We start from the raw sequence: 57671 nt of genomic DNA, 5'->3' as shown, positions 1-57671 counted from the left end.
ACGAGCGTTCTGCCGATTAGGCGCGGCCCTAACAACATCGCCGCCAACATGCGATTGGCTCGTAACGGTGTACGTACGACCTGCAGCGGTACGTAGAACATCACGAATGTCGTCGTCTAGCAGATCATGTGTATGGCCGAATATGATCGGCTGTCCCACCCGCTGCCCATCAACGAGATAGCTCACCATACGCCGAAGAACTCCACCCGAAAATGCATGCAGAAGTGAATCTGCTACGAAAGGAACGCTACTAGCAGTTGTCTCTGCAAGTGCTAGAACAAATGACACTGCTAGTGCTCGGCGGGATGCGCCGTTGGCCATAGCAAGAGGCTTATTCCTCTTACCATCCTTAGCGAAGAGCTCATACGTCATCTTCGAACCTATGACGCTTGGTATGCCTTGTACGCCGACCTCGCTGAAGTTGCTTTCTTCTGTCGCCCCGATCACGTTACGGAAGATGCGGTTCATAGCCCTAGAAAGCTCATGCACCTGCTCAGACTCTACTGCGTGGAGCGCTGTCGTGAGAATGATTTGAAGGTCTTCACTGACCTCAGCCTTATCTCGGAGGTCCCTGGATCGTTTCTCCCCGGTCTGAAGAACTCGGAGTTTCTCGCTGACACTTCGGAGCTCGGCAGCAGTCTCTTTTACGATATTCTCTGTGAGGAGCAACCTTTCCGCGCTTGCCGTGTGAAGACGGCGGAGCTCCGCAGAATGACGCTCTCGTTCTGCATATGCAGCGGCATCGAGTCCTTGGGCTATCTCGCTCGCCTTCACTTTAAGGATGTCTAGCTCGGATATGATGTCACTCATATCACGATCGACCTCGCCGAGACGGCTGAGGCATTCGTCGACATCCTCAGTCCAAGGCCGCCCACCTCTTCCGACGGCTTGATTACCCAGCCGTTGAGCACAGTTAAGGACTTCGTCCAGAAACTGAGCGCTTTCCAAATACCCCTCTGAGTCGCGTAGCCGCTTCTGTACCGCATGCTTCCGCTCGGGGTGTTCATCGAACGAGATGCCGCATACGCACTTACCTTCGCGGATCAGCCGCGGGAGAAGCGTGAGTTCAGTAGGCGGAATCAAGCCCTGCCTCTGCATCGGCTCTAAGGTAGCGATGACTGACTCAATAGCCGGAAGCATAAGAAAAGTGCTAAGTCGAGAGTCGCTGTCTACAAGGGAGCTAAGGCTGCCAATAAGGCTAGCTCGACGTTCCTGTTCGAGGCTCAAGCGGTCTTGCGCTTTACGGACCTGTTCATTGATTCCGGAAGCTTCAGTTATATGCAGAATATCCTTTTGGCGTTTCGCCTCATAATCGTTCAAGTCCTTTTCGATTGTTAGGTGCTTCTCCTGCAACGACTTAAGTTCGAGATTCGCCCTGTCCTTCTGCTGCTGAAGCTCTTCGAGCCTTGCGGCGAGCTTCACCTGATCTGTATTTCCTGAGTCGCGACCAGCTTGTCTCACGAAAACGCTCTGTCGCTGCTCAAGACGCTCAATTGAGCGATGCAATGAATCTAGGCCCAGAAGATTGTTGATTGCTTGAGTCGTCATAGTACGCATCACACTGTCATCGTGTGCGCCCTCTGGTCCACCGACAAATTGCACGGCTTTATCGGCGTCGATGAAGAAAAAATCGCGTAGCTCAGGACGAAAGAACCTTCTCATCAGAAGATCTAGCATTTGGCTATCCGCGGAATCCCAACTTCCGTCCCCCACGTTTCGATAGTAGAGCTTGACCTCCTCATCGAAATAGGAGACCCTCCCATTGCGGGCGGAGGTGGTAGCACGTCGAATGAGTTTGTAGTTCGAGGATCCCTTGCTGCTACGAGCTTCAAAACGAAGCTCGACAGAGGTGCGTACTGACTCTTCATCAGCCCAGACAGGCCGAATGGGGTGAAGGACACCTTTAATTTCGGGAAGCCCTTGTTCGCCGTAGAGCACCCATAGGAAGGCGCGCATCAACGTCGTCTTGCCGCATTCGTTCTCTCCCCGTATTACAGTCAGGGGGTGCTGTTCATCGGTAGAGAAATGGAGGTGTGCATCCGGATACAAGGCGAAGTTGCGAACCACAAGATCGTGAAAGCGAATCACGAGTAGTCTCCGCTCCGGCTCTTTTCAATGGCCTGTGCTATCGTGCTCACGATTTCATCGTATTTCTTGTTGATGTCAATACGCTTTTCTGAATGTTCAGCAGTTAGCCTGTAGCACTCGAGGGCTGCATCGACCAGCCGACTGCGGTAGCCGGGGAAACGCTCACTGACTCCGGCTATAGCGCGCTCCATCTCGGTTCTGATGCGTTCAGCGTTCGACGTACCCCCTTGACGATCAGTCGAAGTACGCACTATGCACCTCCCTGATGGCTGCCAAGACCTCGTGTGCATTTCGTGCATATCGCCCAAAAGATCTCACTCGATCAAGCTCTCGACTTATCGTATTAAGTACGCTCTCTTCGTATCGCATCTGCGAGGGAGGCGGCAAGGAGATTATGTCGTGGATTGTGGCGTACATCTTTCCTGGTGCTCGACGCAGGATGCGTCCGCGCCGTTGTATCCACTCGCGTTCGATGGTCGACGAGGCCATGAGGATTGCCTCTCGTGCTTGTGGGATGTCCACGCCTTCGTCGAGAACTTTCTTGGCAAGAAGTACTTCGATATCTCCGTCGGAGAATGACTGAAGAATACGACTGAGCTTCGCTTTATTTTTTGACTCGTGTTGTGTAACGCGCGCATAGGCAATGTGGCGTTCGTCCAAGACTTCGGCCGCCGCATCTATTTGAAGCGGATTTTTGGATGTGGTGTAGACAAGGAGATGGCGGGGCTGTTCATACCTTAGAAGAAGCTCTCGGAGACCTTGTATCTTCGCTTGAGCGTTCTCCGTAATCTCTCTCCTTCGGATGAGCCAAGTGCGCAGTATCTCGTCGCGAGGATCAAATCTTCCCGATGCGCCAACTCGACGCGATATTTTCTCAGAGAGTTCCCTAAACCTGGCAAGCTCGTGATCATTGAGATGTACGACATTAAAGTAATAGTCGTATGGCGTTAGGCAGAATCCAATTGCTTTATCGAGACCAAATTCGTAGGCGGTATCTCCGAAGTAGGCGAGCAGTTCTTGAGTACCGTCTTCGTCGTACTGTCGTACGGGGGTCGCTGACAGGCCGAGTCGAAGGTCGAGAAAGTCTGGAGTGTCATTTAGGAAGGATGGCGTTCCGAGTGTGTGAACCTCATCAGCAATCAACATTACTGCCAAGCCGGCCACTGTTTGCTGCGCATGTTCCAGGAGTCTTCTAAAGGAGGGATCATTAAGGGCATTGTTAGTTACGACAAAGCACTCGATCGCGCACGCTCTAGACTTCAACCGGCGGAGTGCGTTACCGAGCATGCTTCGCCCGGTCGCTGTCCCTGGGCTTGGGTTCAGCGGCTTTAGGCCGAACTTGGCGCACTCGGTGTTCCATTGAATGGTCAATGCTGTTGTTGGGGCAGAAACGACAATCAAGAACGGGCCGTCATGTTCTTGGCGAGCCCGATAAGCACATATGAGCGAACTGATAGTCTTTCCGGCTCCTGTCGCCATGGCGAGGATTCCGCGGCGGCCGGCAGCCTCCCATGCTGCAACGGCTTCCCCCTGGTGCTTGTATGGGCCTGTTTGCCACTCCAGGTGGCTCGGAATTGCAAAAACTGAATTAGACTGCCGTATTGCTGGAGGGTTAGTGTTATTCGGATGAGGGGCGGCGCGGCTGTAATCCAATGGACTAGGCGGCTGGGCCGGTGCAAGTTCAAGTAGGCGCTCCCTGAGCGCTAGGGGCAGTGGAACGGTCCTTTCGAGAATAGGGTCATTGCCGGCTGCCCAGTCCGTGATCATAACTTCAGCGCTTTTGACACGTTCGGCACTGGTTCGTAGCCACGAACAGTCCACATCCATGTGCTCGATCGCATACTCGTGTGCACGCGCTGTGGCATTGGCCGATCCCCGGACCGCAATTGAGTCACGGCCATCCGTGAAGAGCCACATCTTTGGATGATAGTTGGCTTGAGGGAGCGGAATTGCAATCGCAAGCGTCATAAGGTTCTTCGCGATCATCCACGCCAGACATTCGACTGCATGATTTGTCATGGCGCCAGCGTTAGGGTGAGCGGCCTTGAGGATTTCCGTTTCTATCCGCGTGACAACCTCGTCAGGCGTAAGAATCGCTGACTCAACCGCTTGGCGCTCGGCAGGAAAGAGGGCGGGAGCGATCGTAAATTCGATTGTTTGTACGTCATCGCGGCCAAGGTAATCGGCGAGACCAGGCGCGAGGCTATGAATCCAACCTGCCGTGAACCACCCAAAGGCTCCTCTCACTCGGGTAGCCTGGCGGAAGGCGGGAATCAGCACGTCAGCGGCCAATGGATCAGCAGGGAGCCGATACAAGGCGGGACGAAGAGTAGGTTCGTCACGGAGCACTGTTCAGCGGCCCCCTACGTGCCTTCCCTGAGGTGGCGTCAGCTGTCCCGTCACCGTGCGCCTGCCTTACCTGATCTCACGTCCGTGCCTTATCTCCCACGGCCAGTCAGCACCATGAGCACTCCGTCGCTCGGTAGTACATCTAGGTTGGCTCAAGTAGCGTTACACGGCCGCCCCAGAGATCCGCCATGACGCAAGGCCGTGGTGAAGTGCTCGCTCCTATGTGAACAGGTGTTCGGTTTCGTTGATCTGCTGTCCCTGTCGCGGGTGTCGGTTAGGATCTCCCTGCACTCCTGGTGGAACGAGAGACTCCACGAACGAGAGCTGCCAGGAGTGACCACAGAAGGGCAGCGCGATGGGGCAGACGATGTCAGACGGTCGGACGGATGTGGTTTACCTCGATTACAACGCCACCGCACCACTTCGCCCGGAAGCTCTAGAAGCCACCCTCGGTGCACTCCATTGCGTGGGCAATGCTTCCAGCGTCCATCATCTGGGCCGCGACGCCGCTAGTCGTGTGGACACAGCCCGCCGTCAACTCGCCGAGCTGCTCACTTGCACTCCGGGTGAGATTATTTTCACCTCCGGGGCCACGGAGGCTAATAACTTGGCTCTGCGCGCCGCTCACGCGCGCGGCGGAGTGTTCGTAACGACGGCGGTGGAGCATCCGGCGGTACTAGAAGCCGCCCAAGCTATCACTATGGAGACGCCTGGCTCCCTTGTCGTGCTTCCTGTGGACAAGGACGGCGTTGTCGGTCTGGAGTCTCTGGATGAGGCGCTCCGCCACCATGACGTGGGCGTCGTCTCCGCCATGATTGCGAACAACGAGACCGGTGTCCTGACCGACCTAGGGCCAATCGTCAAAGCGGCTCACGAGGCCGGGGCCTTGGTCCACACCGACGCCACTCAGTATGTTGGTCGGCTCCATCTGGATCTCAACGAGGTGGACGTCGACCTTCTGTCCCTATCGGCCCACAAGTTTGGTGGCCCACAGGGTGTGGGCGCCCTGTTTGTTCGTCGTGGCGTTCCTCTACCTCATCGGCCACTACTTATCGGCGGTGGTCAAGAGCGCGGGTGGCGTGCCGGCACTCTCAATGTGGCAGGGATTGCGGGGCTCGGCGCAGCTGCTCAGGCTGCACGACTACAACTAAAGCATGAGGCCGCGCGTACTACTACGCTGCGTGACAGCTTGGAGCAAGAGCTGATCTCCAACGTGCCCGGCTGCTGGATCAACGGTGCCCCTGTACCCCGTCTGCCGGGTGTCACCAGCGTCACCTTCCCCGGCGTACCAGCGGATGCCGTCCTAGCTGCTATGCCAGAGGTGGCCGCTTCCGATGGCAGCGCATGTTCCTCCGGGGCACCGAGCCCAAGCCACGTCCTGATCGCCATGGGACGCAGCCGCGAAGATGCCGACTCCACAGTGCGATTCTCACTCGGCTACGCCACCACCGAGTGCGACATCGATCGGGCTGTGGATGCCACTGTGCGTGCTGTGACGTACGTCCGATCGGTGATGGCCGGCCCCGCCAAGCCTTGATCGGCATCACCTCCGCATAGCCGCCCTCGTTTAGCCCCTTGTTCACCGAAAGGTCCTACCGCATGTCAGATAGCCGACTCGCTGAAGCCGCCGAACCGAAGTTTGCACGTCACGAAACTTTCGCCCCACGCTTCGGCTGGCTACATAAGGCGTACATGCAGGTCAAGGAGAATAGCGAGATCTTCCACCGCGAGGACGCGCCTGTCCTTCTCGGCGTGGGCAAGAACATGGTCAACGCCATGCGGTACTGGTCACAGGCTTTCAAGCTCACGCAGGAGCATCCCCATGAGGAGCCGTCCTATCGCGCGTACGTCGCTTCGCCTACATGGCGCGCTCGTTGGCTGCTCGACGAAGATGGCGCTGACCCCTACCTCGAAGACACGGGCAGCCTCTGGCTGCTGCACTGGTGGCTGCTCTCGTCCGAGCCCCAGGCCAAGTGCTTGGCACCCACCTGGTATGTGATGTTCCATCTCGCCCCCTTCTCCAGGGTCACCGCGGCTGAGATGGCCACCGTCGTCACCCGCCACGTCCGCGAGAACTTCGACGAAGACAAATGGCCTGCACCAGAGTCGATCAATCGTGACGTGGACTGTCTGATCAAGATGTATGCCCTCGATCAGGAGTTCAACCCGCTCTCTCCGGGCAGCTTCGAGGACTTGCTGGCCTGCCCCTTCCGCGAACTGGGTCTATTGGAAGGCGAAGGCAAGGGCAAGGAGCGGACCTGGCGCTTCACCAGTCGTTCCCGGTCCAGCCTGCCGGCATCGGTATTGGTCTATGCCTGCCTGGACTACGCCTCCCGGTTCTCAGCGAGCGCCGGCTCCATCTCACTGGCACGGCTCGCCAACGAACCCGGCGCCCCGGGACGCGCATTCCGCACACGGGAACCGGAGCTAACCAAGGCCATCGAGTCTCTTGTCAGCGAACACCCTGATCTGCAAATCGTCGAGGCTCTTGGCCAACGGAGCCTGGCCTTCACCAAGGCTGCTCAAGCCCTTGCCTGGGAAGTTCTTGACGAGCACTATGGGCGGGTTCAAGAGCGAGAAGGATTCCCAACTCCGCAGGAGTGGGCTAAGCAATACCCCGGCCTTGATGGTGGCAGCCACAAGCGCTCGCGCAAGAAGTTGCCCCAGCAGTCCGAGGAGCTGGAACTGATCGAGGAGAACGTGTGACCACGGCGACAAAGAGCCCCCGGCGTGCTCGCCAGGCCAAGGCCACCGCTCAGTTTCCGGCGGGCATCGGCCTGGTCGGTTCTGAGCTGCGCTCCACCAACCTTGAGCGCGATGTTCGCGAAAGGCACCTGAACTCCCCCTACGTGGGAGCACGTGCCCTGAACGTGCTCGAACGCGTCACCAATGCTGTCGCCGATCTAAAGCGCACCCGCGCTTGGTCCTTCACCGGTCCGTACGGTTCCGGCAAGTCGACCTTGTCGAACCTGTTCGATGCCTTCCTTGGGCATGACCCCTACCGCCAGGCCGAGGCTCAGGCGGCAGTGGCCGCGACCAGCCCTGACCTTGCCACACGCTTTGCTCAGGTCCGTGATGAACTCGCCCCAGAAGGGTTCCTGGGTGCTGTCGCAACCGCACATCGGGAGCCTCTAGCCGCCACTGTGCACCGGGCCTTGCAGACCGCCGCGGAGCGCAGATGGAACAAGCGGCCCCCGCAGGCTGTTGCGGAGGCACTCGCCGCTTGCATGGAGTACCAGGTACCGACGACGGCAAATCTCATCGACGCTGTCATCGCACTGTGCAGCGAGGCGCCTCTTCTGTTGATCATCGACGAGTTCGGCAAGACACTTGAGCACCTCGCCGTCGACGGAGATTCCGGAAGCGCTGAGAGCGACGTGTTCCTGCTACAGGTGCTCGCAGAAAGGGGCGCCGGACACTCGGGGCTGCCGCTGTTCATATTCACGCTGCAGCACCTGGCATTCACCGACTACGCAGCACGATCAAGCACCATTCAGACCCAGGAATGGGCCAAGGTTCAGGGCCGGTTCGAAGACATCACCTTCGCGCCGAACCTCGGCGACGCTGTTCACCTGATGCGGCGACGCCTGGACCTGTCGGCTGTCCAGGAGACGGGCCGTGAGCTCATCCAGGAGCAGGCACAAGCATCAGCAGAAGCATGGCGGGGACACGCCCTGAACGCCGTCGTGGACATTTCCACGGAGACATTCGCCAGCCTGTACCCGCTGCACCCGCTCACCGCTATCGCCGCTCCGCTTCTCGCGTCCCAGATCGGTCAACATGACCGCAGCCTCACCGGATTCCTCGCAAGTGACGAGCCGAACACGGTTCGCCGCACCCTGGAGACACTGTCGGCAGATACACCCGAGCGGGCCTCTACGATCCGCCTGCCGCAGTTGTACGACTACTTCTTTGCCTCCGGACGCACCACCATCCTGGCCTCAACTAACGCTAGCCGATGGCTGGAGGTTGACAACCGCCTAAACGAGGCACACGGTCTACCGCCCGAAGACCGGGATCTTCTCAAGGCGATCGGCATCCTGAACCTGATCGACGCCGACGGCGTACTACGCGCCACTCCGGCCATGATCCAATTTGCGCTGCACGATCCGGTTGACGCCCCGGCCCTCGAGCGCTTCGTTGCCATGCAAGAGCGTCTGAAGAAGCTCGTGGACGATGGGTTCGTCGTCCATCGCGCATACAGCAACGAGTACCGCATCTGGCAAGGTACCGACGTCGACATCGACGCTCGGGTTAGGGAAATTGCCACCCGTATCGACCCATCCGATGTTGTCCAGTACTTCAATAAGCACCTAGGAACGGTACTTCCCGCGGCCGTGGTTGCCGGCGGGCACAGCCAGCGCACCGGCATGCTGCGCTACTTTGTTACTGCAGTCAGCCACCAGACCGAGAAACTAGACGGCCCCGAAGTCGTACAGGACGCAGCGGACGGGCTCATCGTCTACCATCTTGGGACACTGGAAAACCGGCCCGTAGTCAACTCTCAGCTGCCCGTATTGATCGGCACCACCAAAAATCCTGCGGCTGTCCTTCAGTCAGGTATCAACCTCGTAGCGCTGGAAGAGCTCCTCGAAGACGACGCCCTCGACCACGTGGCCGCCCGAGAGGTCGCCGAACGGGCTGCGGATATCTCCCGCAACATCGGCACGCTGCTGGGCGAAGCATTCAATCCCCTAAGTCCGCAGTCCACCTGGCACCTGTGGGAAGAGGGCACCAAAAGCAGTAGCGAGCCGAGTGAGGCCATTAAGGCCCGCAGTTATGCCGGCCTGGCCTCCAGAGCTTGCGATCAGGTCTACCGGTTCACTCCCCACATCCGTAACGAGATGGTCGGGCGCCACCAGCTCACCAGCAATGCCTCCCGCGCCCGCCGTGAGCTGCTCACCGCCATGCTGCAGCGCTCGGGGTATCCCCTCCTTGGATATGCGAAGGATAAGTACACGCCCGAGCGGGCGATGTATCACGGCGTTGTGGAGTACCTAGGACTTCACCGCGCTGCTGGAGAGTCCAGTAGTGGCACTCAAACCGACAGCATTCTCACACACGGCATCTCACGTCCGAGCCCGCAGAAGAACGACAGCGTCATGGCCGCCTGGGAAGCTCTCGAAGAAGCGCTGACCAGTGCGAAGCAGCTCACGCCCATCGTTGACATCTACCACCGGCTCATGGCTCCCCCTTACGGAGTCAAGGCAGGCGTTGTCCCGATCCTCGTGGTTACCGCGCTCATTCTGCGCGCCCAGGACATCGCCCTGTTCGAAGACGGCAACTACTGCCAGAGGCTGACCCCGGAGATCGTGGAACGGCTCAACGTCCCATATCCAGACCGCTTCGCCGTAAAGGCCGCGCCTGTCGGACGTGGCCAGCGCCGGCTAGTGGTCGACGGCTTGGCCTCGTCCCTGGACGTAGATGCTCCCCGCTCGATCTCAGCGCGTAACCCCAAGCTGCTCGCTGTCACACGAGCGATGCTGGAGCGCGTCATGGTCCTGCAGCCCTACGCGCGGCAGACCCGGCGCCTCAGTCCCGAAGCTCTCGTGATCCGCGAAGTGCTGTCCACGGCGACTGATCCAGACGAGCTGGTTTTCACCTCTCTGCCTAAGGCTGTGGGCTTCGAACCGATCCGGACGAGCACTCCCGAAGATGAGCAGACCGCCAGCGCATACGTCTCACGCCTGGTCGCCGCCCTTGACGACCTTTCCGGCGCCAGCGCAGCCCTGCGGCAGGAAGTCGTGATGACGATCGGTCGTGAGTTCCGACTGCCAGCGGATCTCAAAGAGCTGCGGTCTGGTCTGACCGAGCGGCTCCACGGATTCTCGGGTAGTGCACTTGAGCTCAGTCTGCAGGGATTCATCTCCCGTGTGCTCAATGAGAGTCTGCCGGATGATGACTGGCTCGACCCGATCATAATCCGCCTCACGAACAAGGCACTCGGCGACTGGACCGATAGAGACGTCGAGAGCTTTCCCCGTCAGGTCAAGGAGGTGGCGCGTGCCCTCGACCGTGTCAGCCACCTCTATGAAATGCGCGAGACTTCGATCCTTGACACGGAGGTGGCCAAGCCTCGGCAGATCGAAACCCAGCTGCTGACACTCACCACCCCGGAAGGGACCGAAGAGCGCACCCTTATCCATGTGCCAAAGCAGTCCCGCCAAGCCGCTGATGAACTCGTTGTCAGTGTCATCAGGCAGGCTGAGAAAGCACTAGGCCCCGACGGCGCGCGCATCCTGCTCGCCGCCCTGGCCGAGCGCCTCGCCGCAACGGACACCGATGCGGCCCCCCAGAGGAAGGACAAGCTGTGACTGATACCAACAGCTCCAGCGGGAAGAAGCGTCACGTCCTCGGTCTGTCCGGTGGCAAGGACTCCTCCGCCCTCGCCGTCTACATGCGCGAACGTGAGCCTGACATGGAGTACTTCTTCTGTGATACCGGCGCTGAGCTACCGGAGACGTACGAGTACCTCAACCGGCTTGAGGCCGCAGTTGGCAAGCCGATCTTAAGGCTCAATTCAACACGCGACTTCGACCACTGGCTTGAGGTCTACCAGGGAACGCTTCCTAGTCCTCAGATGCGCTGGTGCACCAAGAACCTGAAAATCAGGCCGCTAGAGGAGTGGGTCGGTAACGATGAGGTGATCTCCTATGTCGCGATCCGCGCAGACGAGAACCGGCTCGGTTACGTCAGTACCAAGCCGAATATCACGGCGGTCTTCCCGTTCCGCGAGGACGGCATCGACCGTGCCGGAGTTGACCGAATCCTTGACGAGGCAGGTATCGGCCTGCCCGGCTATTACGAGTGGCGAACCCGGTCAGGCTGCTACTTCTGCTTCTTCCAGCGGAAGCACGAGTGGGTCGGGCTCAAGGATCGCCACCCAGAGCTCTTCGAGCAGGCCATCGCCTACGAAGAGAAGGTCAACTACAGGCGCACTGCCATGCAGGACCGGCAATACACCTGGTCCCAGGGCGAGTCACTGCATGAGCTGATAGAGCGGCGGGATGAGATTGAGGCAAAGCACCAGACCGCCCTCGAGCGGGCTGCGAAGCGCGTGAAGCCGAACCGCCCACTGCTGGAGATCCTTTCTGATGCCCATGACGAGGAGGACGATCAGGCGGGGTGTGCGGTGTGCCACCTCTAATGCGACGGCATGAAGAGGCTCGCTAGTCGACGCGCACACATGTATGGCGCACCGTCCCGGGTTCGATAATTATCGAACCCGGGACGGTTCAGTCAGCGAATGGGAGTGGAGCGGATGTCTTATCTGCTGGGTCACAGCGAGATCGCCTGCGTTTTCGACGTGGCTCCAGACACCCCTTGGCTTTGGTGTCGTCAGGATGTTGTTAGTGGCTGACGTTGCCATCAGCACTATCGTGTTCAGTGGCAAGGCCCGAAAGGAGGGCCGGGCAGTTCTCTGAGTCAACCCCTGTCTGGGATTAAGAGCGTAGTTGCTGGTCACGACCGCAGCATGAAGCGTCCTGAGTGCGGTGAGGACGCGGTGACTTCGATGGCAAGGTGACCCGGACCGCAGCGAAGCGAGGACCGGAAGCGCCGCGGCAGCGCTCTAATCGGAACATGGTGTGCGGCGTCTGCTGTGGTGGACGGTGGGATCGTAGGAGGTGAGTTGCGCCAGCAAGCGTGGATGACGCGTAGCCAGCCGCGCCCCAGGATGCGCACCGCGTTGGGGCGGCGTTTGCCGCGGTCGCGGGCGCGTTGGTAGGTCTCCTGGGCCCAGGGGTCGGTCTGCCGGCTATTGTCGGCGAAGTGGGGCATGGCTTTGTGGGCGGCCCAGTTGGCGTTGTGTCGGAAGCCGACGGTGTGCTTTGCCGCTGGCGCGGGTGACGTGAGCCATGCCGACCTCGGCGGCGAGCTGGTCAGCGATCGGGCCGCGTTCCAGCAAGGGGCCGATCTCGCTGATGATCTGGGCGAGGTTGACCATGCCGACCCGAGGCAGGGCGCGGAACAGGAAGGCGTAGGGGCGCTCGTCCAGTGCCTTGCTTAGGGCGATCTACAGGTCGGCGATGCCGCGGGTAAGGGCGCGAACCTGCTCGGTCTGCGCGTGATCAGGACGGTAGCGGTCTGGCGGTCGATCCGGCTGGTGGGCCGAGAGGCCTGGAGAAGGCTACCTACATGAGCTATCAGCTCATCGTGAAGAGATCGGACCAAGCGCCAGGCAACGCTCGACCACGCAGCCAAATGTTCTCGGCGCACCTTCCTCTGATTGATGTCCTGTCCGACGCCCTCGATGAGGATGACGACTCCACAGCATGCGCTGTTTGCCAGTTATAACCGTCTGCTCTCAAAGCAAACAATGTTGTAACGGGGGCTTGGTGATCCGTATGGACTGCCAAGCCCAATCGCAGCACTTACTGCACAGCTCCTAAACCGAGCCAGGGCGCTAGGGAGTCCCACGCGAGTCCGCTCAGTCGTTCCGAGCGGTCGTGGACAAATTGAGGGGTCCACTCCTCCTGTCGCTGCGCGACAGCAGCCACTAGTGGAAGATAGCGAGCTTCGCGGATCACATCGGCCCCCTTGCCGAGCAAAAGCCCTTGAGCCTCGGCATCCTGAAGCATCTTTTCGGCCTCCTCTACCGTTACGGCGGATAGAGCCCGGAACATCAATTTCTTAAGGTGCCAGGATCTATTGCTGGCCGAGGAGTTTTCGACGATTGGCAGAAGGGTTAGATTCCCCAGCCTATTGATCATATTTGCGTCGTCGTAAAGAAGTGAGCTCCATCCGCCATCTCCCGGGTTGGTCTGTGGGGCTACATGCTCGATCGTCGCAAAAGCCGTATCGTCCCAATGCTCAAGCTCCAGCGTTTCGAGAAGCCCACTCTTCCCTCGTATAACCAACCCTGGAATGGAAGTATCCGGTGTCGAATTACGGGATGCGGCGAGCAGGAGGAGTTTCGTGAGTGGTTTTGACGCCGAATATACAGGAGTTAGAGATGCCCGAGCTACCCACTGCTCTCGATTTTCGATGCTTTCGCTGCGAAGCTTTTCGCGTAGGAACTCTTGGAGTTTTTCTACAGGTGGAACCTCGGTCAAATCGGAACCGAAACGGGCGAACCGTCGACTCATCCCATCGAATGTATAGGTCATAAGCGACCGATAGATGCCATCGATGCCATTAGTGCCTCCGAAAGCGCCTCTCCACAACGCGTAGAAAGCACCGCATGATCGAGCAGCAAGAAGGAACTGCTGAGCTGTGTACTCAACATCTTCTTGAGGCCCAAGGCGGTGCGCAGCGAAGTAACGAGCCAGAGGGGCGACGACGATCTCATGACCACCATCACGGAGAACTGCAAGCGAGAGTCCAGCCTGCTTTCGCAAAGAGATATCTGCTTGTACGGGCAGCTTTGGGGGGTTTGCCCATGGGCCTTCATAAAAGCGGACGACTTGCGCTAGGCCAGCCAAAACCTTCCGGCGAGTTTCGATGTCGTCGTCCTTATCAAAAACTCCGCGCAGGTATTGGCGCTGATTATTTAGTCTTTTCGTGAGCTTGCTCCCATCTTGAAAGAGAGCAAATGGCAGCAAAATGCTGCTTGTAACTGTTTGGCGCTTGTCGGCAGACGAACTGCTTTCGCGGTCGAGATAAGCTTCAATAGTGTCGAAGTGTTGCTTGGATTCGGAATTTTGCCACTCATCCAAGCCTTCCGCTCGAATAGCGCGAGGCTTGAAAGTCTCGATTGCCGTTAGGGGCTGGCCGGTCGTATTTAAGGCCTCGAACATGTCAAAGCCATAATCTTCCCGCTTCGCCGTCACAACTGCTACCGTGACGCGATGCAGGAGATAGTTGGCGAAAACTATGAGACGAGTGAGCGATGAAATTCTAGCATCTTCACACAAGCTATTGATTACCGTTTCGGGGAACTCGCTATTAAAAAGTGCGAGTTGCAGATTGGTGGAGTCTCCGATATCGCTTCCCGAAGGAATTGCAATATCCTCTTCCCGTAGAGCCGCAGAGCCCACCGCTCTTCGCAGAATCACGCGCATCTGGTCGCGCATACGATCGAGGTGTTTATACGCCTCAAGATCGACGCTTCCAGCTTTATCTGCATCGATTGGCGGGTGTCTGTACGCCTTCGTAGCCTCTGCGCTTCGCGCATAGATGCCATACATGTGCAAGCAATATCCGATCGGCGACTTATAGCGTGCCTCGCCCTTGTTTCGAGACCAAACGTCGTAATACGATCGAATCAACCGCGGATAGTAACGGTGCTCACCGTAACGCATATCTTCTTCATAGCAGTCCGTCAAGCGGCCTGTGGCGTCGAGAGCCTGATTATAACACCAAATCGATGCTTCGTCGTTTTGGGGCAGCTTCTCGGCGCGAACTTTGATCTCTTCATGCAAGACCGTTGCGAGCAGGAGCAGTGTGGTTATCCTCTGCTGGCCATCGATGATGGTCATCACTTTGGATGGGACCTGAGAGCGAAACATCGGATCTACTGTTGTGTATTCCATATCGCGGAGCGCGATTACTGTGCCGAGAAAGCAAATGGAGTCCTTAAACTCCGTCAGCTGGTCCAGTCCATGTGCGACATCGCTCAATAGGCGCTTAATCTTTGAGCTTTCCCAACTGTATGCGCGCTGGTAGGGAGGAATGTAGAGTCCCTGCCCTGTTTCGCTCAAGAACTGCGACACGGAAAGGGGGGCAGCGTCGAAAATTTCTCGCGTTTCCATGTTACCTACTCTTGTCAATCTTCGCTGGGGCGATGACGGGAGGTGCGTGACCATCGTCGCACAAGGGACTAAATATGGGGAGACCTATCGGGCAGATCGATCGCTAGCCAAGGCGCCATGCGAACCCGTGAGGTGGGTCGGATATCGCGGCAGGATGTCGTGTCACATGTTCTCAGTGGTGTCCTGCGTGAGGATCAGCCAAGGTGCTGCCTTTTGCTGCTCTGCCATCTGTAACCGACTCATCGTGACGAGGGCCAGGGGCTGGCGGGACCCCACGCACTTTCTACCGTTATCCAAGGCAACCATTGGCGGCTCTGATAGCCGCACTGCCAGCTCATGCTGCTTCATCTATTTAGGTTCGCTATCTGGCGAGTTGCAGGCGCGTGGGCGGCGTTGGCCCGGACCGGCCGGAGAGCCGCAGCCGGGCCAGCCGGCCGACCGGCGCGCCGCGAGCCGCCGCAGGCGGGTCGCCTTGATGACGTGCAGATATTTGGCTTTCTGATCTTGGTCCCGCGCTGTTTCTTGTGATCTCTGATGGCTTTGACGGCCGCTCAGGTCGGACTTGTATAGGGCGTTGCGGTCGCCCAGACGCCTTCGAAGCTGGCCAGGTAGGTTGCCGCTGCTGCGGCTGGCTCTGCAGCTCGGAGATGGATGACGGGAGCCTCGGCTGCGGGTGTGCCGTAGGCGTGGGTGTTGACCAGCAGGTCGTCGTCCGCTCGGTAGATCGAGTTGTAGAGCACTGTCCGGTGAAGCCGGATCTCGGCTTGGTCGATGTCGCTGAGCATGCCGTACAGAAGAAGAGCGTTCCTTGCGCGCGCGGCCATGACGCCGGCGCCGATGCCCTCTTCGATCCCTCGGGCTGCGATCTGGGGGGCGTCAGCGTCGCCCAGGAGGATGCGCAGCTTCACGCCTGCGCGGGCTTGTCGGGCCAGCAGGCGGATGATGCCGGTGTCCTCGGCGAGGAACAGGCCGCTGTAGGTGAGGATGCCGATCTCGCGGGTCGCGGATTGAAAGAGGAGTCGCCAGGCAGATTGTGGGACGGCCCAGCGATGTGGATAGAGGGCCTGCACTTCATCGCAGAAGGCGCGACGTTGCCGAGAGATGGCCGGCCAGAGGTCGGCTTCGTCGACGTGGAGGAGGTCGGCGACGGCCCAGCGGTGGCGCGGATGCGGGGTCCGGCCTTGAAGCCAGCGGCTTACGGTCTTGGGATCGACGGCGAGTTGTGCGGCCACGTCTACGGGCTGGAGACGGGCGTTGTTCAAGGCGTGGCGAAGGTTGTCGTTCATGGGGGCGTACCTCCGGGGGACCGGGCCTTCTGCCTGGGAAGCTAACACAAGACGTCCCTAGACGTCCCCGAGTTGCGGTGTAAAGGTTCCGCGCAGCGAGCGAACCTCGACGTACACCTACCGTGACGGCGAAGGGACAGTCTGTTCATGAACGGCATCAAGGAACGCCAGCGCGCCTGCCAGGAAGTGCTGCTGGCGGCGCTACGCAATGAATTGGCGGGGCGGGACGTGTCCGCGGCGTTCCTCATCGAGGACGACGGTCGGCCGGGTGTCGAGGTGCTCGATGCGACGGAGCGCCCTCGCCGCGTCTACGTCCACCTTCAGTTTCGGTGGTTCTACTGGGGTGATCGGCCGGACGAGCGGACTTCCTACGTTCAGCTCTTCCACGCTGTCGAGCGGATCCAGCAAGCCGCCCAGCAGGGCTGGAGGCAGGGGGAGCAAGGGGAGCTCAGCTTCAGCCTGAACAAGATCGCCAACGCTTATCAGTTCTGAGATCTGCATCGACAGTGACCAAGTGGCTGACCGGTTGGCGGGTCTTCACGCAGATCGTCGACCGGCTACGAGATCGGATCGAGATGACCATGTACCCGGCAGGTTCGATGATGCCGTCAGAGGCGGAGCTGTGTGCGGAGTTCGGGGTGGCGCGCAACACGGTACGGCGAGCGCTGGCCATGCTGGAGGCCGAAGGGCTGATCCTGGCGATTCCTGCCAAGGGCCGGCTGGTCCTGGGTGGGGAAGCGCCGGAAAGTGAGCCGTATCTATATCAGACGATCGCGCGCCAACTGCGCGAGCAGATCGAGCGCGGCGACCTTGCGCCCGGCTGCCCCATGCCCAGCGAGTCTCAGTTGCGGCGACGTCACGGAGTATCGCGCAGCACGGTTCGTCAGGCGCTGGCCGTCCTGGAGCGCGAGGGCCTCATCGTGGCCGAGCACGGTAGGGGCCGTTACGTGCGGAGATGAGACGTCCTGGGACGTCTCGGCCCGCGTGCTGGATTGATCCCGGCACCTCATGCCTATCGTGGGCAGTGTGGGACAAGTTGAATGGGCTCATGGCCTCGCCAAAGACCTGCTAGCAACGGCGTTGCCGCGGCGCTGGGCGCACACCCAGGGCGTAGCCGCCCGCGCTATGTCGCTGGCACCCATCCTCGGCGACGAGACCGACACCCTGACCGTCGCCGCCTACCTGCACGACATCGGGTACGCCCCGAATCTGGTCGACACCGGCTTCCACCCCCTAGACGGCGCGCGCTATCTGCGCGACGTTCACCAGGCCGATGACACGATTTGCCGCCTCGTCGCTCATCACTCCTGCGCCGTCAACGAAGCGCTCGAACGATCGCTGTTCGATGAGCTCACCGTGGAGTTCGACGAGGAACAGCCCGTACTCGTCCAGGCGCTTACCTACTGCGACATGACCACTGGCCCTGACGGGGTGCACCTCGACGTGACCGAGCGGCTCGCCGAGATCCACTCTCGCTACGGACCTGAGCACCTTGTGTCCCGGTCGATCACTGCGTCCACGCCTTGCATACTGGCGGCGGTTCGGGAGATCGAAAGGCTGATGGCCGTAGGCGCTTAGTGGTTGGCTCCGGAAATCCTTCGGGGGTTGACGTAGAGCTGAGTGTTGTGCGGACGCGAGAGGCAGGCGATGTCGCCACCCTGGGCAACCTCGCTGTCCACGGCATCGACCACCGTCAGGCCATCATCGAGAACCGGCTCAAACGAATGCCACAAGTCGGCCTGCGACGCCAGATCGCCTACCTGCCAGGTAATCGCCCTGCCTACGAAGAGCGTGTCAGGATCGGCAGCGCACCGAACACGACTTCACCGGGAGGACACCATGCCGGCCTACGTCATCGCCCACCTGCAGGAGGCAGCCCCGCACCCGGAGATCGCCGAGTACATCGAACGGCTCCCCACCACCTTCGAGCCGTACGGCGGCCGCTACCTCGTCCACGCCACCCAGCACGAGGTGAAGGAAGGCAACTGGCCCGGATATGTCGTGATGATCGGGTTCCCAGGGATCGCCGAGGCACGGGCGTGGTGGGATTCTCCCGCGTACCGGGAGATCGCGCCGCTGCGCTCGCGGCGCATCGAGGGCGACATCATCATGGTCGACGGCGTGCCCGAGAACTACATCCCAACGGCGGCCGTCACCGCCATACGGGAGGCGGCGGCCCTGCCAGCGTAGGTCAGCGCCTGGGATGACAATGGCTATCTACCTCAGCCACTGACCCCCGAACGACTTACGGGCGGGACCACTTAGCCTTGGCGGGCTGCCTCGCGGTGGTAGGCGACGTGTGTGATGTTGATCGTGTGTCGTGGCGCTTGGCGGAGACGGCCTCTGATGTGGCCTGTGACTTCGTCGAAGACGAGGAGATCGTCCGTGAGGGTGAGGCCGCCACGGTCGAAGAGAACGTGATCGTTGGGGCACAGGCAAAGGATGTTTCCCGGCTCGTCGGGGCCGTTGTGTGGCTTGCCGACTGGGCGAATGTGGGCGCCTTCGGCGTACGAGCTGTTGGGGAGTCGAAGCCGCGTGCCGCAGATCTGGCAGTGGTGTCCGTGTAAGTCCTTGATCTGCTGCGCGAGGGCGGAGTCGCGGATTATTCGCGTCGTGGTGAGCTGGCGGCGCTGCGGAGTGGGCGAGCCGTCGCTCAAGGGCACTTCAGCGTCAGTGGCGCTCGACAGGCCAACCGCGGTGAGCAGCGCGTCGTGGTCTGCGCCTTGGAAGTACTTCTCCAGGAGTCGTAACACGATCTGCGCGCGCACGTCCGCGTGCTGAGTCACGATGGTGTGCACCCATGGTCGCAGGCCGCCGGTGGGTGAGTGGTCGCGCATCCATCGCTGGGCAGTGCTGGTGCTGGCCTGTGGGACGTCGGATTGATCCAGCTCCCAAAGGCCGTCGTGGAACAGCCTGAGGACAGGGAACCCGGGGTTCGGCTGGTCGTCGGCATGGCCGAACCTGTTGATGAGTGAGGAGATGGCAGCGCTGGTCCGCGGCCAGGTCTCCAGGCGCGGCTCGTCCCGTACGGCTCGTCCGAGTGCCTGTAACAGTGTCAGTGGCTGATGACGGCGAGGCTGGCCGGTCAGCTTTGACTTGTCCGTGCGGAGCGAATCGACCTTCAGGAGCAGGCCCTCGATAGTGTGCTGGCTGATCACCAGCCCGGGGGCAGCGACTTCGAACCCAAGGCGGATGAGCTGGCGTGCCACGGTGTCCCTGCCGCCGGAGAACTCCTTCGAGAGAAGTGGTTGGCCCGTGACTCCACGGTGGGCTACTCCCGCGATGGCCTTCGAGTCGTAGCGCCGGCCCTCGTGGACGAGGAAGTATCCGCGCGCTGGCCTGTACCCGTACGTGTCCAGGAAAGCGTCCCGACCCATCGTGTCGTACTCCGCGATGGCGGCGAGGATCATTTCGCGACGAAGATCGGAGAGTCCCACAGCGACAGCTTATGGGCCGATTTGTTGTGACACGGGCTTCTCGGTTACCTCAGACGGGATGCCCGCTGCGCTTCCTTGGTGCAGCGCTATCGACGATTCGACGGAGGTCAGCCAATGTGCGGCTGAGCGGCACCGGCTAGGTACTGGTCGATGCGCATCCGCATGGACCGATCCATGCGAAGGGACGCGATCTGCTCACGCGGCACCCACCGGACTTCGCGTGACTCGTCGCTTGGAGTCGGCTCGCCGCTGACCGCCTGGCCCAGCAGGACGATGGAGAACTCTTGGCGGGCCTCGCCGTTGGAGGTGTAGAGGATCACGTGTCGCGGGTCGCTGTAGGTGCCCACCAGGCCGGTGATCTCACAGACGATCCCGGTCTCTTCGAGCGTCTCGCGCACAGCCGCCTGTGGGATGGACTCGCCCAAGTCGATGGCGCCGCCGGGGACGGCCCAGTTGTCGTTGTCCGCGCGCCGGATCATCAGCACCTCGCCCTCGGCGTTGGTGACGATGACGTTCACTGACGGCACCAGGCTGTTGGCTGCCGGTGCGTCGGGGTCGTCGTAGTAGTCGATCCGCTTGGCCATGGCTCAGGACCCTACCGGCCGGGCACCGTCCCAGACCCGTTCGAAGCTGTCGGCATAGGTCGTGACCATGTCGCCTCCGATGACCTTGCGTAGGTGGAAGACCGGTGCGTTGCCGGCGGGCACGCCGTACACGTGCGTGTTGACGAGGAACTGGTCGTCGGCGCGGTAGATCGAGTTGTAGAGCACGGTCGCATGCAGCCGGAACTCGACGTTCTCCCGTCCGAGCAGGGACTTGTAGAGGACGAGCACATTGCGGATCTTGAATCCCATGCCGTCGCCGATGCCTTCGTCCGCGCCGCGCTGCGCCACCTCGGCGCAGTCCGGATCGCCGAGCAGGATGCGTACCCGTACGCCCGCATCGGCCTTCTCGCCGAACATGCGCACCAGCCCCGCGTCATCCGCAAGAAACAGCCCGCTGTAGACGAGGATGTCGATCTCCTCGGACGCCTCGGCGAACAGCCGTCCCCACTCGTCCCTGGGGACGGCCCAGCGGTGCGGGTAGACCTTGACGATCTCGCTCTCGGAGGCTGAGGCGACCTGGTCGCGGGTCAGCGCCTCCGGCCAGAGGTAGGTCTCGTCCGTACCGAGGTACGAAGCTACCGCATACCGGTGCTTTCGGTACGGCGCACGGGCCTTGGTGACCCACCGTTCGACCGTTTTCGGATCGACCGAGATTGCTTCCGCCAGCTGAGAAATGCTCACCCCGCGCTGGAGAAGAGCCGCTCGCAACCTCTCGTTCGCCATGTCACCTGCCAGAAGGACGTCCGGGGACGTGGACATCCTAGGCCGGACGTCTTGAACATGTCCCGTCGTGTAGTGATCACGTCCTAACTCTCCGTCGCATTCTCGGTATCGCAAGGCAACACCGACCGCGACCGAAAGGAGAGGTGATCACATGACTGACGAGATCTACCCGGACCCCACGTGCGAGTGCCGCGCGCTCCTCGCCGAAGGGCAGGACCGCTGCCACAAGTGCCGGGCCCGCGACCGCTGGGTGAAGAAGCAGGCGGCCAAGCGCCGGGACGGACGGCGTCGGGGCGAGACCCGCCGTCCTCCGCGAACCTCCCGGCGCGCGGCTATGGCAGGGGTGACCTGGACGTGATCCCGCTGATCATCGCCGGGCTGCTCGGCACAACGCTGCTGGTCGGCTACGTCGCTGTCCTGGTCGGCATTTGCCGTGAGGACAGGGCTCTGAGTCTGCGGCGCCGGCCCGACGGGGCTTCGGCGTCGCTGGCCAGGAAGGTTACCGGCTGCTACGTCCGGAACGGGGTTTCGTGGACGTAGCCAACTGCTCCTCCACCCGCGCGAGCCGTACGGACATCTCCTGTACGGCTGAGCGCAGCTCGGCCACCTCGCCGGCCAGGTCTTCGGTGACCGTGGCCTGCTCGGGGTCGCTGACGAACACGCCTTTGCCCTGCTGGCCGATCACCAGGCCCTCATTGCGCAGGATGCCGACGGCCATCTTCACCACCGACAGCGACGCGTCGTACTGCTCGGCGAGTCGGGTCGTGGACGGCAGGGGGCTTCCGGGCGCGAGAGAGCCGCCGCGGATCTGCTTACGCAGGTCGTCGGCGATCTGGAGATAGCCGGCCCGCCCGGTGTGCTTGACCATCCAGGCCATCTCACCACACCAAGTTGGCCACGCCAACATTGACAACTGGGCCAACTAGGTTAACTATGTTGACTACGACGAATAAGGAGGTCACAGCCCATGCGTACGATCCCGATCCCCGTGGACGTCCATCGTCTGCGCTTCACCTGCGCCAAGGCACCCAGGCCGCGCCTGGCCAACCAGGACACCGGCGAGATAAAGACCGACAAGCACGGCAACACCATCTACGAAGTGATCCTCATGGCCGAGGACGAGTTCGGCCGGATCGAACTGGTCCGCGTCAGCACCACAGGCGAACCGGCCGTCGCTCAAGGGCAGGACGTCCTGCCCAAGGGGATGATCGGCTACGTCTGGGAGATCGCCCAGCGCGGCCAGTCCCGCTGGGGGATCAGTTACAAGGCCGCCGACATCATCGACGTCTCCGCTGGGGCGCCCGAACGTGTCTGACGCCCTGCGCCTGGTGCTCACAGCCCTCCCGCTGGTCGGGATCGGGCTGTGGGCCTGGTGTCGCCGGCACCACCGCTCCTTCTGGTTGCTGTTCGGCTTCCCACTGGCCGCGCTCAGCGCGCGAGCGTCCTGGAGGCGGGTGGCGCTGGGATGCGGGCTCACCAAGAAGCGGCAACGCTGGTGGTTCACTCTCGCGCCCGGCGCGGTCGCGTCCACCGGACTGGTCAAGGTACGCCGCCGCTTCCAACGTGTCGCCGTCGACACCAAGCCGTTCATGTGGCTGCCGCTGCCTACCCGATACGGCTGGCGTGTCACGCTGTGGACGCTGGAGGGCCAGATCCCCGGCGACTACGCCGAGGCCGCCGAACGGCTCGCGCACTCGTGGGGCGTGCACGCCGTGCGCGTCTCCTCTCCGCGGCCGGGCCGGGTCGTCCTGATGGCCACCATCCGGGACCCGCTGGTCAAAGTCGATCAGCTCCCGGCCGGTCCGGAACTGCTCAAGGTCACCGTGGGGCGGCTGGAGACCGGGCAGCCATGGATGATCGACTTCCGTACGGTGCCGCACTGGATGAACGCCGGCGCGACGCAGTCCGGCAAGTCCAACCTGGCCAACGCGCTCATCGTCGGACTGGCGCCGCAACCAGTGGCGCTGGTCGGCTTCGACCTCAAGGGCGGGGTCGAGTTCACTCCATACGGTCCGCGGCTGTCGGCCCTGGCCACCTCGCGCGCCGAGTCCGTCACGTTGCTGGATGACCTGGTCGCGCTGATGGTCGACCGCATGGGGCTGTGTCGCCAGGCCGGTGCCCGCAACATCTGGCAGCTTCCGGCGGCGATGCGTCCGGTGCCCGTCGTGGTCCTGGTCGACGAGCTGGCCGAGCTGTACCTGATGGCCGACAAGTCGGAGAAGGAGGAGATCGCCAAGACCTCGACCGCGTTGTTGCGAGTGGCGCAGCTCGGCCGGGCCTTCGGGATCTACCTGTTCTGCTGCGGTCAGCGCATCGGTTCCGATCTCGGTCCTGGCGTCACCGCCTTGCGTGCTCAGTGCTCAGGACGGATCTGTCACCGGGTCAACGATCCCGAGACCGCAACCATGACGCTCGGCGACCTCGACCCCGCCGCCCTCGCCTCCGCTCGCACCATCGCCGCCGAAACGCCGGGCGTCGCGATCGTCGCCGGCCAGGACGGCCAGTGGTACCGCGCCCGCTCCTTCTACGTCAGTGAGGCCACCGCTGAACATGCCGCCCGCGCCCACGCTCACCTCGCCCCGTCCTGGGACGAGATCACCGCTCACCTGCCCGACTACGACCCGTCCGAACTGCTCGACGCCTGACGTGAAAGGAGGGTGCGACGATGCGACGCTTCGACTGCTGGCTGCTCGACTCCGGCCCAGTGGTCGTCCTGGCCGCCATCGCGGGCGCCGGATCGTTCACCCACATCCGCGACACGGCGACCGACCACGGCCAGGGCGGCTGGATGTCCTGGGCCATCGCCATCTGCGTCGACCTGACCTGCGTCATGGCCGCCCGCGAACGCCAGCGCGACAAGAGGATGGGACGCGTCCGACGCGGTCCTGTCTCATGGCCCGTCCTCGTCCTGGCCGGTGGTGTCGTCCTGTCCCTGGCCGCCAACCTGCAGCAAGCCGAGCCGAGCATCTGGGGCTGGATCACCGCAGCCATTCCGGCAGGCGCGTTCCTGATCGCGGTCTCGATGCTCGAACGCCGTGCTTCCGTGCGTCGTCCCGAACCGTCCCCGGCCGAGGACGCGACCGTTTCAGCCGTCCTGGAACGTTCCAGCGACACGGCGGCCGTCCTCACAAGCCAGGACGAGACCGCGGGACCGTCCCCGGTGCTCGTGGACTACGCCCGCCGTGTCGCCGCCGAACACCAGACGGCCCATGGCAAGCCCATCACCCGCGACGCCTTGCGCGCCCGGCTCGGCGTCTCCAACCAACTCGCCTCCGACCTGCTCCGCACCCTGCGGACAGCCTGACCAGAAGGGAAACCACACCATGCCGTACAACCACCGCGACGCCTTTATTACGGGCCTCTACGAACTGGCCGACTTCCTGGAGGCCAACCCCGACATCCCCGCCCCGACACGGGGCGCCGTCCACCACTTCCCGCTATCCGGCACTGATGACGAGCAACGCGCCGCGATAGACCAGATCGCCGCTCGCCTCGGCGCACCGGTCGACGAGGACGACACCCCGTACGGCCACTACGCGACCTCACGCTTCTTCGGCCCGATCGAATATCGAGCCGTGGCCATTCCAGGTACCTCCCGCGCCCGGCACGCCGCCGACGCCAGCTACTACGGCTGCGTCCTGCCTGACCCCGACCCGGACGCCTGACCAGAAAGCAATGACCATGCGCATGCGCCTCGACGGCACTCGCCCCGAACTCATCGACGCCCTGTTCCGGCTACGCCTGAGCTTCACCGTCTCCCACGTCTCTCGCGCATATCCCGACCGCACCCGCCCGCATCACTGGCGGATCTTCCTCACCACAGCGCCCAAGGACAGGAGGTGAACATGCCCAGCCAGCTCCCGCAGCACGACCAGTGCTGCACCTGCGGAGGCACCGGAGTCGACTCCTGCGCCGACACCTGCCCCGACTGTGACGGGCTCGGCTTCACCTGACCGTCAGCGCTCCCGGCCTGGCCGCACATCCGCCAAGACACACGCCAGGTCGGGAGCCGTCCCTCCACCCGAACGAGTGAAAGGAGGACTCCATCTTGCCTGCACACCGAGCCACTTCGCACGCCATCACGGGCATGATCACCCGACTCAACCATCCGCAGTACGACCGCTGGGCCAGCCAGATCAAGCGCACGGGTGGCTGCCGCCAGCCGATCCACCTGCGCGGCAAGGTCGAGCACTACGACCGGGCCACTCGCCAACTCCTGCACCGCTACAGCACCCTTCACGAACCCGACGGCATCTTGCGCGTCCCATGCAAGACCCGCCGCGCCTCTCGCTGCCCGTCCTGCGCAGAGACCTACCGCGCTGACACCTACCAGCTCATCCGCGCCGGCCTGATCGGTGGCAAAGGTGTCCCGGAGTCCGTCACCGCCCACCCCTGCCAACTCGTCACCCTGACCGCTCCGTCCTTCGGAGTCGTGCACGCCCGCCGCGAGAAGGACGGCAGGGTCCACCCGTGCCATGCTCGCCGCGACGCGGTGACCTGCCCGCACGGCCGCGGCATCTCCTGCGCCGAGCGCCACGGCACCGACGATCCACGCCTCGGTGAACCGCTCTGCCCCGACTGCTACGACTACTCAGGCTCTGTCCTGTTCAACGCCCTGGCGCCGTTGCTGTGGAAGTGCTTCACCAACTCCGTCCGCCGCCACCTGGCCAAGCTCGGCGGCATCTTTCTCAAGGACCTTCGTCACAACCTGACGCTCTCCTTCGCCAAGGTCGCCGAGTACCAGCGCCGCGGCGTCGTCCACTTCCATGCCGTCGTCCGCCTCGATGGCCCTGATGGGCCAGTCTCACCGCCGCCGGCCTGGGCCACCGCCGACGCGCTGACGCTCGCGGTACAGCACGCGGCAAGGGCTGTATCCGCCACCGCACCCGCCCACGAAGACCAGCCTGAGCGAGCTTTCCGCTGGGGCGACCAACTCGACATCCGCACCATCACCCTCGACGGCGACCTCACCGAACAAGCCGTCGCCGGCTACATAGCCAAGTACGCCACCAAAGCAGCCGAATGCGTCGGCACCCTCGACCGCCGCATCAACCCCCTGGACAACCTTGAGGCCTTCAAGCTCCGTGACCACGCTCGCCGCCTCATCGCCACCTGTATGCGTCTCGGCAGCCTGGGCGAGCTGGCCGAACTTCGTCTGATGGAGTGGGCCCACATGCTCGGCTTCCGCGGCCACTTCTCCACCCGCTCCCGCCGCTACTCCACCACCCTCGGTGCCCTTCGAACAGCCCGCGAACGCTTCGTGCGGGACGAAGAGGTCACCCATGGGCGTCTTCCCCTCTTCGACGAGGACACCATCCTGGTGATCTCCGAATGGGAGTACGCAGGCAAGGGCTATTCAGCCGGAGACCAACTCCTTGCAGCCGCCCTCACCGGAACTCGACTCCCGGAGATCGGCGGTGGTGCCGGATGAGTCGCCAGGACGAGCTGCTGACGGTTCCTCAAGTCCTCGATGAGCTGGGCGGAGTCTCTCGCCGAACCTTCTACCGCTGGCGCGAACTCGGCCGTGCTCCGGTCTGCATTCAACTGCCCAACCTCGAACTGCGCATGTGGCGGAGCGACCTTATGGCCTGGCTCGACTCGCGGCGGGAGGGTAAGTGAAGACCACTTACGACGTGAAGTTCAGCCAGGTCCAGCAGCGCTCCAATCGCGGCACATTTGTCTACGTCGCCCGTTGGAGGGTCGCTGGCAAGGAGAAGTCGAAGAGCTTCCGCACCAAGGGCCTGGCCAACGCCTTCATGTCCGACCTGCGGCAGGCGGCCAAAGCGGGGGAGGAGTTCGACGTCGCCACCGGACTGCCGGTGTCGATGCTCGCGACCGGCTCTTCCGGCCCGTCGTTCCTGGAGTTCGCCCAGTCCTATGTCCTTCGCCGCTGGCGCACCTCGGCAGCCCGGACCCGCGAGACAGACGTGTACGCGCTCCTGTCGCTGGTGCCCGCCTTGGTGTCCGACGGGCCCGGCCGTCCCAAGGATGAGGATCTGCGGGAGGTCCTCAAGGTTCACGTGCTCCTGCCCGAGGGGCGACGGGCCGACCTCACGGTGACCCAGGCTGTGGCCTTGAGGTGGCTGGAGAAGGCTTCGCTTCCGCTGACGGTGCTGGGCGATGCGGCCGTCCTTCATACGGCGCTCGACGCCATCTCGGTGACCTTCGCCGGTGCCCCGGCAGGGGCGAACACAGTACGCCGCAAGCGGGCGGTCCTCCGCCACCTCTTGGAGCACGCAGTAGAGCAGAAGGTGTTCGGCACCAACCCGCTCAATGAGATCAAATGGACTGCGCCCAAGGCCGTCACGGTCGTCGATCCCCGTACCGTGGTCAACCCGACGCAGGCGAGGCAGCTCCTTGACGCCGTGTCGATGGTGGGCCGCAAGCGTGGACCCCGACTCAAGGCGCTGTTCGGCTGCATCTACTACGCCGCGCTGCGGCCGGAGGAAGCGGCGGATCTCCGAGCAAACAACTGCACCCTGCCCGAATCGGGGTGGGGCCTTATCGTCCTGGAGCGGGCACGGCCCCAGGGCACGAAGCGATGGACCAACTCCGGCGAGACCCACGAGTCGCGAAGCCTGAAGCACCGGGCGGACAAGGAAACGCGAGAGATCCCGATCCCGCCCGCGCTGGTCGCGATGCTTCGTGAGCACATCGCCGAGTACGGCACGGCGAAAGACGGCAGGATCTTCTGTACGGGCACGGGAGGTGTCTACTCCAGTTCGGCGTACTCCTACATCTGGCAGGAAGCCCGGAAGCTCGCTCTGACCCCCGCGCAGGTGGCGTCGTCGCTCGCTGCTCGGCCATACGACCTCCGCCATGCGGCGGTGTCGCTCTGGCTGAACGCTGGCGTCCCGGCCCCCGAGGTTGCCAAGCGCGCTGGGCACGGCGTTGACGTCCTGCTCCGGGTCTACGCGAAGTGCATGGATGGTCAACAAGAGCAAATCAACGGAAAGATCAACAACGCTCTCGACCCGTAGCTCGGCCCGCTTCGGCCCTGGCCATGGCTGGGGCCTTTCCCTTGTACGGGTTTGGGACGGGTCTGTCCCCGCGACGCGCGACATGTCCATGTCCGGTATGGCGACACGTATGACGCCGCCAGTGCGGCGTTCACCCGGAGGGCACGATGCCGGTCATGCGAGGATCCGTTTGAGCGTTTCGCGAGTCTGGTCGAACAGGCTGATAGCGGTGCCGAGGCGGTTGTCGATGGTGATGTGTGCGGCGGGCGGGCTGTTGTCGACATCCAGGCCGCAGGTGTAGACGTCCCAGTTGGCTAGCTTCCACGCATCACGGGCTGCCCTGCGGGCCTCAATGCGATGGCGCATGGATTCGATGTCGCAGTGCATCCAGATCACCGTCACGTCGGTGCCCATGGCCGCGCACCGGTCGGTCAGCTGGCATACCCAGTCGGGATCGGACAGCTCGGAGATGAACGGTGCGGACAAGATCGTGGAGGTCCCCGCCCGCAAGTTGTCGAAGGCACTCTCCATCAGGCCCCGGTACTCCAGCGGCCGAACTTCGCGCAGGTAGAGCTCGGTGTGCCGGTCGTGAGGATCTCCGCCGAGTGCGGTAAGCAGGCGTTCAGCCATAGCGCAGGTCATGGAGTCCTTGTCGAGGAAGGCCCAGCCGGTGATACCAGACAGGAACCGCGAGAACTCGCTCTTGCCGGATCCGGCGTAACCCCCGACGACGGTGAGCATCGGCCTGGAGTGGCTCCAGTCGTTGCAGGCGTCCACAACACGGTTGAGGAATGCCGTCTGTTTGGCGTTCGACCGGTGGTCGAAAATGTCTGTAAGGCTCTGTTTGATGGCCTTGGTAGCTATGTCGCTTACGGCGGGGTCGATAGGTGGGGACGAAGGCGAGATGGGGTTCTGCACCCTTGCATTTTGTCGGACAGAGGTAGCGGCAATCAGATATGTGTCCGTTCGGTGACTCAACTTGGTGATGCTGTCCTGAAACGTCGCCATACTTTCGCCGTGGATATCATTCCGGACACGTTGTGCCAAGTAGCTTCGTCATGTCGCTTTTGGGGTAGACCGATGGATTACGCCGTAGCGTTTATGGGCGATGCAGAGCAGCTCGATTGAGTCCTAGACCACGCTCCGCCCCTTCGCTGCCTCGGGAAAGTCGACGTCCATCCAGAGGCGCCTATTGCCGCATCGGAACAGAACGAAGGAGACGTACGGACCTCTTGCAGGAATGTCGCGCGTGTATGCGATCAACTGCTTCCGCACCAAGGGCCTGGCCTACGCCTTCATGTCCGACCTGCGGCAGGCGGCCAAAGCGGGGGAGGAGTTCGACGGCGCCACCGGCCTGCCGGTTTCGATGCTCGCGCCTGAGTCGGCCGGTCCGTCGTTCCTGGAGTTCGCTCAGGCCTACGTGCTTCGGCGCTGGAACACCTCGGCGGCCCGGACCCGCGAGATGGACGCGTACGCGCTCGGCGAGGCGGACAAGACCGGCCTCCTCAGCCCAGGCGGACAGGACCGGCGATGGCTTCTCCACCGAGGCGGGCAAGCCGGGCGACGAGGGCCCGCCACTCACCACCCGCCACGACGCCCCAGGGAACGCCGAGTGGGGAGTGCCGTCCACGATCGCCCTGACCTGCGCGCAGGCCGTACCCACCCGGAAGTGACGAGGTGCCCGTGCCGGTCTTCACTGACCGGCACGGGCGCGGGGCACCCTCGACCGTTCCCGAGCTCCCACCCGGGAACGGTCCGTCCCCTCTTTCAGCTCGCAACGGAGCGGTTCCTAACCCGCCGTCGCCTGTTTGGTGGTGCTCACCGTGCGGTTCTGGTCGTCTGTGACGATCAACCGGACGGTGTAGGTGCCAGTTGCCCCGTAGGTGTGCGTGGTGACCGGGTCCGTGGCGGTGGTGCCGTCACCGAAATCCCAGTGATAGGCGGTGATCGTGCCGTTCGAGTCGATGGAATCGGATGCGTCGAATTCGCATTGAGACTCGACGCATGTGTAGGAGATTATCGCCCTGTATTCGGATCCTTCGGCCGCCGGCGTTATGTCGACCTGCGTCGTGACCGTAGTCGTGGCGCCGTGGTCGTCGGTCAGCGTCACCTTGACGCTGTAGCTGCCGGTACTCGTATACGTGTGCGCCGCGTTTCTGTCCTCACCGGTGGTCAATGTCGCTCCATCACCAAAACTCCATTGGTGATTCACTATTTCCCCATCGGGGTCCGACGCCTGCGCATCCAGCCCGCACCACTTGATGGAGTTGTCGCAGCTGGCCACGATTTTCGCGGTGGGCGGTGAGTTATTGATGTCGATGGTGAGGTTCTTGTTGGCCGTGGCCGACAGTCCACTGTCGTCCACCACTTTGAGCGTGACCTGGTACGCGCCTGCGGCGAAGCGGTGGGAGACCACGTTCCCAACCGCTCCTTCGCCGTCACCGAAGTTCCACTCGTATTTTTGTATCGTCCCGTCCGGATCGCTGGAAGTGGCGGCGTCGAGGGTGCAGGTGAGGGTACTGTTGACACACGCGGTGGTGAAGGCGGCCGTCGGTGGAAGACCGAAATCGACTTCCTGCTTCGTGAAGCTGGAAAGGTTCTTCTCGTTGGTCGCAATAAGGCCGATGACATAGTTTCCACTCGCATCCCAGCTGTGGGAGGCCGTCACCCCGGCCGAGCTCGCACCGTCACCGAAGCTCCAGGAGTAAGCGGTGACGTTTCCGCCGCCACCTCCTGTAGATGCCGAGGCGTCCAACTGACACGTCCTGGTGGACTTGTCGCAGTTGACGGTGAAGCGTGCGACGGGATTGTCCGGGCCCTGAGGGATCACCTCGTCGGAGGGCGCCGACTCCTCACCCGGGCCCACTCCGTTCACCGCCACAACCGAGAAGGTGTACGTCTTACCGTTCTCCAGCTTCGACACCGTTGCGGAGGTGGCGTCTCCATCGACCTCGACTGGATCACCGGACGGTTGGGGGATCACCCGGTATGCCGTTATCGCGGCGCCGCCGTCGGCCGGAGGCCGCCAGGTGACGACCACTTGGCCGTCGCCCGTGGTCGCCTTTACGTCCAGCGGCGGCTGAGGTACGTCCGGCGCGGCGAAGTAACCGTAGACGTCGGCCCAGACGGTCACCGCGGAGCTTCCCGCGTTCCTGATCGACACCTTGCCGTCCGCTCCGACCTTCACCGGCACGTACTGCGCGTAGTAGTCGGTCGGCAGGTAGTCCACCGAGCCCCCACCCGGCGGAGTCACCTGATCCGATGGGTGGATGCGAAGGCTTCCGGAACCGGCGCTCTTCGCCGTGAAGTTGATCCCGACGGCGGTCACCCCGGCATCTGGGACTTCACCCTCGCCGAGCAGGGCGATCGTCACCGCGCCATTGGCCGGGATACTGATCGCCGAGGCGATACGGGCCGGAGCGACAGGTACCGCCGCTGACCCGGCCACTGCCGACCTCGGCTTGCTGAAGTAGCCCGACACATCGACGTATATGTCGACCGCTGCGGTCCCCGCATTGGCGAGGACGAGCTTCCCGTCACCGCCCAGAGTTCCGAACACCATGTTCGACAGGAACTGGTTCGCCCGGTAGTCCAGGACCGTGTCCACGGGAGCCGCCGTCCCGGACGGGTACGCTCGGATCTTCCCGGCGGCGGCGCTCTTGGCGATCAGGGCGAACGCCACGGCGGAGACGTCAGAAGCCGGTATTCCCCCCAGTCCCAGCGGGGATAACGTGTAGGTGCCATTCGCGGGAATGCTCACCTTGGAAGCTATCCGCGCGGTGTTCAGCGGGACATAGGTCGATCCCGCTGACGTGCCGGCATCGGAGAGCGTGTAGCCGTGGAGGTCTGCGTAGACCTTGGCGGCGACCTGCCCGGTGTTCGCCACCTTTATCTGCCCGTCCGCCCCGACCCTCACAAGCAAAAGCTCGTGGTTGTACACGTTGGACTGATAGGTCGCCCCGGTCACTCCGGGTTGTGCGGCGTCGGACGGGAAAGCTATCAATCCGCCCGCGCCGTCCGTTCCCTTGACCGCGAAGTTGATCGCCGCGCTCGCGATCCCAGACAGTGGCACGTTCGGGGCTCCCGCGATCTTCACTGTAACGGTGCTCTTCGCCGCGATGGTCACGCCGTCCATTACGCGCGCCTTGGCGGGGAAGTACTGCCCCGGACCGGGCTGAAGCCCTGCCACGGCCACCTGCGCCGACTGCCTCGAGCTCGCCGAGGCCGTATCGGCTCCACCCGGAGCGACGGTCCAGCCGACGGAGAACGAGACAAGAAGCGCGATGACAGCGGTGAGACTTCGGCGCGCCGCACGCCCGCCGGCCGTCATTGCCCGTTCCACGGCGTCGTGGTGGTGAACATGTACACCTCTTGGGCGTACGGCGCCCAGTCGTTGTTGCCTCCCATGCAATAGCCGATGAGTTCCGGATCACCGTGGACCGCGAAGTCGTATTCCATCGAGACGTTCGACGACCAGCCGCTGGTGGCTCCCAGCTTGAGGCCCGCCACGTACGCCGCCGCGGTGTACTTCCTGTTCTCCCCCTTGGTCTTCTTGAGTCCTGAGTTGTGTTTGAAATAGCAGGCGACGTGGCTAATACAGGTTCGGCTCGAACATCCGTTGACCCCCGTGGCATATCCGTACAGGGTGCCTGTCCACCTTGTCGCTACGCGCTTTGTGTACGCGACGGGGAACGCGGTCCCGATCCACTCCAGCCGGTCCTCGTAGTCCATTCCGGCTTGCATGTAACGGGCCGCCTGCGTGTTCAGGCCGGGGTCGAGAGTGTAGGGCACCTCGTACCCCACGTCGTTCCCGATATGCTGCGAGCCGCCAATGCCCCAGTGGTCCTCGGAGAACTCCACACCGACCTCGACCTCGCTGTCCGCGCGCCTGCCATAGGTGAACTTAATCTTGGTGTTCCTGGCGGCCTCGATTCGGGCGACGGTCGTCGGCACGTTGCTGTAGCGGGCGAGCACGACCGACTTCATGGTCACCTGGCCGGTGGAGACGGACTCGCCAGCGGCCTGGGACGCACGTGCGGAGGCGAGAAGCTTGGCGGCGGCGCTTCCGGCCGGAGGTGTGAAAGGACGCTTGTCCGCCTTCATCGTCATCACGTTCCTGGCCGCCGGCGTCCGCGCAGGGGCAATCCATTGTCCGTCGGCTTCCCGCTTCCGGGAGAAGAACCGGACGTCGAATTTCCCGTCACGGTTCATGACTGCCATGTAGTTGCTCCATCCGTCGTTCCCGGACGCCATGGCCTCGCCTTTCGTCATCGGCAACGACAGTTCGAACCGGCCGTCCGCGTTCACCTTTGCATGGCCGATGGACTGGCTCCGTTCACTTTGCGTGGTCACGTCGAATAGGTAGACGTCCGCCCCGGCGGCAGGGGCTCCCGCCGCGTCGAGCGCCCTGCCGGCCAGGAGTACGTCGGCCTCCGCCGACGCGTTCTCGGCTGGGACCAGCATCGCCGTGCTCAGGAGCGCAAAGGCGAGCACCGTCCGTACGATAATTCGAAGGGCATTCGTGCCCTTTCTGTGGCGGTGAGAGATGGGCAATTGTGGAATCACCTCTGGCATGATGGGGGGTGGCGACCATGAACATGACGCTGCCAAATGGCACATTTCTGCGGCCTTCTGCTCGCAAGCCACCTGGGCCTATGGCGGCCATATGGAAAGCAGTCTGCCAATGATCGCCTCGCTCTCATAAACGTTTGCATCTCAGTGCAACTTCGCAGTTGACGGCGCGTGGCCGGCACTGCATCACGAACCGGGTCGGTTAACCAGGCAGGGCTTCGGCATAGTGGTGTCGAGGGCCCCGATGGCCGATTCGCTGAGTGACGGTCATGTGGTTGGCCGGGTAAGCAAGCAGGCACGACCTTCGAGACATGGACCGAGCCGGGCTCGACCTCGCTGATCCACAACGGCAGGCCGTCTGGTGCCGAGAGGGCTTGGAGGTTGCCGGCGTGCTGGTGGGCCTTGCCTGAGTACCAGGCATCGATGGCCTCGCCCTTGACACTGATGGTCTGCTCGGCGCAGCGGTCGATCGGGATTAGGGTGCCGTCCAGGATCACATATGCCAGTCCCTCGGCGTGGGCGCGGTCCAGAGCTTCGGAAAGATCTGGGGCTTGAGCTGCGAGAACCTCGATTCCTTCGTGGATGTAGCGGTAGGCGGTGGCGCGGGAGACGCGGTGATCGCGGCCGAGCTTGGGGATGTCGTGCTCGCCGCGGAACCAGCGCACCGCCATGACCGCTTGCCGGAAGGGGCTCAAGGCCCGGCTGTCTTTCGGCGTGCCGCGCAGTCGGCGTTCTTCATGTAGGAGGCGGGCGACGTGCTGAACGAGTGCGCGGGAGACGTCGAGCGTGGCACGATGAGCAATCACGTGGAGCCTTCCGGAGGCTGGGATTTCTTGTGGTGAGAGCTCTTCTCCCGGGGGCTCCACGTCTGTTTCCGGCCTTCCCAACTCCTCCCGATAGGCCCGGAACGCCACCAGCGGCGTCCAAGAAATCCCAATTCGTCCGAACTATTTCGCTGAGATCACCTCAGTGATGGGTGATCCACCAGAACAGCAGGCCGATAAGGCAGGCACCGGTGGCATGTGCGGCACTGCGGGCAAGGGCAAGTGCGACTGTGAGGCGGAGCCGTTGGATGGTCGTGGGGCGTCGTCCCGGTGCGCGCGTGCTGGGCTTGGCGTTGTTGGTGTGCGTCATGACTGCAGGGAATCGAGGATGGAGCAGTTCTTGAAGGTATGGCGGATGGCTCCGGATCTGTGGGGTTACTAACACGTCCACGCTGATCACGCTCGAGCCGCCCACGTCCACTCGCTGCATCACCGCAGCCTTGCCCCTCGTAGCGTCAGTCCTTGATCACGAAGCTCTCCTCCATCGTCGTATCGGCCGGTTACAGATCGGGCGGACGGGCGAGGTCGGCATGAGTACCTGTCCTCAACAAAAGACTTCCTGTCGATCTGACAAAAAGCTATGGTGTGCTCATGCCCGACGACTCGTGGCAGCCGCCGCGCATCCTGCTCGCGGTCGACCTGGTGATCCTGACCCTGCGCGACGCGCGCCTGCATGTCCTGCTCGTGGAACGTGGCATCGACCCGTTCCTTGGGGCCCTCGCTCTGCCGGGCGGCTTCCTGCGCGACGAGCACGAGGACATCGAGGCGGCGGCGCGGCGCGAGCTGTCAGAGGAGGCGGGCCTGTCCGGCGTGCACTTGGAGCCCCTGGCCGTGTACAGCGAGCCGGGCCGCGACCCGCGCGGCCGTGTCGTGTCCGTCGCCTATCTGGCCATTGCGCCCCGCCTGCCAGAGCCGATCGCCGGCACCGACGCCGCCGACGCCTCCTGGACATCGGTGGACGACGCCCTGGCCCCAGGCACGAAGCTGGCGTTCGACCATCGCCGCATCGTCATCGATGGGGTCGAGCGCGCGCGTACCAAGCTGGAGCACTCTGCCCTGGCCACCGCGTTCTGCGCTGAGACGTTCACCATCTCGGAACTCCAGCAGGTATACGAGGCGGTCTGGGGCGTCCGCCTCGATCCCCGCAACTTTTACCGCAAGGTTCAGGGCGCTCGCGGCTTCATCGTCGCCGACGGCCCGGTGCGCAAGACCCCGAACGGGCGGCCCGCCCGGCTCTTCAAGGCAGGCCCGGTCCACGTCCTCAATCCCCCGATGACTCGGCCTTAGGAGGTCGATGGTCGTGATCGTGATTCTCACCGCGCTGGATCTGGAGTATCAGGCCGTCCGCGGGCACCTGACCGACCCGCGCGTCCACCGCCACACCGCAGGCACCCGCTTCGAGCTCGGCCGCCTCGCCGACGACGGACGCCGGGTGGCCCTAGGCCTGGTCGGCAAGGGCAACCATCCTTCGGCGGTGATCACCGAGCGGGCGATCGCCGAGTTCTCGCCGTCGGCGCTGCTGTTCGTGGGGGTTGCCGGGGCCCTATGGCCCGGCATCGGCCTGGGCGACGTGGTGGTGGCCACGCACGTGTACGCCTACCACGGCGGCACCAGCGAGGACGACGGCCTCAAAGCCCGCCCGCGCGTCTGGGAGATCGACCACGAGACCGACCAGATCGCCCGCCACCTCTACCGCACCGAGACATGGACCTGCCGCCTGCCTGCGAGCGCGGCCGTACCGGCGGTGCGCTTCGGCCCGATCGCGGCCGGCGAGGTCGTACAGGACTCCGCGATCTCCGCGCACGCCCAATGGGTGCGCCAGACCTACAACGACGCGCTCGCGCTCGAGATGGAGTCGGCCGGCGTGGCGCAGGCCGCCCATCACAACAGGTCGCTGCCCATGGCCGTGGTGCGCGGCATCAGCGACCGCGCCGACGGCACCAAGACCACGACCGACGGCCTGAACTGGCAGCCAAAGGCGGCGGCCAACGCCGCCGCCTTCGCCGTGGCCCTCGCTCAGGAACTGGCCGTGGAGTACGAGAACCATCCGGCGAGAGAGGCGAAAGGCATGACCGACAGCGTGAAGAACGTCGCCCGCGACAACGCCCGGGTGGGCGTGCAGGCCGGGCACATCCACGGCAACGTCACCATCGGCCACCCGCCCCAGACCCAGGCCGCAGACCCGGCCGGCCAGCTCGCCGAGCTGCGCGATCGGCTTGCCAGGGCGCGCAAGGCCCAGGAGGTGGACGAGGACACGTTCACCGCGGCGGAGGTGGAGATCGCCGTCGCCGCCGAGTCGCTGTCCGAGAGCACCGAGGAGGGTAGGAGCAAGGCGATGATCGCGCTCAAGAAACTCCGCGGGCTCCTGGCAGATGTGGCGGAACTGGCGGCGCACGTGTCGGCCGTCATCGCGGCCATACGGGGCGTCCTGTGAACGATTCCCACTCCGGTCCGACCAACCTCGCCACGGACTCGGCGAACGTCGCCGTCCAGGCGGAGGCCATCCACGGACCTGTCAACGTTTACCAGGTCGCGGCCACCCCTTCGCCCCAGGAGACCTTCAAGGTAGGGCTCAATTCCCTGCGTGGCGGGATGGCTTGGGAGGCGCGCCAGCACATCCGCGACGCCGTGGTCCTGCGCAACTACGTCAACGGCCGCTCCTGCTTCTACCTACTGTTGGCCCTGCTCAGCGGACGCACCCTGCAGCAGGTGCCGCCGAAGGAGATCGCCATGCTGCGCTGCGTGCGCGGCGCCGTCAAGGACGACGACGAATGGGCCGACGCGATCAAGCTGGTCGATCACCTCCTGAAGTCCCGTCCTACGGAGGGCGGGGCTGCCGGCATAGAGCAGGAGCTCCAGAAGCTGACCGATGAGCAGCGCAACGACGTCCTCCAGCACATGGAGATGTTCCTGGACAGCTCCGCCGAGGACGCCCTCTGGGCGCGTGCTTTCGACGCGGCCAGGAGCGACCGCTGCGCGAAGGACCGGCTGGGCCGGGCCTGGAAGTTCTTCCAGCCGGAGCCCATCGGCGCACGGGTAAGGCCGGCGGATCCTGTCCTCATCGGACTCGGCACCTGGACCGGAGCCACGGCGGCCACCGCGCTGGCCCTGGTGACCGTCGGCTTAATCGGCGCCACGGCATGGCAGCACAACGGGACGGCGGCGGTGTCCGCCCTGCTGACTCTCGCGGCCGGCTGCTACGCGAGCGTGCGCAGCGGAGTGGAGTGGCGGTGCAGAAAGGAGCGCCGCCAGGCAAAGGACCGCGAGTATCTGCGCCGGTCGGCCACCACGCCCGGCGATGGTTTCGCGAGCAAGATCGACCGGCAGTTCAACCACTATTTCGCGCTGTACACCCCGCGCGACGCGGACAGGGCCCGCTGGCTCTCGGAGACGGCGGGCGTCCGCCGGGCCTTGCGTGACGAGGTCGTCACCATCTACCGAGAGAGCACGGTCAACGCCAAGCGAGTCGCCTGGCTCACCAGATACCTGGTCGCCGACGTCGCGCGGCGCTGGCAGGCGGGCGAGCTGTGGGACTACCGCAAGGAGTTGCGCGTCCCCTTGCTCGTGAAAGCGATGTGTGTGCTGGCCGCGATCGCGGCGGCCGCGGCAGGCGCGTTCCTGGTCTGGAGCGGCGCGCACGTCAGGCCGTTCGTCGTGTCGCTGGCCGCGCTCGTCGCCGTGGCCTTGGTCTGGTTCGCGGCTCGCGTCTGGCTGCGCATCGCCGCGGAGTACAGGCGGCACTCCGCCGACAAGGCGGAGAAGAAGAGCCTGCTGGCCGGCCGCCAGGCGGCTTTCGACCGGTGGAAGCGCAAACTCGCCGACAGACCGGACGATCTCGAGATGGCCCGCTGGTTGGAGTGCGACCGTAAGGCGCTGATGGAGCAGGCGATGAGCCTTTACAGGCTGAAGCGGCAGGACGTCCTCGCCCACGCCTTCATCGAGGCGCCCGCCACGCCCTCCTACGACAGGGCACGCGTCGAGAAGGGGCCATGGCGCTATTCGAAATACAAGATCCTGCTTTTCCTGCTCACCAAGGACGGCGTGCGGCAGTTAACCGTGCACCTCGACTTCCAGAAGGCCACCTTCCGCAGCCGGGCACGCACCAACTACCGCTACGACGCGTTCACCTCCGTCCAGGTGGCCGAGACCGACAACGGAGAGAACGTCTTCGAGCTGACGCTGACCAACGGCGATCCGATCAAGGTCAAGGTGACCGATCCGCCCACAGATGTCACCGAGAATGAGGACAAGGATCCGCAAGGCGCCTCACAGGTGACCCTCGGCACGGCGGGGCTCGGCAACGCCCTGCACGTCCTGGAAGGGGTCGCCGCAGAAGGCAAGGAGTGGATCGCCTTCGAACGCCAACGCGAGAAAGTCCCCCTCGCGGAGGTGAGCAAGGCCGTGAACGCCATCTTCGCCTGACGAACCACGACCGATCGGTGAACCACTTCCGATGATCGTTCGTTCTCCAGACACGAACTGGGTGCGACAGAGGGGTTGCCAGGTGGCCGATCTGCGAGGCGTCATCGAGCGTTGATCCGCCAGCCTGCGTTCTGGCGGGCGGATCCGCCGTTGCTGATCGTGCTGGTGATCGGGGAGCATGCGGGCGAGACGGTCGGGTGGCTGGCCAAGCCGTTCAAGAACAGTGTGCAACACATGCTGATCAAGAAGTAGTACGCCTCCATCCTTGCCCTCGGGAAGATCTGGCCGGGGATCAGGGTGAGCTGGGCAAGCCGGTCGGCGGGTCGCTCCTGTCGCCACCGCGCTTCCTGTCCGTCCAGTTCGTGTTGTGGGCGAGGGGGCAGGCCGCCAAGAAGTCGCCGGGTAACGAGGAGTGGCCGCCCAACCCGAATTCGCGCAGCGGCCACTGGGAGTTCAAGAAATGGCTCCGTGACTGGCGCAGGCACAAGAGCGGCGGCAACCACGGCGTCAAGACCTCGGCCGACTTACTCACCCTGGCCGCCACGACTTGGTCGGGGGTCATGCCGTGGCTGTTCGGCGTGCTGGTGGCGTTCGCCACCACCGGCGCGTAAGGCCTGTGGATGATCCGAGCTCGCGGTTCATGCGCCCTTCGGCCCCGGTCCGATCCGGGTCGTTCGCTTCGTACCGCTCGCCATGCCGTGTCGTTCCCGCCACGAGGCGCTGGTTGCGTCACGCTGGCGTGCACGAGCAGCGAGAGGAAGACCATGGACGATGACCAGGACTGCCCCGCGGCGCCTCGCAGACAGGTAGGACGACCTCCCTACGGCCTGCCGCTCCGGAGCCGGCCTCGGCTCCCCGCCGCATCCGACTCAATGGGCTGGCGCACGTACTCGTCCCCGGTCCCGCCGTCGCGGCCATCCCGCCGCCTGACTGTGCCGACGCTTGTTGCAGGCTTCCTGGCCTGTGTCGGCATCGGTATCTGGAACGGATGGGGAATCGGCATCGCCTCACCTCGACCGCCGGCCGTCTCGGTGGCGGCGCCTCATCCGAGCGTTGCGGAACGCTCGGTCGTCCCAGCCTCGCCTCTGGCATCCACTCCGGCCCCTCGGCCGCCGTCACCTTCGGCGAAGCGGAGCTTGAAGCCCAAGGCGGCGAAGCGCTGGCTGGCCTCGTCGCGGAACGGTACTCGATCACCCGCCCTGGCTGTGCGGCGTGAGCGTCGTGAGGTTCCGGCGGCCCTGCCCGGGAAGACACCTCGGATCGATCGCGCGGACGAGTCCAGGCGTATCGATCACCGTCGCGAAAGACGATGAACTGTTCCCGCCTTCGCACCCGATTTTCAATCGCCCGTCCGCAGTAGCAGGTCAGAGAGGGTGACATTTCGGCACTCACAGGCTTCTGTGATGTGACGGACAGTGATCCGGGCTGTTCCGTCGTGGCCGTTGCTTTCCGCGCGGATGCCGCTGCGTCGTATGGGGTGGAGGGGCTTGGCCGCGGTGATGGGCGCGAGCATGGTCATCGCGGTGGGGCTCTGCTGGCGTCAGGGGGTGGAGGAGGGCTCGGGGGTTCCGTTGGGCCAGAGGCAGGTGGAGGTGGCGCCAAGGCTGAGCACATCATCGGCCGCCAAGCTGATGGTGATAAGGAAGTCGTCGGGGCGGGAGTGCCCGTAAAGCTGCAGGCCGTTCTCGTGTTCGACCGCAATGTAATGGCCCTGCTTCTGCCAGTACGCCTTCACCTCGGCGACCACCTCCTTGAGCGCCTTCTTGGCCGTGGGCAGTCCGCGCAGGAAATACGAGCGACTGACCACGATCCGGTCTTTGGAGCCTCCATCCAGCGGATCGAGACACAAGCCGTCGTTGAGGCTGGGCTGATACAGCTCCAGTTGGGGCTTGGGTTGGATGACACTTACGGTTTCGTTGATGAGCTGCTCGATCCGGGCGAGCGCCTGAGCCTTGGTGATCGTCGGCTTATCGGCCGATGGATTCATGGCTCCTCCCAGGGCTCCGCCGGGCGCGCACCCGGCGACGAGAATCACTGCTGCGATGATCAACCTGACGGCGCGGAACATCTAGTCTCCCGTCGGCGTAGGTGAGGACTGCGGGGCAGGCGACGGCGGGAACACCGGGTCCGGTGCAGGGTGCGATGAAGGTGGCGGCGTCAAGTGGGGCGTCGGAGACGGCACCTCCTTCGGCGTCGGGAGCTTCGACACTCGATCATACTGGCCGTTGATAATGAATCCCATGTTCTCCAGAGAGACCGAGCGCTGAGCCCAGTAACCGGAGTGTGCACCAATGTCGTACCCGGTGAAAGCCAGAGGGCCCGACACTGCCGTGGGACGGACGACAAAGCGGTTGGCGCCAAAGGCGATGTTGCTGGGGTCGGTCCCGAAGGGGCCCGCACCATTCGGGAACCAGGGGGTGAGCACGCCAGAGATGGGGTTCCGCCCGCCGCTGATGGGGAGATGTCCGAGGTCGGCGACGGGGTCCTGGGGTGACTCGCCTACCCAGACCTGCTTGACTCCGAGATCGCTCGCCCGCGCCGCCATCGTCCCGGGACTTCCTACAAGAATGAGTTGATCGGCGAACGTTCCTTTCCGTGTCTGCGCGGCCATGCCGGTCACCACGCTGCCGTAGCTGTGGCCCAGCACGGTGAATCGCGGTGTGCCGGTCGGCTGGTGGGTGGCGTGGAGACCGTCGAGGAAACTGGCCAGTGAGCCTGCCCCGGCCTGGGCGAGATTGGGCGATGCCACGGAGGTGTCGGCCCGGAGAATTCCCGCGTCGAGTTGTGGCGCCTCGTAGCCGAGCCAGATGATCGAAGCGATCTTCGTGTGGGAGTGGGCCGTAAAGTTGGCCTGGTCCCACAGGGTCGCGGCGCGGACCGAGTCGTCACCGTCGATCCCCTCTAATGTGGTGCCCGTACCCGGCACGGAGGTGACCACCGAGTCGGCCTTGTCGGGGTCACCGAAGGAGATGGCGGTCTTGCCGAGTCCGCCCAGTTCGAAGTGGAGCAGGAGCGCCGGGGGGCGACCGTTGACTGCGCCCATCGCCAGGCTCTTCTCGACGGCCCCGATCTGTCGCTGTTCCGCTTCCAACGCATTGATCTCCATGCGTATATAAGACTGCCGCGCCCCTTGCTTCATACGCTCCTCCAGCTCCCTCAGTTCCGCCAGCCGCTCGGCAATGACGCCCTTGCGTAAGCCCAGGTAGGCCCGGTTCACGCTGTCGCGGGTGGCGGCGGGTACGCCGTTGAGCGAGCCGATCAGATGCGGCGCGGCGTCGATGAGCCGCTGGCGGGCGGCCGGGTCGAGCAGCTGCCACCAGGCGCTGACCCGGGCAGCGAGGGTCGGGTCCTTGCCGGCGTTCTGCGCCGCCACCACCTTCTCCAGCGCCGAGGAGTCGCCGGCCGCGGCGGCGGTCAGCATGTTGCCGAGGCCGCTCGGGTCGGGGGCGGACCCGCCGAAGAGCCCGAAGCCGAGCACGGCCGCGTTGGCCATATCGCCGTCGGGACGCTGCTGGAGTACGGTCAGCCGCCTGCGCAGGTCGGTGGCCTGTCCGGTGGCCCAGGCGCCCACCTCCGCGACCTGTTGGGCGGGCGCGGCGCTGACGCATGCGGAGGCCAGCGCCGCGGAGAGCTGGCTTCCCGCGGCGGGGAGTTCATGACCGGCGCGCTCCAGGTCGGCCACCATGCGGGTCATCGCCTCCACGTTCATCCCGGCGTAGCCGCCGCCCGTGGACGTGGCGACGGGGAGCGGGGTTGACAGCGACGGCGCGGCGGCGTGGCCGCCGAGAGCGCGGATGCGCTCGGCGATCTGCGCTGCTGCAGTTTCGAAGGCCCCCTGGAGACGGGTGCGCTGGTCGCGGGTGGCTTGCGTGAAGGGGCCCGCGCCGCCGCCGACCCAGGCGTGGGCCGTCATATGGCGCATCGTGGAGTCGAGCGCGCTGATGTGGTCGCCCGCCAGCCGCACCACGCGGCTGAGGGCTTCTTCTAAACCGGCTGTATCGCCCTCCACAAATCCGAAGATGTCACGCTTTGCCGCTGCTCGTCCGCGCGACATGCGGAGTCGTTATGGAAGGCGCACCGACCGCAGATCCTTTTAGTGGGGGTTTGGTCCCTAAAAATGGCAATAAATGCCGTTCCTCCAGCGCGTCGCCGTCGGCCGCCGAGACACCAGAACAGATGTGTGCCTGCTGGGGCGCAGGAGATCTGCGAGAGTACCTTCTGAACGCGTTCTTCTGTTTGATCCCAAGACACCCGCAGCGCACACGTTGTGACGCTGGCCGAGGCGCCCAACTGCCTGGCCTGACCGATACGCATATAGCCCGAGGACTGCACAGAGCGTTACGCCAGGCTCATGACCGAACGCTCCGTGATTAGTGCATCATCGCATTATGGGAAGGGTAATGGAACTTCCATGTCGGATTCTTGAGACGGCCGGGAGCGCAGCGTTGGGCGGGGATGGTGCTGTGAGTGAGACAAGGCGTGGTCAGGGACCTGCGGCATGGGTCGTCCGCGGTGGACAGGATGGCGAGGTCGAGGCGCGTGCTCTCCGGGAGGGGATGACGCTGATCAGCTGGTTCGAACTCGGAGATCTTTCTGCCTATCCCACGAAAGAGCAGCTTCGAGCCGCTGCCGTCCGTGAGTACCCAAACTGGTCACCCGGCCATGTGGTCAGCCAGACCTGGGGATTCGCTCGTGAGATGGAACCTGGCGACTTCGTCGTCATGCCATTGAAAACTGAGCCCGGCAAGGTCGCCATCGGGAGGGTGGCCGGGAGGTACGAGTACCGGCCCGCTGAGGACCAAGAGTTCCCGCACGTTCGAGCCGTCGAATGGCTCACAAAGCGGCTGACTCGGGATCAGCTCAAGCCAGACCTTCGAGCAAGCATCGGATCCCTGCTCGCTGTCGCCCGGCTTCGCCGACATGAGATACCGAGGCGGATCGCACACCTTGCCGAAACCGGTATCGACCCGGGAGTCGCGGGCGACCCTGAGATCACCAGCGTCTCCCAGTTGCTGGAAGAGGCGGTGGCCCAGGTGGAAGCAGACCCTGGCTCGCCGAAGATGTTGACCATCCGTCATCTGCTTGCTCACTGGGGGGAATGGCGACGTACGGCGGCTGTCATCGAGCGGGTCAGCGGTGAATTGGCGGATGTTGGACTTGCGACGCGCCCGCACTTCACGGAGGGTTCCGTGGACACCGTCGTAGCCCTGGTGCCAGTGGAGAAGGAGCCGGACGACTCAACGGCGTCAACCTCGGACGGGGAAACTGTCACCGAGACCGCCGCGAAGGAGACGTCGGGCAAGCTCCGCCTTGGAGACCTGCCGTCCAAGGTGGTTTCTGTGCTTTCCAGCACTTCTCTGACCGCAGCCCGGACCTTGATGTTGAGAAAGAGGTTCTCGCAGGTCCCGGTGATCGACGAGGACGGTGTACTCCGTGGTGCGGTGACATGGGAATCGATCGGCAAGGCATATGTGTCCTCTGACACGCCGACTCTCGCCGATGCCATAACCAAGGCCCATGTCGTCGATCACGACGCGAACGTGCTGGACCTGATCGAATACCTACAGCGCGACGGATTCATCCTTGTTCGAGGTAATGATCGTAAGAGCGTGGAAGGCATAGTCACCGCTGCGGACCTTAGCGGAAAGTTCGGGCAGCACGCCAGGCCGTTTCTCCTGATCGAAAATGCCGAGACCAGGCTCAGGAACGCTTCGGAGATCTTCACCGTGGAGGAACTTCGAGCAGCCGTCCCTCAGCATCAGCAGAAGAAGGTGCATGAGGCGAAGGACCTCACGTTTGGGAACTATCAGCATCTGCTGGAGGACGCGACGCGATGGCAGACCCTGGGGTGGAGGATCGAGCAAGGCGATTTGCTCGGCCTGCTGGAAGCAGTCAGGAAGGTCCGGAACGCGCTCATGCACTTCTCGCTGGATGCTCTGTCACCTGAGCAGAGCCAGGCCATCGACGAACTGTTGCTTTTGCTGGACGCCGCGGCGCCGGAGGGGTAGCAAGCGTGATCATCATGTGAAGCGTCCGTCGCTCGTGGGCGAGTCTGTACGGTTGGCGTCACGGGCGCCAGACCCGACCCCTCAACTGGACCAGGGCACGCCGAGCGTCTGACTGGGAGGTTGAAGACGAGTACGCCAACGGCACCTTTCACCGACATGGAAGTCTGCGGGCAGGCCGATGGCCCGGATGGCGGTCAACGTGCGGATCTCAGTGAGCCTGGAGTCCAAACTCACCGCTACCCGGCACCGCCTTGATCACCGAGAGGACCGAACCCGGATCGTCCAAAGTGTCCTCACTGTCCTCGCCCCGCTGCTCTGGGCCCCGGATCGGCTCTTATCAGGGCGAAGGATGCGGGCCGTCTTTCTCGGCGTCCACCCGAGCCGCGATCTCGGCGATTCCGTCAGGAGGTGGGTTTGATGCGTGAGTGCTGCGCCAGGAACCAGTCGGCGGCGATGTCGGTTTCCGTGAAGCGTCCGATCAGCGCCAAGGCCGAGCTGACGCTCTCCATTTGCTCCACGCGATCGTTGAGGACGTCGTCATCGCTGATCTGGAAGCGCAGTCCATCCATCAGGTGATCGAGCGCGTGCGGGTCGTCACCGAACCGCTCCTCTGGCCAGGTTGGGTCGAAGGAGACGACCATGCGCCCGTCGCGGGCGTAATCGAAGTAGGCGTTGCCGTTGATGTCCATGCGGAGGCCGAGGGCCTGACGGCCGCCTTCGGTGATGGAGCGCAGGCGCTCGCCATCGCCATGCGCTGGCACGATGCCGATCCAGCCGTTGACCTCGGCCACCCAGGTGGATCCGTCGTCGATGTTGTGGTCGAGGATCTCGCTGAGGTAGCACGGGGTCCGGGTGGCGAGGTCCAGGGAGAAGACTCGGGCGACCGCGTCGAGGTCCGCGCCCTTGATCCACATGGCGCTGAAGCCCAGCGCCCACAGGTCCATCTCGCCATCGAGCCCCTCAGTGAAGATGGTCGAGACCAGAAGGTCGTGCAGGTAGGTCGGTGACTGCATGGCCGCTTCTCGGAGGAGGGGGCATCTCGCGAGACGCCCCTCCTGCACGGTGGGTAACGGGGTGCCTTACTTGATTCTTACGAAGAAGGCGTTGGAGGGCCTGCGCTCTATTCCTCCTTCGTCAGTTCCGTCGTGCCACACGCGATAGCGGGCGTAGAAGGCGTCCAGGTCGCGACCGGCGGCCTGGTTGCGTGCCCCGCTCACCATGCGGAGTGAGGCGTTGAGAGAAGGAACCCAGACGTTGTTTTGTAGCTGATGATTGAATTACTTTGATTCCCAGTCCCAGGGAGCAGCGGCGCTCCCATCAAGTTCCCGCCCGAAGCGGAACCGCTCTCCGGACTGGCCGTTCTCGATAAACAGATCGAAGAACCCTGCGGCTGGAAGGCGCTCGGCCAACACAGCGACCTGCTCGTGCGCCTCAACATCCCTCAGGGTGCCCAGCAGTCGGGCCACCGCATACGGATCGTCGAGAGCGACCTCGGCGGCGGCGCGCTCGGCCAGGACGGCGGCCTGTTCGTGTGCCCCAAACTCCCTCAGGGTGCCCAGCAGCATGCTCACCCCGAGCGCGTCGTCGAGAGCGGCCTGGGTAGCGGCGCGTTCGGCCAGGGCGGCGATCTGCTTCTGCGCCCCAACCTCCCGCAGCTTATCCAGCAGTCGGGCCACCGCATACGGATCGTCGAGAGCGACCTGAGTGGTGGCGCGCTCGGCCAGCGCGATGACCTGCTCGTGTGCCCCAACAGTCCACAGCCGGCTCAACAATAGGGTCGCCGCACGTGGGCCGTCGAGGATGACTTGGGCGGCAGGGTCACAAGCTAACAGCTCAGCGACCTGCTGTTGCCCCCCAACTTCCCGCAGCCTGACCAGCAGTTCGGCCAATGCGCGTGGGTCTTTGAGAGCGGCGGCACGTTTGGCCAGAGCGGTGGCCTGTTCCTGGGCCTCAACACGCCATAGCTCAGCCAGCAGTTGGGCTACGGCGTCCGGATCGTTGAGAGCGACCTGGGCGGCGGGGTCGCGAGCAAGTAGCTCAGCGACCTGCTCATGCGCCCCGACCAGCCATAGCCTGCCTAATAGCAGGGCCACTCCACCCGGATCGTTGAGAGCGACCTGGGCGGCGGGGTCGCGAGCAAGTAGCTCAGCGACCTGCTCATGTGCTCCGACCAGCCCCTGCATACCCAGCAACCGGGCCACCGCATACGGGTCGTCGAGAGCGACCTGGGCGGTGGCACGGTTAACGAGGGCGGTGACCTGCTCGTCCGCCCCAATCTCTCGGAGCCTGACGAATAGCTCGGCCACCGCACGCGGGTCGTCGAGGAGAATTTGGGCGGCAGGGTCACAAGCTAACAGCTCAGCGACCTGCTGTTGCCCCCCAACTTCCCGCAGCCTGACCAGCAGTTCGGCCAATGCGCGTGGGTCTTTGAGAGCGGCGGCACGTTTGGCCAGGGTGGTGGCTTGCTCCTGCGCCCCAACATGCCGCAGCTTGGCCAACAGCCAGGCCACTGCACGTGCGTCGTTGAGAGTGACCTCGGCGGCGGTGCGTTTGGCCAGGGTGGTGACTTGCTGGTCGGCTCCAGTCTCCTGCAGCGTGCTCAACAGTTCGGCTGCTGCATGCGGGTCGTGGAGGGAGGCGTGGGTGGCCGCGCGTTCGGCCAGGGCGGTGACCTGCTCGTGGGCTCCAACGTCCTGCAGCTTTACCAGCAGTTCGGCCACTGCACGCGGGTCGTTGAGAGTGACCTCGGCGGCGGTGCGTTTGGCCAGGGTGGTGGCTTGCTCCTGCGCCCCAACATGCCGCAGCTTGGCCAACAGCCAGGCCACTGCACGTGCGTCGTTGAGAGTGACCTCGGCGGCGGTGCGTTTGGCCAGGGTGGTGACTTGCTGGTCGGCTCCAGTCTCCTGCAGCGTGCTCAACAGTTCGGCTGCTGCATGCGGGTCGTGGAGGGAGGCGTGGGTGGCCGCGCGTTCGGCCAGGGCGGTGACCTGCTCGTGGGCTCCAACGTCCTGCAGCTTTACCAGCAGTTCGGCCACTGCACGCGGGTCGTTGAGAGTGACCTCGGCGGCGGTGCGTTTGGCCAGGGTGGTGACTTGCTGGTCGGCTCCAGTCTCCTGCAGCGTGCTCAGCAGTTTGGCCACCGCACGCGGGTCCTGGAGGGAGGCGTGAGAGGCTGCCCAGTGAGCGGGGTGGTGGTCAGTGGGATGCAAGTCATGTAAGTGGCGTATCAGGATCTCGGCGGCGTAAGAGTCGCCTTGGGCAGTGGCGTTCTTGTGAAGGCGGACGGCATCGCGGTACAAGCCGCGGTTCCAGGCGGCTTCTCCGAGCGCTTTTAGATCGCCGGGATGGGCGTGGGCGGCTGCGGTCCAAAAGGCGGGTGGCGGGATCTGGTGGGCCCGGTGGTGGCGACCATGCTGGTCGAGGGAGTCGGCCAGCCGGTAGCCGGCCACGCCGATGCCCTGCTCGGGAGGCACGGCCTCCAAGGCTTGAAACGCGCCCTTGAGAGTGCGTGTGGCGTACTTCCAAGCCCGCTCCTGCCATGTGGCGAGTTCCTCGCCAGCAAGGGCGCGGTGCCGGGGAGCCAGATAGCCAACGGCGGCCTGCTGCAGCAGTTCCCGCCCCAATAGGTGGGTGTGGCCCAGGCGGACGGCGTCCATGGCTGCGGTGATCAAGGCCTGCCCGTAAGGGTCAGCGCCGGGTCCCTGAAAGTGGTTCAGTAGGTCGGGAACCCCAGCCAAGGTTTGGGCGAGCCGCCCCGGCGTCCCGGCACTCTCGGCGGCGGCGAGGGCCTCCTGCAGTACCACATCGCCGCGACGGCGAGCCAGAGCGAGCTGCTTGCCAGTGAATCGATCGGGCACCTCGATAACTCCACCTTGAGCCACATCCAAGTGCCGGGGTGTCGGGTTGCTAAGCACCGGTAACGACCTGAGCAGGTCCCGGGTGGCTAAGGCCGGGTCGGCGATACCGGGTTCGCCATAATGATCGGCGGTGTAGGCGGCCCAGCGGTCCAGCCACAGTGTGGTGATGGCCACAACATAGTCAATGCCCCGCAGCAACTCCGCCAGCGCGGACAACGGTTGTACGCCAGCCGGATCATCGGCGTATTGGCGCAGTTCATTAAGCCACAGCACCGACCGGCGAGGTATACCGTCCTCCAACAGCCGGGACAGTGCGGCGGCTGTGGGCGGGTAGAACAACGGCCAGTGCGGCAAACGCGCCGCCACCGCCTGGTAGGCCGCCCGCGATTTGCCCGTTGAGGAATCCCCCAGCAATACCACCATCCGGTTGGCGGCCACGGCCGGATCCAGCACCGCATACAGCAGATCGTCATGCTCACGCCGGACATAACTCGTCAGCGCTTCGCCCCCGATCGTTCTATGCACTCCCAGCGCCACCGGGCCCCACCGCCCCACAGGCTGCCCCACTCGATCCGGCCGCTTTCCGCCCGGGTCAGCGTCCGCTCTGGAGGTAAGGCGCCCGGCGACACGCGAGTGACGAGTCTGCTTGGCCTCGGCCAGCAGATGCAGCCACTCTTCCGTATCACAGGGCACCATCCCGAGATCGGCACCTCGCTCGGCGGCCAGATCCAAGCACAGCTCGACCACCGACAACAGCGGCCCGATGCCTTCAGGAAGATGATTGCCCTTCTGCCAGTCATACAACGTGTTACGGGCGACCCCCAGTTGCCGAGCCGCCACCTCGGGCACACTCAGGCCCGCGACGTCCAATAGCTGGGTGAACGCCTCAGCGAAATCCTCTGGTGTTCGGGGCGATGCCATACACGTGCCCTCGCAATCGTCGCCCTTGGCGGCCTACAAGGCCGAGTGGCGTGATGGTGTCCGACGCCTTCGGATATTGCCGCATCCGGACGCTCGCTGCCCAGCCTGCGGCTCGATAAGCGTGCGTCCGACTTTGTCCGAACCCAGTACCGGACCGGCAACTGCCCACGTCAATCTGACGGACATGCCCGCTGCACCTACCCCTACCCGGCGCCGATCTTCCGCGGCTTCCAAGGGGGGCGTGGTCTTGACCATGGCCGGTGTCCACACCGGACTCTGGCTGAGCGCTCCCACCTTGGCGGTGATTCTCACACTGCTGGAAGCCTTGCTCACCGTCGTGGTCATCGTGACCGCTTTGTATGCACCCGAGCCGATCAGCGATCGTGCCTTTCGCATGCTGCCCTGGACAATGAGCAAGACCGAGAGGTAGAGCTGTCGGATGCCACCGAGACGTGCCTGGTTCAACAGCCCTGGCGATCAGGAGCGTTGACACCTCCGGATGGCTCCCAAAATAGTGCCTTACCTCGGGAACCACTCCCAAGATCATCCCGTATATATCCCGTGATCATGGTCCTACGGCTGCATATGGGTGCCCTCGGCGACCTATCAAGGGTCTGGACAGCAAAAGACCTGCGGCTGAGAAACCGCAGGTCAGAGGGTGAAACGCCTGGTCAAGATGAGTGCCCCCGGCAGGATTCGAACCTGCGGCACCCGCTTTAGGAGAGCGGTGCTCTATCCCCTGAGCTACGGAGGCGGACGCAGTAAGCCTAGCGAAAGTCAGGCACTGCGTGGGCCGCGGGGAGGGGGTGAGTTTGGTGGGGTTGGTCATGGGTGCTCTGAGCTGCGGTAAAGGGATGATAACCGATCATGCTGGGCTCCCTCGGCGTGGTTAGCGTTCGGCTCGTGTGCAGGAGAGATCGGGATCGGGGGCGTCGGCGGTCCGTGGTGTTGTTCGCGGGGCTGGCCGCGCCGGCCATTCTGGCGGGTGGGTTGTTGGTCGGGGAGTTGACCGGGTACGAGCGGGCCGGCTGGGCGGGGGAGGGCGGTCGGGCGTTGGGGACGTGGTTGGCGTTCGAGCCGATGGTCGTGCCTGCGCCCGCTCGGCCTGATCGGTGGTACGAGGGAAGGGTCTCCCAGCGGGTAGTGGTGGTGGCCGCGCCTGAGGCTCCTGCGAGCGCGAAGGCGAGCGCGAAGGCGAGTGTGAGTGCGCGCGCGAGAGCGAGGTCGTTTGGGGAGGCACCCGTGGTGGCGTCCCCTGGGGGCCGGCGGCGTGAGCCGGTGGTGCGGCGTTCGGCTGCGCCCGTGTCGGAGTCTGTGTCTGAGCCGTCACAGTCGAAGGCGCAGCGGCAGCGGTGGGACGGGTGTCCGGGGGAGTGGGCCGACACCTGGCTGTGGGAGGTCTGCCGGGAGCATGAGGGCTGGGTGGCTCGGGACGATGGTGAGGGGTGGGCCACGTCCGGCACCTGAGCCTTCGACGCCTGAGCGGGACGCGGGGTGTTGGGTTCGTCGTTGGGGTGAACGCCCCTGGTTCTGGCGGGCCGGTGACTCCCCGATGCCTGGCCGGTGGACTCCTTGGGCCTGGTGCGGGCCGATGGCTTCCTGGCGTCTGGCTTGGGGCGGATGGAGGCTGGTGCGGGTGGCGTCGATGCGGCTGGACGGGGTTCTGGCGCCGGTGAGCGACTGTTCTCAGGGCGCGTGCCGCCTGCAAGGGTGCGTGCCGCTCACCGAAGCCCGTGCCATCTGCGAGCCCATAGCACCTGCGAGCCAGCGCCACCTATGAGCTCGTGCAGCCCGTGCGTCGGCCTGTCGGTGATGGTGCCGGACTCAGACCGGTCGGTTATGAGGGTGGTGCACGCCGGGGCGTGCGAGGGTCGTGTGACCGATGGGTACCCGGGTGGGCGCCCTGGTCGCCGCTGGATGCCCCGGTGGCCGGTGGTGGCCTCGTCGTCGCTGGGGGCTCACTGGTCGGCGGGCCTGGTGCCCGCTAGGTGCTTGGTCGGCCCGTGGGTGGGGGCTGGTTGGTGAGTGGGTTTTGTGGGGCTTCTGGAGGTGGTGCGACGGAGTGGAGGAGCAAAAGCCTCTTTCACCTCGTAACGGCTCTCTGGAGTTGGGTCCGGGCACTCGGGGGGCTGTAGTAACGTGCGTGCCGAGCCTGGGTAACGAGTTTGCAAATGGAGGAGTCGAACGTGCCAGCCCCTCGATCAGCAGGCCTGATCGCGGTCGTCATGGCGATGACTTCTCTGTTCCTGATGCCTGTCGAGGCTCGGGCTGAGCGGACGGTCGCAGGTGGCCTCAGCGAGTCGCAGACGGTCCAGGGCAGCGAGCTGCGGGCGGATCCCAAGGATCTCGCCGAGCTCCGCAAGGAGGCCGAGCAGTCGGCCAAGGAGCTCGAGGACGCGACCAAGGCCCTGGAGAAGCGGCGGGCCGACATCGCGGCGGCCGAGAAGGAGCTGAAGACCAAGCTCACCGCCCTTCGGACGGCTGAGCAGAAGGTCGCGCAGATCCGGCAGCCCGTCTCGCAGCTGGCGGAGCTGCTGTACGAGCAGCCGCTGGGGGCCGACGGGATCGCGCCGTTCCTGTCTGGGGACGCCACGGGTGACACGTTGCGGGCGCTGTCCAGTGTGACCCACATGATGACCGTCCGGCAGGAGGCGGTGCAGCAGACCAGCACCCTGTACAAGGAGGCGGAGCGGCTGGCGGCCGATGCGCAGGAGATCCGGGCCGGGAATCTGCTGGCCGAGGCGCAGATGGCGGCGGAGATCGATACGCTCAGGCAGCGATCCGACAAGATCGTCAAGTCGTTGACCGCGGCCCTGGTGAAGATGGGTATCAAGATCGACAAGGTGGGCAGGGCCGCGCTCGGGTGCAATCCGTTGCGGGCGGCGACGGCGAACTCCTATCCGAACGGGTTGATCCCCAAGGCCATGCTCTGCCCGTTGCAGCAGAAGGGGTTCAGCCTCCGGGCTGATGCCACGATCGCGTTCGTCAGCCTGAACGAGGCCTACCGGAAGCAGTTCGGGCGGCAGATGTGTGTCACCGACGCTTACCGGAGCCTGGCCGAGCAGCAGTCCGTCTACTACCGCAGGCCCGGATTCGCGGCCGTGCCCGGTAGGAGCAACCACGGGCTCGGGTTGGCCGTCGACCTCTGTGGCGGGGTGGAGCGGTTCCGGTCGTCCGAGTTCGTGTGGATGGAGAAGAACGCCAAGCGGTACGGGTGGTTCCATCCGGCCTGGGCCTACAGCAGCCCGTTCGAGCCGTGGCACTGGGAGTACGACCCGAAGATCGACTCGGCTCTCTAGGCCGGCAGGCCTGGCGGGCGGGGTTTGATGGTGATCGAGAGGCGGCCGCCCGCCTGGGCCGCGGCCAGTTGACCGGCCTGGGCCGGAGTGGCCGCGAGGACGAGCAGGGCGCCGTGGTCGTCGTCGCCCCTGGGGATGGTGACCACGGTGACGTCGTCGGCGACGAGCTGGGCCGCCTGGTTCTCCCAGGCCGCGTAGACACCGATCGTCGAGCCGGGGGAGAGCAGGCGGGCCACCTGGGCGTCCGGGATGCGTACCGGTGCGGCCACCGTGCCCGTGGGCAGCGGCGCCGAGCGGAGCAGGCGGACGTCGGTGAGCGGCTCGCCCCTGCGCATGGCGCTCGCCAGCACCTGGCCCACGGCTCCCGAGCGCACCGCCCCGTCGGGAACCTGGGCGAGGGTGGCGGTGCGCAGGTCGCCGGGGCGCAGCGGCCCGGGCGACAGGTCGCGGGCGGCCACGAGGACCGGGGCTCCCGAAACCGGGCGTATAGCGAAATATCCGAACAGGATCCCCAAGGCGGCCACGAGCGCCGCGACCAACCGGCGTCGCCGCCCCAACCGCGGCCGGCGACGGCCCGCCGAACCGCCGCCTCCCGCCCATCCGACGCCGCCGGACGAGGGAGCGCCGGCCGGATCGCCGCCGAGCCGCCTCAGGACCCCGGTCACGGTAGCTCGAACGGCAGCTTGATCCCGTCGAGCGCCGCCCCGCACGGGCAGCCACGCTCGCTCGGCAGCGCCTCCACGGCCTCGGCCACGAGGGTGCGCATCCGGGTGACGTTCCGCGCGAAGAACTCCAGCACCTCGTCGTGCGTGACCCCCTCGCCCGTCTCGACGCCGGCGTCGAGATCGGTGACCAGCGACAGCGACGTGTAACAGAGCGCCAGCTCCCTGGCCAGCACGGCCTCGGGGAACCCGGTCATGCCGACGATCGTCCACCCGTTGCCCGCGAACCATCGGGACTCCGCCCGCGTGGAGAACCGGGGCCCCTCGATGACGACGAGCGTGCCCCCGTCGACGGTGTTCCACCCGGCGGCCCGCGCCGACTCCACCGCCACGGCGCGCCCGGACGGGCAGTAGGGGTCGGCGAACGAGACGTGCACCGCGCCACCTTCGTCGTAGTACGTCTGCGGACGCCCGGACGTGCGATCGACGAGCTGGTCGGGCACCACGATCGCTCCGGGCCCCAGCTCGGCCCGCAGCGACCCCACGGCGCTCGGCGCGAGCACCTGCCGCACTCCCAGGGACCGCAACGCCCACAGGTTGGCCCGGTAGGGGATGTGGTGCGGCGGGAAGCGGTGATCTCGCCCGTGCCGGGGGATGAACGCCACGGACCGCGACCCGATGCGGCCCACGGTGACCACGTCGCTGGGCGGCCCGTAGGGGGTGCTGAGCTCGATCTCTTGGGCGTCGTCGAGCAGGGAGTAGAACCCGGATCCGCCGATGACGCCGATTTCTGCGCTGGTGACCATGGCGCCGAGAGTAGCGGCATCGCGGGGAGTCCAGCGGAACCAGAACGCGGCTCTGTGGATAACTCTGTAGTGACGCAGTCACGAAGCGTAATATCGGGCATATGCGGCGAAACGGCCTCGGGTTCATCATCATCGCGCTGATGCTCGGCATGCTGCTGGCAGCGCTCGACCAGACGATCGTCTCGACGGCCCTGCCGACGATCGTGAGCGACCTCGGCGGCCTGGAGCAGCTCTCGTGGGTGGTCACGGGTTACCTGCTCGCCTCGACCGTTTCCACGCCGCTGTGGGGCAAACTGGGCGACCAGTACGGCCGGAAGAAACTGTTCGTCGCGGCGATCGTCATCTTCCTCGTCGGCTCGGCCCTCTGCGGGCTCAGTCAGGACATGGGCCAGCTCATCGCCTTCCGCTCGCTCCAGGGGCTGGGCGGCGGCGGGCTGATGGTGCTGGCGCAGGCGATCGTCGGCGACGTCGTGTCGGTCAGGCAGAGGGGCAGGTACCAGGGCTTCTTCGGCGCGGTGTTCGGGGTGGCGAGCGTGGTCGGCCCCCTGCTCGGCGGCCTGTTCGTGGACCATCTCTCCTGGCACTGGGTCTTCTACGTCAACCTGCCCATCGGCGCGCTCGCGCTGGTCGTGATCGCCGCCGTCCTGCCGGGCGACGCCACGCTCACCAGGCACCGCATCGACTACGCCGGGGTGGTGCTGCTCGGCGGCGCGACGTCCTGCCTGGTGTTGATCACGACCTGGGGCGGCACCGTCCGCCACTGGACCGACCCGGTCATCGTCGGACTCGCCGTGGCGGCCCTGGTCATGCTGGCGGGCTGGGCGCTCGTCGAGCGGCGGGCGGCCGAGCCGGTGCTGCCGCTCGGCCTGTTCGGCATCAGGGCGTTCACCATGGCGTCGATCGTCGGGTTCGTGGTGGGGTTCGGCATGTTCGGCGCGCTCACCTACCTTCCGCTCTACTTGCAGGTGGTTCACGGCGTGAGCGCCACCCTGTCGGGCGTGTACCTGCTGCCGATGATGGCGGGAATGCTGACGATGTCCGTCGTCAGCGGGCAGATCATCAGCAAGACCGGAAAGTACCGGTTCCTGCCCATCACGGGGACGGCCGTCGCGGCCTGCGGGATGTTCCTGCTGTCCACGATGACCGAGTCCACCGGCCTGGGGACGATGGGGGTCTACCTGCTCGTCCTCGGCGTCGGCCTGGGGATGACCATGCAGGTCCTGGTGATCGTGGTGCAGAACGCGGTGGACTTCACGGACCTCGGCGTGGCCACCTCGGGCGCGACGTTCGCCCGCTCGATCGGCGGCTCGTTCGGGGTGGCCACGCTCGGCTCGGTCTTCACCGCGCGGCTCAACACGGACCTACGGAGCGTCCTCGGCAGGACCACGCTCCCGCCGGGGTTCGACCCGGCGCAGGTGCGGCGGGACCCGACGGTCATCCAGCGGCTTCCGCCCGCGCTGGCGGCGGACTTCCTGCACGTCTACGCGGACGCGATCGCCGCGGTCTTCCGGGTGGCGACGCCGGTCGTGTTCGTCGCGTTCGTACTGGCCTGGTTCATCCCGCAGCAACGGCTCAGGGAGACCACCAAGGCGACAGACCTGGGCGAATGCCTGGGCGCGACGTCGGCGGAGCGCTCGTCGCTGGCCGAGGTCGAGCGCGGGCTGGTCAGGCTCGCGGACACCGACCTGCGCCGTGGCTTCTACACCAGGCTGGGGGCACTGGCCGGATTGACGGGCATCCCGCCGCAAGGGGTGTGGATCGTCGCCAGGCTGGGCGGCGAGGGCTGGGTCACGGCGCAGTCGCTGGCCGAGCGGGCGAACGTCAGCAGAGAGAAGGGGCGTCCGTACGCCGACCAGCTGGTGGCGGCGGGACTGGTCGAGCGGCGGGGTGACCTGCTGCGGCTCACCCCGGCGGGCCGACAGTCGGCGCAGCGCCTGCTGCGCTCCTCACGGGAGGGCCTGGCCAGGCTCGTCATGGACTGGGGCCCGAACGCGCAGCTCGAAGCCCTGCTCGACCGCATCGCGCCCGAACTCCTGGGCGCGATGGGCGACAGGCCCCGCTAGCTGGAGGCGGCGGCGGGAGCGGCAGTCGACGTCGACGAGGACGAGGACGACTCGGCGGGCTTGCTCTCGGCGGGCTTGCTGCTCGAGGACGTCGCCGCCGTGGAGGTGGACGACGAGCGGTTGTCGGTACGGTAGAAGCCCGAACCCTTGAACACGATGCCTACAGCGGAGAACACCTTGCGCAGGTTGCCCTCGCACTTGGGGCACACGGTCAAGGCGTCGTCGGTGAACTTCTGCACGGCCTCGAGCTGCTCACCGCAGTCGTTGCAGGCGTACTGGTAGGTCGGCACGCGCCCCTCCTTCAGGTCTGGCACTCGAGCCCGGTGACTGCTAATGGTAACCGATTAGGTCAAACGGCTATTCCTGTCCGCGCTCCCCGTACCAACCGGCCAGCTTGCCGCGCCGGCTGACGGCGCGCAGCCGCCGCTCGACCTGGTCGCGGCAGGCGGCGGTGGTGACCACGAGGAGCTGGTCCTCCGCTCTGATCCTGGTGGTCGCGGAGGGGACGAACGAACTGCCCTCCCGGACGACCAGCGTCACGGCGGCCCCCGCGGGCAGCCGCAGCTCGAAGATCTCCACGCCGTGCAGCCGCGAACCGGTGGGCACCTTGATCTGCAACAGGTCCGCCTGCAGCTCCTCCAGCGGCGCCGACTCCACCTCCAGGTCGTGCGCCTCGCCGGGGGCGGCCACGCCCAGCAGCCTCGCCACGAACGGCAGCGTCGGGCCCTGCACCAGGGTGAACACCATCACGATGACGAAGACCTCGTTGAAGACCTCCTTGGAGCCCTGGACGCCCGCCGCCCACGGGATCGTCGCCAGCACGATCGGGACCGCGCCGCGCAGGCCCGCCCACGACAGGAACGCCTGCTCGCGCCAGTTCACCCTCGCCAGCCGCAACACCCGGGCCACCAGCGCGCTCGCCGCCACCGACATCGGGCGGGCGAGCAGCACCAGGACCGTTCCCGTGATCAACCCGGGCACGATGGCCGTCGGCATCTCCTTGGGGCTGGCCAGCAGTCCCAGCATGACGAACAGCCCGATCTGGGCCAGCCACGCGGCTCCCTCGGCGAAGCCCCTGGTGGCGGCCCGGTGAGGCAGCC

Annotated in this window: 49 protein-coding genes and 1 tRNA gene (2 of these 50 only partly in view); 27 read left to right on the top strand and 23 right to left on the bottom strand. The window is 64.5% G+C overall.

Features of this window, described 5'->3' with window-relative positions; all coding sequences use genetic code 11:
• The 3 genes in view from ABT294_RS21215 to ABT294_RS21205 are tightly spaced (each overlapping or abutting the next) and all read right to left on the bottom strand, a layout consistent with a single transcriptional unit that may run on beyond the window.
• Positions 1-2088, bottom strand: the 5' portion of a protein-coding gene (locus ABT294_RS21215; RefSeq protein ID WP_350807785.1) for an AAA family ATPase. 114 nt of this gene lie to the left of the window's left edge; 2088 of the gene's 2202 nt are visible here — the first part of the coding sequence; it begins with the start codon at positions 2086-2088; the stop codon falls past the left edge of the window.
• On the bottom strand, positions 2085-2339 hold the full coding sequence (locus ABT294_RS21210; RefSeq protein ID WP_350807783.1) for a hypothetical protein: 255 nt from the start codon (positions 2337-2339) through the stop codon (positions 2085-2087). The genes ABT294_RS21215 and ABT294_RS21210 overlap by 4 nt, the downstream gene beginning before the upstream one ends.
• Positions 2323-4380: a DEAD/DEAH box helicase family protein gene (locus tag ABT294_RS21205; RefSeq protein ID WP_350807782.1), complete on the bottom strand. Its 2058-nt coding sequence runs from the start codon at positions 4378-4380 to the stop codon at positions 2323-2325. Before ABT294_RS21205 ends, ABT294_RS21210 begins: the two co-directional genes overlap by 17 nt.
• 412 nt (positions 4381-4792) lie before the next feature.
• Between ABT294_RS21205 and ABT294_RS21200 the strand changes: the two genes are divergently transcribed.
• The 4 genes from ABT294_RS21200 (at position 4793) to ABT294_RS21185 (ending at position 11584) form a co-directional block, all read left to right on the top strand.
• Positions 4793-5974: a cysteine desulfurase family protein gene (locus ABT294_RS21200; RefSeq protein WP_350807781.1), complete on the top strand. Its 1182-nt coding sequence runs from the start codon at positions 4793-4795 to the stop codon at positions 5972-5974.
• A 62-nt stretch (positions 5975-6036) separates the two neighbouring features.
• Complete coding sequence (locus ABT294_RS21195) at positions 6037-7143, top strand: DUF4007 family protein (protein ID WP_350807780.1); 1107 nt, start codon at positions 6037-6039, stop codon at positions 7141-7143.
• A complete protein-coding gene (locus tag ABT294_RS21190; protein WP_350807779.1) occupies positions 7140-10751 on the top strand; it encodes an ATP-binding protein in 3612 nt (1203 codons plus the stop codon). The genes ABT294_RS21195 and ABT294_RS21190 overlap by 4 nt, the downstream gene beginning before the upstream one ends.
• Entirely contained in the window at positions 10748-11584 is an 837-nt protein-coding gene (locus ABT294_RS21185; RefSeq protein ID WP_350807778.1) for a phosphoadenosine phosphosulfate reductase domain-containing protein, read from the top strand. The genes ABT294_RS21190 and ABT294_RS21185 overlap by 4 nt, the downstream gene beginning before the upstream one ends.
• 609 nt (positions 11585-12193) lie before the next feature.
• On the opposite strand, the gene ABT294_RS21180 is transcribed toward ABT294_RS21185, so the two are convergent.
• The 3 genes from ABT294_RS21180 to ABT294_RS21170 all read right to left on the bottom strand — a co-directional run bounded on the left by ABT294_RS21180 (position 12194) and on the right by ABT294_RS21170 (position 16414).
• Entirely contained in the window at positions 12194-12382 is a 189-nt protein-coding gene (locus ABT294_RS21180; protein ID WP_350807777.1) for a hypothetical protein, read from the bottom strand.
• 427 nt (positions 12383-12809) lie between these two features.
• Positions 12810-15128, bottom strand: a complete 2319-nt coding sequence (locus ABT294_RS21175) for a DUF262 domain-containing protein (RefSeq protein ID WP_350807776.1) — start codon at positions 15126-15128, stop codon at positions 12810-12812.
• A 551-nt stretch (positions 15129-15679) separates the two neighbouring features.
• Positions 15680-16414, bottom strand: coding sequence for an XRE family transcriptional regulator (locus ABT294_RS21170; protein WP_350807774.1), 735 nt, complete (start codon positions 16412-16414; stop codon positions 15680-15682).
• A gap of 147 nt (positions 16415-16561) precedes the next feature.
• Between ABT294_RS21170 and ABT294_RS21165 the strand changes: the two genes are divergently transcribed.
• From ABT294_RS21165 to ABT294_RS21150, 4 genes are all read left to right on the top strand, one after another.
• Positions 16562-16906, top strand: a complete 345-nt coding sequence (locus ABT294_RS21165; RefSeq protein WP_350807773.1) for a hypothetical protein — start codon at positions 16562-16564, stop codon at positions 16904-16906.
• A gap of 14 nt (positions 16907-16920) precedes the next feature.
• Positions 16921-17373 carry a winged helix-turn-helix domain-containing protein gene (locus ABT294_RS21160; RefSeq protein ID WP_350807772.1) on the top strand — a complete coding sequence of 151 codons (453 nt, stop codon included), beginning with the start codon at positions 16921-16923 and terminating at the stop codon, positions 17371-17373.
• Between the two features lie 67 nt (positions 17374-17440).
• On the top strand, positions 17441-17992 hold the full coding sequence (locus ABT294_RS21155; protein ID WP_350807771.1) for an HD domain-containing protein: 552 nt from the start codon (positions 17441-17443) through the stop codon (positions 17990-17992).
• A gap of 261 nt (positions 17993-18253) precedes the next feature.
• Positions 18254-18604, top strand: coding sequence for a DUF1330 domain-containing protein (locus tag ABT294_RS21150; protein ID WP_350807769.1), 351 nt, complete (start codon positions 18254-18256; stop codon positions 18602-18604).
• A 71-nt stretch (positions 18605-18675) separates the two neighbouring features.
• Here the strand turns inward: ABT294_RS21150 and ABT294_RS21145 are convergent, their stop codons facing one another.
• From ABT294_RS21145 to ABT294_RS21135, 3 genes are all read right to left on the bottom strand, one after another.
• Positions 18676-19851 carry an HNH endonuclease gene (locus tag ABT294_RS21145; RefSeq protein ID WP_350807768.1) on the bottom strand — a complete coding sequence of 392 codons (1176 nt, stop codon included), beginning with the start codon at positions 19849-19851 and terminating at the stop codon, positions 18676-18678.
• A gap of 107 nt (positions 19852-19958) precedes the next feature.
• The gene (locus ABT294_RS21140) at positions 19959-20435 is read right to left on the bottom strand and encodes an NUDIX hydrolase (RefSeq protein ID WP_350807767.1); all 477 of its coding nucleotides are present in this window, start codon (positions 20433-20435) and stop codon (positions 19959-19961) included.
• A 3-nt stretch (positions 20436-20438) separates the two neighbouring features.
• A complete protein-coding gene (locus tag ABT294_RS21135; protein WP_350807766.1) occupies positions 20439-21179 on the bottom strand; it encodes an XRE family transcriptional regulator in 741 nt (246 codons plus the stop codon).
• 151 nt (positions 21180-21330) lie between these two features.
• On the opposite strand from ABT294_RS21135, the gene ABT294_RS21130 reads away from it, so the two are divergent.
• Positions 21331-21537, top strand: a complete 207-nt coding sequence (locus ABT294_RS21130; RefSeq protein WP_350807765.1) for a hypothetical protein — start codon at positions 21331-21333, stop codon at positions 21535-21537.
• A 141-nt stretch (positions 21538-21678) separates the two neighbouring features.
• Here ABT294_RS21130 and ABT294_RS21125 read toward each other — a convergent pair whose 3' ends face one another.
• Positions 21679-22056 carry a GntR family transcriptional regulator gene (locus tag ABT294_RS21125; RefSeq protein WP_350807763.1) on the bottom strand — a complete coding sequence of 126 codons (378 nt, stop codon included), beginning with the start codon at positions 22054-22056 and terminating at the stop codon, positions 21679-21681.
• Positions 22057-22146: 90 nt separating this feature from the next.
• Between ABT294_RS21125 and ABT294_RS21120 the strand changes: the two genes are divergently transcribed.
• The 8 genes from ABT294_RS21120 (at position 22147) to ABT294_RS21085 (ending at position 28159) form a co-directional block, all read left to right on the top strand.
• On the top strand, positions 22147-22494 hold the full coding sequence (locus tag ABT294_RS21120; protein WP_350807762.1) for an SCO3933 family regulatory protein: 348 nt from the start codon (positions 22147-22149) through the stop codon (positions 22492-22494).
• Entirely contained in the window at positions 22487-23824 is a 1338-nt protein-coding gene (locus tag ABT294_RS21115) for an FtsK/SpoIIIE domain-containing protein (protein ID WP_350807761.1), read from the top strand. The genes ABT294_RS21120 and ABT294_RS21115 overlap by 8 nt, the downstream gene beginning before the upstream one ends.
• 20 nt (positions 23825-23844) lie before the next feature.
• Positions 23845-24483 (top strand): DUF2637 domain-containing protein, encoded by a 639-nt coding sequence (locus tag ABT294_RS21110; RefSeq protein WP_350807760.1) that lies wholly within the window; start codon positions 23845-23847, stop codon positions 24481-24483.
• 19 nt (positions 24484-24502) lie between these two features.
• Positions 24503-24844, top strand: coding sequence for a hypothetical protein (locus ABT294_RS21105; RefSeq protein ID WP_350807759.1), 342 nt, complete (start codon positions 24503-24505; stop codon positions 24842-24844).
• 16 nt (positions 24845-24860) lie between these two features.
• A complete protein-coding gene (locus ABT294_RS21100) occupies positions 24861-25022 on the top strand; it encodes a hypothetical protein (protein ID WP_350807757.1) in 162 nt (53 codons plus the stop codon).
• A 244-nt stretch (positions 25023-25266) separates the two neighbouring features.
• Positions 25267-26610, top strand: a complete 1344-nt coding sequence (locus ABT294_RS21095; RefSeq protein WP_350807756.1) for a replication initiator — start codon at positions 25267-25269, stop codon at positions 26608-26610.
• On the top strand, positions 26607-26798 hold the full coding sequence (locus ABT294_RS21090) for a helix-turn-helix transcriptional regulator (RefSeq protein ID WP_350807755.1): 192 nt from the start codon (positions 26607-26609) through the stop codon (positions 26796-26798). Before ABT294_RS21095 ends, ABT294_RS21090 begins: the two co-directional genes overlap by 4 nt.
• Positions 26795-28159 carry a tyrosine-type recombinase/integrase gene (locus tag ABT294_RS21085; RefSeq protein WP_350807754.1) on the top strand — a complete coding sequence of 455 codons (1365 nt, stop codon included), beginning with the start codon at positions 26795-26797 and terminating at the stop codon, positions 28157-28159. The genes ABT294_RS21090 and ABT294_RS21085 overlap by 4 nt, the downstream gene beginning before the upstream one ends.
• 153 nt (positions 28160-28312) lie before the next feature.
• On the opposite strand, the gene ABT294_RS21080 is transcribed toward ABT294_RS21085, so the two are convergent.
• The 4 genes from ABT294_RS21080 to ABT294_RS21065 form a co-directional block, all read right to left on the bottom strand.
• A complete protein-coding gene (locus tag ABT294_RS21080) occupies positions 28313-29056 on the bottom strand; it encodes a P-loop nucleotide/nucleoside kinase family protein (RefSeq protein WP_350807753.1) in 744 nt (247 codons plus the stop codon).
• Positions 29057-29927: 871 nt separating this feature from the next.
• Positions 29928-32480 (bottom strand): PKD domain-containing protein, encoded by a 2553-nt coding sequence (locus ABT294_RS21075; protein ID WP_350807752.1) that lies wholly within the window; start codon positions 32478-32480, stop codon positions 29928-29930.
• Positions 32465-33631 carry a hypothetical protein gene (locus ABT294_RS21070; protein ID WP_350807751.1) on the bottom strand — a complete coding sequence of 389 codons (1167 nt, stop codon included), beginning with the start codon at positions 33629-33631 and terminating at the stop codon, positions 32465-32467. Before ABT294_RS21070 ends, ABT294_RS21075 begins: the two co-directional genes overlap by 16 nt.
• Before the next feature lie 68 nt (positions 33632-33699).
• The gene (locus ABT294_RS21065; protein WP_350807809.1) at positions 33700-34206 is read right to left on the bottom strand and encodes a transposase family protein; all 507 of its coding nucleotides are present in this window, start codon (positions 34204-34206) and stop codon (positions 33700-33702) included.
• 18 nt (positions 34207-34224) lie between these two features.
• Between ABT294_RS21065 and ABT294_RS21060 the strand changes: the two genes are divergently transcribed.
• The 6 genes from ABT294_RS21060 (at position 34225) to ABT294_RS21035 (ending at position 39566) form a co-directional block, all read left to right on the top strand.
• Positions 34225-34452: a hypothetical protein gene (locus tag ABT294_RS21060; protein ID WP_350807812.1), complete on the top strand. Its 228-nt coding sequence runs from the start codon at positions 34225-34227 to the stop codon at positions 34450-34452.
• A gap of 672 nt (positions 34453-35124) precedes the next feature.
• Complete coding sequence (locus ABT294_RS21055; RefSeq protein WP_350807750.1) at positions 35125-35820, top strand: NUDIX hydrolase; 696 nt, start codon at positions 35125-35127, stop codon at positions 35818-35820.
• 13 nt (positions 35821-35833) lie between these two features.
• Entirely contained in the window at positions 35834-36967 is a 1134-nt protein-coding gene (locus ABT294_RS21050; protein ID WP_350807749.1) for a 5'-methylthioadenosine/S-adenosylhomocysteine nucleosidase family protein, read from the top strand.
• Complete coding sequence (locus tag ABT294_RS21045; protein ID WP_350807747.1) at positions 36964-38955, top strand: hypothetical protein; 1992 nt, start codon at positions 36964-36966, stop codon at positions 38953-38955. The genes ABT294_RS21050 and ABT294_RS21045 overlap by 4 nt, the downstream gene beginning before the upstream one ends.
• Positions 38956-39066: 111 nt before the next feature.
• Positions 39067-39207: a hypothetical protein gene (locus ABT294_RS21040; RefSeq protein ID WP_350807745.1), complete on the top strand. Its 141-nt coding sequence runs from the start codon at positions 39067-39069 to the stop codon at positions 39205-39207.
• 110 nt (positions 39208-39317) lie between these two features.
• Entirely contained in the window at positions 39318-39566 is a 249-nt protein-coding gene (locus ABT294_RS21035) for a hypothetical protein (protein WP_350807744.1), read from the top strand.
• 929 nt (positions 39567-40495) lie between these two features.
• On the opposite strand, the gene ABT294_RS21030 is transcribed toward ABT294_RS21035, so the two are convergent.
• Both ABT294_RS21030 and ABT294_RS21025 read right to left on the bottom strand, forming a co-directional pair.
• Positions 40496-41023 carry a hypothetical protein gene (locus ABT294_RS21030; RefSeq protein WP_350807742.1) on the bottom strand — a complete coding sequence of 176 codons (528 nt, stop codon included), beginning with the start codon at positions 41021-41023 and terminating at the stop codon, positions 40496-40498.
• Complete coding sequence (locus tag ABT294_RS21025; protein ID WP_350807741.1) at positions 41024-42964, bottom strand: alpha/beta hydrolase; 1941 nt, start codon at positions 42962-42964, stop codon at positions 41024-41026.
• Between the two features lie 379 nt (positions 42965-43343).
• Between ABT294_RS21025 and ABT294_RS21020 the strand changes: the two genes are divergently transcribed.
• On the top strand, positions 43344-44963 hold the full coding sequence (locus tag ABT294_RS21020; RefSeq protein ID WP_350807740.1) for a DUF8426 domain-containing protein: 1620 nt from the start codon (positions 43344-43346) through the stop codon (positions 44961-44963).
• Positions 44964-45364: 401 nt separating this feature from the next.
• Here ABT294_RS21020 and ABT294_RS21015 read toward each other — a convergent pair whose 3' ends face one another.
• Positions 45365-45976, bottom strand: coding sequence for a DUF6461 domain-containing protein (locus tag ABT294_RS21015; protein ID WP_350807739.1), 612 nt, complete (start codon positions 45974-45976; stop codon positions 45365-45367).
• 264 nt (positions 45977-46240) lie between these two features.
• Entirely contained in the window at positions 46241-49741 is a 3501-nt protein-coding gene (locus ABT294_RS21010; protein WP_350807738.1) for a hypothetical protein, read from the bottom strand.
• Positions 49742-49988: 247 nt separating this feature from the next.
• Here ABT294_RS21010 and ABT294_RS21005 point away from each other — a divergent pair, with 247 nt between their 5' ends.
• Complete coding sequence (locus ABT294_RS21005; protein ID WP_350807736.1) at positions 49989-50171, top strand: hypothetical protein; 183 nt, start codon at positions 49989-49991, stop codon at positions 50169-50171.
• Between the two features lie 251 nt (positions 50172-50422).
• Here the strand turns inward: ABT294_RS21005 and ABT294_RS21000 are convergent.
• Positions 50423-50495: transfer RNA gene (locus tag ABT294_RS21000), tRNA-Arg, on the bottom strand.
• A 1471-nt stretch (positions 50496-51966) separates the two neighbouring features.
• Here ABT294_RS21000 and ABT294_RS20995 point away from each other — a divergent pair.
• Positions 51967-53040, top strand: a complete 1074-nt coding sequence (locus ABT294_RS20995) for a D-alanyl-D-alanine carboxypeptidase family protein (RefSeq protein WP_350807735.1) — start codon at positions 51967-51969, stop codon at positions 53038-53040.
• Here ABT294_RS20995 and ABT294_RS20990 read toward each other — a convergent pair.
• Positions 53037-53705 carry an SAF domain-containing protein gene (locus tag ABT294_RS20990; RefSeq protein WP_350807734.1) on the bottom strand — a complete coding sequence of 223 codons (669 nt, stop codon included), beginning with the start codon at positions 53703-53705 and terminating at the stop codon, positions 53037-53039. The two genes, ABT294_RS20995 and ABT294_RS20990, sit on opposite strands and share 4 nt — an antisense overlap.
• On the bottom strand, positions 53702-54508 hold the full coding sequence (locus ABT294_RS20985) for an S-methyl-5'-thioadenosine phosphorylase (RefSeq protein ID WP_350807733.1): 807 nt from the start codon (positions 54506-54508) through the stop codon (positions 53702-53704). The genes ABT294_RS20990 and ABT294_RS20985 overlap by 4 nt, the downstream gene beginning before the upstream one ends.
• A gap of 101 nt (positions 54509-54609) precedes the next feature.
• On the opposite strand from ABT294_RS20985, the gene ABT294_RS20980 reads away from it, so the two are divergent.
• Entirely contained in the window at positions 54610-56571 is a 1962-nt protein-coding gene (locus tag ABT294_RS20980) for an MFS transporter (RefSeq protein ID WP_350807731.1), read from the top strand.
• Here the strand turns inward: ABT294_RS20980 and ABT294_RS20975 are convergent.
• Both ABT294_RS20975 and ABT294_RS20970 read right to left on the bottom strand, forming a co-directional pair.
• Positions 56568-56861 (bottom strand): FmdB family zinc ribbon protein, encoded by a 294-nt coding sequence (locus tag ABT294_RS20975; RefSeq protein ID WP_350807730.1) that lies wholly within the window; start codon positions 56859-56861, stop codon positions 56568-56570. The two genes, ABT294_RS20980 and ABT294_RS20975, sit on opposite strands and share 4 nt — an antisense overlap.
• A 67-nt stretch (positions 56862-56928) precedes the next feature.
• Positions 56929-57671: the 3' end of a potassium/proton antiporter gene (locus ABT294_RS20970; protein WP_350807729.1), read on the bottom strand. It continues 763 nt past the right edge of the window; the window shows 743 of its 1506 coding nt (coding positions 764-1506); its start codon lies beyond the right edge, outside the window — the gene reads right to left on this strand; its stop codon occupies positions 56929-56931.

Origin of the sequence: Nonomuraea sp. NPDC000554, assembly GCF_040300065.1 — a bacterium.
Lineage (GTDB): Bacteria > Actinomycetota > Actinomycetes > Streptosporangiales > Streptosporangiaceae > Nonomuraea.
This window is presented reverse-complemented; position numbering and strand designations above follow the sequence as displayed.

Bases quoted from the DNA above. Each gene is read 5' to 3' on its own strand.
- ABT294_RS21200 (WP_350807781.1), top strand. From the start codon at position 4,793: ATGGGGCAGACGATGTCAGACGGTCGGACGGATGTGGTTTACCTCGAT.
- ABT294_RS21195 (WP_350807780.1), top strand. From the start codon at position 6,037: ATGTCAGATAGCCGACTCGCTGAAGCCGCCGAACCGAAGTTTGCACGT.
- ABT294_RS21180 (WP_350807777.1), bottom strand. From the start codon at position 12,382: ATGGTCAACCTCGCCCAGATCATCAGCGAGATCGGCCCCTTGCTGGAA.
- ABT294_RS21175 (WP_350807776.1), bottom strand. From the start codon at position 15,128: ATGGAAACGCGAGAAATTTTCGACGCTGCCCCCCTTTCCGTGTCGCAG.
- ABT294_RS21170 (WP_350807774.1), bottom strand. From the start codon at position 16,414: ATGAACGACAACCTTCGCCACGCCTTGAACAACGCCCGTCTCCAGCCC.
- ABT294_RS21165 (WP_350807773.1), top strand. From the start codon at position 16,562: ATGAACGGCATCAAGGAACGCCAGCGCGCCTGCCAGGAAGTGCTGCTG.
- ABT294_RS21150 (WP_350807769.1), top strand. From the start codon at position 18,254: ATGCCGGCCTACGTCATCGCCCACCTGCAGGAGGCAGCCCCGCACCCG.
- ABT294_RS21140 (WP_350807767.1), bottom strand. From the start codon at position 20,435: ATGGCCAAGCGGATCGACTACTACGACGACCCCGACGCACCGGCAGCC.
- ABT294_RS21135 (WP_350807766.1), bottom strand. From the start codon at position 21,179: ATGGCGAACGAGAGGTTGCGAGCGGCTCTTCTCCAGCGCGGGGTGAGC.
- ABT294_RS21130 (WP_350807765.1), top strand. From the start codon at position 21,331: ATGACTGACGAGATCTACCCGGACCCCACGTGCGAGTGCCGCGCGCTC.
- ABT294_RS21125 (WP_350807763.1), bottom strand. From the start codon at position 22,056: ATGGCCTGGATGGTCAAGCACACCGGGCGGGCCGGCTATCTCCAGATC.
- ABT294_RS21120 (WP_350807762.1), top strand. From the start codon at position 22,147: ATGCGTACGATCCCGATCCCCGTGGACGTCCATCGTCTGCGCTTCACC.
- ABT294_RS21110 (WP_350807760.1), top strand. From the start codon at position 23,845: ATGCGACGCTTCGACTGCTGGCTGCTCGACTCCGGCCCAGTGGTCGTC.
- ABT294_RS21105 (WP_350807759.1), top strand. From the start codon at position 24,503: ATGCCGTACAACCACCGCGACGCCTTTATTACGGGCCTCTACGAACTG.
- ABT294_RS21100 (WP_350807757.1), top strand. From the start codon at position 24,861: ATGCGCATGCGCCTCGACGGCACTCGCCCCGAACTCATCGACGCCCTG.
- ABT294_RS21095 (WP_350807756.1), top strand. From the start codon at position 25,267: ATGATCACCCGACTCAACCATCCGCAGTACGACCGCTGGGCCAGCCAG.
- ABT294_RS21090 (WP_350807755.1), top strand. From the start codon at position 26,607: ATGAGTCGCCAGGACGAGCTGCTGACGGTTCCTCAAGTCCTCGATGAG.
- ABT294_RS21055 (WP_350807750.1), top strand. From the start codon at position 35,125: ATGCCCGACGACTCGTGGCAGCCGCCGCGCATCCTGCTCGCGGTCGAC.
- ABT294_RS21030 (WP_350807742.1), bottom strand. From the start codon at position 41,023: ATGTTCCGCGCCGTCAGGTTGATCATCGCAGCAGTGATTCTCGTCGCC.
- ABT294_RS21020 (WP_350807740.1), top strand. From the start codon at position 43,344: ATGGGAAGGGTAATGGAACTTCCATGTCGGATTCTTGAGACGGCCGGG.
- ABT294_RS21015 (WP_350807739.1), bottom strand. From the start codon at position 45,976: ATGCAGTCACCGACCTACCTGCACGACCTTCTGGTCTCGACCATCTTC.
- ABT294_RS21010 (WP_350807738.1), bottom strand. From the start codon at position 49,741: ATGGCATCGCCCCGAACACCAGAGGATTTCGCTGAGGCGTTCACCCAG.
- ABT294_RS20995 (WP_350807735.1), top strand. From the start codon at position 51,967: ATGGCGATGACTTCTCTGTTCCTGATGCCTGTCGAGGCTCGGGCTGAG.
- ABT294_RS20985 (WP_350807733.1), bottom strand. From the start codon at position 54,508: ATGGTCACCAGCGCAGAAATCGGCGTCATCGGCGGATCCGGGTTCTAC.
- ABT294_RS20980 (WP_350807731.1), top strand. From the start codon at position 54,610: ATGCGGCGAAACGGCCTCGGGTTCATCATCATCGCGCTGATGCTCGGC.